The 56,212-nt window shown below is 72.7% G+C and carries 49 protein-coding genes and 1 pseudogene (2 of these 50 running past the window's edge); 19 read left to right on the top strand and 31 right to left on the bottom strand.

Annotated features, from left to right (window positions below):
• A protein-coding gene (locus ACQP09_RS02350) for a GAF and ANTAR domain-containing protein (protein WP_433395570.1) crosses the window boundary here: on the bottom strand, positions 1–682 show its 5' portion. 50 nt of this gene lie to the left of the window's left edge; only the first 682 of its 732 coding nucleotides appear in the window; it begins with the start codon at positions 680–682; the stop codon falls past the left edge of the window.
• 205 nt (positions 683–887) lie between these two features.
• On the opposite strand from ACQP09_RS02350, the gene ACQP09_RS02345 reads away from it, so the two are divergent.
• From ACQP09_RS02345 to ACQP09_RS02335, 3 genes are all read left to right on the top strand, one after another.
• Positions 888–1,376: an anti-sigma factor antagonist gene (locus tag ACQP09_RS02345; RefSeq protein ID WP_433395568.1), complete on the top strand. Its 489-nt coding sequence runs from the start codon at positions 888–890 to the stop codon at positions 1,374–1,376.
• Between the two features lie 178 nt (positions 1,377–1,554).
• Entirely contained in the window at positions 1,555–1,749 is a 195-nt protein-coding gene (locus tag ACQP09_RS02340) for a hypothetical protein (RefSeq protein ID WP_433395566.1), read from the top strand.
• 142 nt (positions 1,750–1,891) lie between these two features.
• Positions 1,892–2,620, top strand: a complete 729-nt coding sequence (locus tag ACQP09_RS02335; RefSeq protein ID WP_433395565.1) for a GAF and ANTAR domain-containing protein — start codon at positions 1,892–1,894, stop codon at positions 2,618–2,620.
• 27 nt (positions 2,621–2,647) lie between these two features.
• Here the strand turns inward: ACQP09_RS02335 and ACQP09_RS02330 are convergent, their stop codons facing one another.
• Positions 2,648–3,247 (bottom strand): flavodoxin family protein, encoded by a 600-nt coding sequence (locus ACQP09_RS02330; RefSeq protein WP_433395563.1) that lies wholly within the window; start codon positions 3,245–3,247, stop codon positions 2,648–2,650.
• 281 nt (positions 3,248–3,528) lie between these two features.
• Between ACQP09_RS02330 and ACQP09_RS02325 the strand changes: the two genes are divergently transcribed.
• The 3 genes from ACQP09_RS02325 (at position 3,529) to ACQP09_RS02315 (ending at position 8,269) form a co-directional block, all read left to right on the top strand.
• Positions 3,529–4,806 (top strand): ATP-grasp domain-containing protein, encoded by a 1,278-nt coding sequence (locus ACQP09_RS02325; protein WP_433395561.1) that lies wholly within the window; start codon positions 3,529–3,531, stop codon positions 4,804–4,806.
• 56 nt (positions 4,807–4,862) lie between these two features.
• Positions 4,863–6,899, top strand: coding sequence for a CocE/NonD family hydrolase (locus ACQP09_RS02320; RefSeq protein WP_433395559.1), 2,037 nt, complete (start codon positions 4,863–4,865; stop codon positions 6,897–6,899).
• Positions 6,900–6,994: 95 nt separating this feature from the next.
• On the top strand, positions 6,995–8,269 hold the full coding sequence (locus ACQP09_RS02315) for a cation:proton antiporter (protein ID WP_433395557.1): 1,275 nt from the start codon (positions 6,995–6,997) through the stop codon (positions 8,267–8,269).
• Here the strand turns inward: ACQP09_RS02315 and ACQP09_RS02310 are convergent.
• Positions 8,266–9,153: an SDR family oxidoreductase gene (locus ACQP09_RS02310; protein ID WP_433395555.1), complete on the bottom strand. Its 888-nt coding sequence runs from the start codon at positions 9,151–9,153 to the stop codon at positions 8,266–8,268. The genes ACQP09_RS02315 and ACQP09_RS02310 overlap by 4 nt on opposite strands.
• A gap of 68 nt (positions 9,154–9,221) precedes the next feature.
• Positions 9,222–10,052, bottom strand: coding sequence for a pentapeptide repeat-containing protein (locus ACQP09_RS02305; RefSeq protein ID WP_433395553.1), 831 nt, complete (start codon positions 10,050–10,052; stop codon positions 9,222–9,224).
• Positions 10,053–10,199: 147 nt separating this feature from the next.
• Between ACQP09_RS02305 and ACQP09_RS02300 the strand changes: the two genes are divergently transcribed.
• Complete coding sequence (locus ACQP09_RS02300) at positions 10,200–10,772, top strand: PadR family transcriptional regulator (protein ID WP_433395551.1); 573 nt, start codon at positions 10,200–10,202, stop codon at positions 10,770–10,772.
• A 66-nt stretch (positions 10,773–10,838) separates the two neighbouring features.
• Positions 10,839–12,563 (top strand): acyl-CoA dehydrogenase family protein, encoded by a 1,725-nt coding sequence (locus ACQP09_RS02295; RefSeq protein WP_433395549.1) that lies wholly within the window; start codon positions 10,839–10,841, stop codon positions 12,561–12,563.
• A 10-nt stretch (positions 12,564–12,573) separates the two neighbouring features.
• On the opposite strand, the gene ACQP09_RS02290 is transcribed toward ACQP09_RS02295, so the two are convergent.
• The 3 genes from ACQP09_RS02290 to ACQP09_RS02280 form a co-directional block, all read right to left on the bottom strand.
• A complete protein-coding gene (locus tag ACQP09_RS02290) occupies positions 12,574–13,332 on the bottom strand; it encodes an IclR family transcriptional regulator domain-containing protein (protein WP_433395547.1) in 759 nt (252 codons plus the stop codon).
• 95 nt (positions 13,333–13,427) lie between these two features.
• Positions 13,428–15,521 carry a neutral/alkaline ceramidase gene (locus ACQP09_RS02285; RefSeq protein ID WP_433395545.1) on the bottom strand — a complete coding sequence of 698 codons (2,094 nt, stop codon included), beginning with the start codon at positions 15,519–15,521 and terminating at the stop codon, positions 13,428–13,430.
• Between the two features lie 204 nt (positions 15,522–15,725).
• Complete coding sequence (locus ACQP09_RS02280; protein WP_433395543.1) at positions 15,726–18,047, bottom strand: FdhF/YdeP family oxidoreductase; 2,322 nt, start codon at positions 18,045–18,047, stop codon at positions 15,726–15,728.
• A gap of 175 nt (positions 18,048–18,222) precedes the next feature.
• Here ACQP09_RS02280 and ACQP09_RS02275 point away from each other — a divergent pair, with 175 nt between their 5' ends.
• Positions 18,223–18,867, top strand: a complete 645-nt coding sequence (locus ACQP09_RS02275; RefSeq protein ID WP_433395541.1) for a DUF1345 domain-containing protein — start codon at positions 18,223–18,225, stop codon at positions 18,865–18,867.
• A gap of 11 nt (positions 18,868–18,878) precedes the next feature.
• On the opposite strand, the gene ACQP09_RS02270 is transcribed toward ACQP09_RS02275, so the two are convergent.
• The 14 genes from ACQP09_RS02270 to ACQP09_RS02205 all read right to left on the bottom strand — a co-directional run bounded on the left by ACQP09_RS02270 (position 18,879) and on the right by ACQP09_RS02205 (position 35,152).
• On the bottom strand, positions 18,879–20,510 hold the full coding sequence (locus ACQP09_RS02270; protein WP_433395539.1) for an alpha/beta hydrolase: 1,632 nt from the start codon (positions 20,508–20,510) through the stop codon (positions 18,879–18,881).
• A gap of 82 nt (positions 20,511–20,592) precedes the next feature.
• Positions 20,593–21,984: a sensor histidine kinase gene (locus ACQP09_RS02265; RefSeq protein ID WP_433395537.1), complete on the bottom strand. Its 1,392-nt coding sequence runs from the start codon at positions 21,982–21,984 to the stop codon at positions 20,593–20,595.
• Complete coding sequence (locus ACQP09_RS02260) at positions 21,981–22,646, bottom strand: winged helix-turn-helix domain-containing protein (RefSeq protein ID WP_433406470.1); 666 nt, start codon at positions 22,644–22,646, stop codon at positions 21,981–21,983. The genes ACQP09_RS02265 and ACQP09_RS02260 overlap by 4 nt, the downstream gene beginning before the upstream one ends.
• 57 nt (positions 22,647–22,703) lie before the next feature.
• Positions 22,704–22,991 (bottom strand): hypothetical protein, encoded by a 288-nt coding sequence (locus ACQP09_RS02255; protein WP_433395536.1) that lies wholly within the window; start codon positions 22,989–22,991, stop codon positions 22,704–22,706.
• Between the two features lie 186 nt (positions 22,992–23,177).
• Entirely contained in the window at positions 23,178–23,534 is a 357-nt protein-coding gene (locus tag ACQP09_RS02250; protein ID WP_404071130.1) for a PRC-barrel domain-containing protein, read from the bottom strand.
• A 150-nt stretch (positions 23,535–23,684) separates the two neighbouring features.
• A complete protein-coding gene (locus ACQP09_RS02245) occupies positions 23,685–24,464 on the bottom strand; it encodes an FkbM family methyltransferase (RefSeq protein WP_433395534.1) in 780 nt (259 codons plus the stop codon).
• Complete coding sequence (locus tag ACQP09_RS02240; RefSeq protein WP_433395532.1) at positions 24,461–24,679, bottom strand: Trm112 family protein; 219 nt, start codon at positions 24,677–24,679, stop codon at positions 24,461–24,463. The genes ACQP09_RS02245 and ACQP09_RS02240 overlap by 4 nt, the downstream gene beginning before the upstream one ends.
• 59 nt (positions 24,680–24,738) lie before the next feature.
• The gene (locus tag ACQP09_RS02235) at positions 24,739–25,635 is read right to left on the bottom strand and encodes a hypothetical protein (protein WP_433395530.1); all 897 of its coding nucleotides are present in this window, start codon (positions 25,633–25,635) and stop codon (positions 24,739–24,741) included.
• Between the two features lie 4 nt (positions 25,636–25,639).
• Complete coding sequence (locus ACQP09_RS02230; RefSeq protein WP_433395528.1) at positions 25,640–26,368, bottom strand: class I SAM-dependent methyltransferase; 729 nt, start codon at positions 26,366–26,368, stop codon at positions 25,640–25,642.
• On the bottom strand, positions 26,365–27,666 hold the full coding sequence (locus ACQP09_RS02225) for a condensation protein (RefSeq protein WP_432149852.1): 1,302 nt from the start codon (positions 27,664–27,666) through the stop codon (positions 26,365–26,367). Before ACQP09_RS02225 ends, ACQP09_RS02230 begins: the two co-directional genes overlap by 4 nt.
• A complete protein-coding gene (locus ACQP09_RS02220; protein ID WP_433395525.1) occupies positions 27,663–32,006 on the bottom strand; it encodes an alpha-(1->3)-arabinofuranosyltransferase domain-containing protein in 4,344 nt (1,447 codons plus the stop codon). The genes ACQP09_RS02225 and ACQP09_RS02220 overlap by 4 nt, the downstream gene beginning before the upstream one ends.
• The gene (locus ACQP09_RS02215) at positions 32,003–32,731 is read right to left on the bottom strand and encodes a class I SAM-dependent methyltransferase (protein WP_433395523.1); all 729 of its coding nucleotides are present in this window, start codon (positions 32,729–32,731) and stop codon (positions 32,003–32,005) included. Before ACQP09_RS02215 ends, ACQP09_RS02220 begins: the two co-directional genes overlap by 4 nt.
• Complete coding sequence (locus tag ACQP09_RS02210; RefSeq protein WP_433395522.1) at positions 32,728–33,897, bottom strand: glycosyltransferase family 4 protein; 1,170 nt, start codon at positions 33,895–33,897, stop codon at positions 32,728–32,730. Before ACQP09_RS02210 ends, ACQP09_RS02215 begins: the two co-directional genes overlap by 4 nt.
• A 271-nt stretch (positions 33,898–34,168) precedes the next feature.
• The gene (locus tag ACQP09_RS02205; RefSeq protein WP_433395520.1) at positions 34,169–35,152 is read right to left on the bottom strand and encodes a DUF3068 domain-containing protein; all 984 of its coding nucleotides are present in this window, start codon (positions 35,150–35,152) and stop codon (positions 34,169–34,171) included.
• A gap of 187 nt (positions 35,153–35,339) precedes the next feature.
• On the opposite strand from ACQP09_RS02205, the gene ACQP09_RS02200 reads away from it, so the two are divergent.
• On the top strand, positions 35,340–35,492 hold the full coding sequence (locus ACQP09_RS02200; protein ID WP_356750899.1) for a hypothetical protein: 153 nt from the start codon (positions 35,340–35,342) through the stop codon (positions 35,490–35,492).
• Entirely contained in the window at positions 35,489–36,697 is a 1,209-nt protein-coding gene (locus ACQP09_RS02195; RefSeq protein WP_433395518.1) for a helix-turn-helix domain-containing protein, read from the top strand. Before ACQP09_RS02200 ends, ACQP09_RS02195 begins: the two co-directional genes overlap by 4 nt.
• Positions 36,698–36,720: 23 nt before the next feature.
• On the opposite strand, the gene ACQP09_RS02190 is transcribed toward ACQP09_RS02195, so the two are convergent.
• From ACQP09_RS02190 to ACQP09_RS02180, 3 genes are read right to left on the bottom strand one after another with little or no spacing between them, the layout of a single operon-like run.
• A complete protein-coding gene (locus ACQP09_RS02190) occupies positions 36,721–37,506 on the bottom strand; it encodes a 3-oxoacyl-ACP reductase (RefSeq protein ID WP_433395516.1) in 786 nt (261 codons plus the stop codon).
• A gap of 5 nt (positions 37,507–37,511) precedes the next feature.
• Entirely contained in the window at positions 37,512–38,906 is a 1,395-nt protein-coding gene (locus ACQP09_RS02185) for an aldehyde dehydrogenase family protein (protein ID WP_433395514.1), read from the bottom strand.
• Positions 38,907–38,955: 49 nt separating this feature from the next.
• Positions 38,956–40,320 (bottom strand): glutamine synthetase family protein, encoded by a 1,365-nt coding sequence (locus ACQP09_RS02180; RefSeq protein WP_433395512.1) that lies wholly within the window; start codon positions 40,318–40,320, stop codon positions 38,956–38,958.
• Positions 40,321–40,495: 175 nt separating this feature from the next.
• Here ACQP09_RS02180 and ACQP09_RS02175 point away from each other — a divergent pair, with 175 nt between their 5' ends.
• From ACQP09_RS02175 to ACQP09_RS02165, 3 genes are all read left to right on the top strand, one after another.
• Positions 40,496–41,248, top strand: a complete 753-nt coding sequence (locus ACQP09_RS02175) for a FadR/GntR family transcriptional regulator (protein WP_433406468.1) — start codon at positions 40,496–40,498, stop codon at positions 41,246–41,248.
• Positions 41,249–41,401: 153 nt separating this feature from the next.
• Positions 41,402–42,880, top strand: coding sequence for an ethanolamine permease (eat, locus tag ACQP09_RS02170; protein ID WP_433395510.1), 1,479 nt, complete (start codon positions 41,402–41,404; stop codon positions 42,878–42,880).
• Positions 42,881–42,931: 51 nt separating this feature from the next.
• Entirely contained in the window at positions 42,932–43,642 is a 711-nt protein-coding gene (locus ACQP09_RS02165) for a gamma-glutamyl-gamma-aminobutyrate hydrolase family protein (protein WP_433395508.1), read from the top strand.
• Positions 43,643–43,693: 51 nt separating this feature from the next.
• Here the strand turns inward: ACQP09_RS02165 and ACQP09_RS02160 are convergent, their stop codons facing one another.
• From ACQP09_RS02160 to ACQP09_RS02150, 3 genes are all read right to left on the bottom strand, one after another.
• The gene (locus ACQP09_RS02160; RefSeq protein ID WP_433395506.1) at positions 43,694–44,485 is read right to left on the bottom strand and encodes a hypothetical protein; all 792 of its coding nucleotides are present in this window, start codon (positions 44,483–44,485) and stop codon (positions 43,694–43,696) included.
• Positions 44,486–44,550: 65 nt separating this feature from the next.
• Positions 44,551–45,132, bottom strand: coding sequence for a TerD family protein (locus ACQP09_RS02155; protein WP_433395504.1), 582 nt, complete (start codon positions 45,130–45,132; stop codon positions 44,551–44,553).
• Between the two features lie 62 nt (positions 45,133–45,194).
• Positions 45,195–45,770 (bottom strand): TerD family protein, encoded by a 576-nt coding sequence (locus ACQP09_RS02150; RefSeq protein WP_359218461.1) that lies wholly within the window; start codon positions 45,768–45,770, stop codon positions 45,195–45,197.
• A 218-nt stretch (positions 45,771–45,988) separates the two neighbouring features.
• Between ACQP09_RS02150 and ACQP09_RS02145 the strand changes: the two genes are divergently transcribed.
• Both ACQP09_RS02145 and ACQP09_RS02140 read left to right on the top strand, forming a co-directional pair.
• The gene (locus ACQP09_RS02145; protein WP_433395502.1) at positions 45,989–46,420 is read left to right on the top strand and encodes a BlaI/MecI/CopY family transcriptional regulator; all 432 of its coding nucleotides are present in this window, start codon (positions 45,989–45,991) and stop codon (positions 46,418–46,420) included.
• A gap of 2 nt (positions 46,421–46,422) precedes the next feature.
• The gene (locus ACQP09_RS02140) at positions 46,423–47,355 is read left to right on the top strand and encodes a M56 family metallopeptidase (RefSeq protein WP_433395500.1); all 933 of its coding nucleotides are present in this window, start codon (positions 46,423–46,425) and stop codon (positions 47,353–47,355) included.
• A gap of 46 nt (positions 47,356–47,401) precedes the next feature.
• On the opposite strand, the gene ACQP09_RS02135 is transcribed toward ACQP09_RS02140, so the two are convergent.
• Positions 47,402–47,623: a hypothetical protein gene (locus tag ACQP09_RS02135; protein WP_404071170.1), complete on the bottom strand. Its 222-nt coding sequence runs from the start codon at positions 47,621–47,623 to the stop codon at positions 47,402–47,404.
• Between the two features lie 288 nt (positions 47,624–47,911).
• Here ACQP09_RS02135 and ACQP09_RS02130 point away from each other — a divergent pair, with 288 nt between their 5' ends.
• Both ACQP09_RS02130 and ACQP09_RS02125 read left to right on the top strand, forming a co-directional pair.
• Positions 47,912–49,213, top strand: a complete 1,302-nt coding sequence (locus ACQP09_RS02130) for a hemolysin family protein (RefSeq protein WP_433395498.1) — start codon at positions 47,912–47,914, stop codon at positions 49,211–49,213.
• Positions 49,210–50,232: a hemolysin family protein gene (locus ACQP09_RS02125; RefSeq protein WP_433395496.1), complete on the top strand. Its 1,023-nt coding sequence runs from the start codon at positions 49,210–49,212 to the stop codon at positions 50,230–50,232. Before ACQP09_RS02130 ends, ACQP09_RS02125 begins: the two co-directional genes overlap by 4 nt.
• Here the strand turns inward: ACQP09_RS02125 and ACQP09_RS02120 are convergent.
• From ACQP09_RS02120 to ACQP09_RS02110, 3 genes and pseudogenes are all read right to left on the bottom strand, one after another.
• Positions 50,229–50,438: a twin-arginine translocase TatA/TatE family subunit gene (locus ACQP09_RS02120; protein ID WP_404071176.1), complete on the bottom strand. Its 210-nt coding sequence runs from the start codon at positions 50,436–50,438 to the stop codon at positions 50,229–50,231. The genes ACQP09_RS02125 and ACQP09_RS02120 overlap by 4 nt on opposite strands.
• Before the next feature lie 121 nt (positions 50,439–50,559).
• A pseudogene (locus ACQP09_RS02115) lies at positions 50,560–51,740 on the bottom strand (DNA glycosylase AlkZ-like family protein).
• A complete protein-coding gene (locus ACQP09_RS02110; protein ID WP_433395494.1) occupies positions 51,737–53,038 on the bottom strand; it encodes a geranylgeranyl reductase family protein in 1,302 nt (433 codons plus the stop codon). Before ACQP09_RS02110 ends, ACQP09_RS02115 begins: the two are co-directional and overlap by 4 nt.
• A 321-nt stretch (positions 53,039–53,359) precedes the next feature.
• On the opposite strand from ACQP09_RS02110, the gene ACQP09_RS02105 reads away from it, so the two are divergent.
• Positions 53,360–56,212, top strand: partial view of a HEAT repeat domain-containing protein gene (locus tag ACQP09_RS02105; protein WP_433395492.1) — the 5' portion only. It continues 1,893 nt past the right edge of the window; only the first 2,853 of its 4,746 coding nucleotides appear in the window; the start codon lies at positions 53,360–53,362; its stop codon lies off the right edge, out of view.

The raw sequence follows: 56,212 nt of genomic DNA, 5'->3' as shown, positions 1-56,212 counted from the left end.
TGGATCCGACGAGCTGCGCGCAGAGGTCGCGCAGCTTGACGTTGCGGTGCTGCGACGCGCTGCGCAGGGTCGCCAGCGCCTCTTCGGCGGTGCAGCGGCGCTGGTTCATGATGATGCCCGCCGCCTGGTCGATCACCGTGCGTGACTTCAGGGCGGTCTGGAGGTCCGCGGTGAAGGTCTGCGTGTCGGAGAGCCGTTGGGCCAGCGCGATCGCACCGGTCGCCTGGGCGGCCAGGTCGCGCAGACCGCCGAGATCGGCCTCCTCGAAGCCGTTCACCTTGGGCGAGTACAGATTGAGCGCGCCGGCGGTATGGGAGTGCGCGGCGATCGGCAGCGAGAAGGACGACCTCGTCCCGGCGGCGACGGCGAAGGCCGGATAGCCGTTCCACCGGCTCTCCGCCTGCATGTCGACCACGCTGACCTCGTGCCCCTCGCGCAGGGCTTCGAGGCAGGGGCCGTCGTCCTGTCCGTACTGCGCCTCGTCCAGCGGCGGCGCGCTGATCCCGGCGCTGACCACGGTCAGGGGCCGGTGCTGCCGCTCCAGGGTGATGCCGCAGCCATCGGCGCCCGGCGCCTGAACCAAAGCGCTCTCCGCCAGCACCTGGAGGAACTCGTCCAGCGTGTCGCTGTCCAGGAGAAGGGAGACGAGGTCAGGCGTCCCAGGCGTGAGGGCGTCGGTCATGGTCGCTCCCTTCCGGGCCGGAGCCCTTGCAGCCAGCATGGCACGATACGGGAAACGGCGTCGGGGCCCGTCGCGGACCGGCCGGCTGACGCGCGCGTGACGAAGAACCGCGCGCCGAGGGGTGTCGAGGGCGCGAGCCGGGGCAGGCGCGGAATCATGGGTCAGGAAGCGGCCCTCCCTTCGGCCTGCTTCCACGGAGTACACGATGCCTTTGCTGAGTTACCGCCTGGACGAGTCGCACCTCGTCGTCGAGTTGTGCGACGTCGTCGACCCCGACAACGAGTCGGCGATCGAACAGGAACTGCTGACACTGCTGCCCTGCTGCGGTCCGAGCACGGTCATCGTGGACGTCGTCACCCCCCTCCTCACCCCGCGCGCCCTCGGCGTGCTGCTGCGCGTGCGCGGTGAGGCCGGACAACGCGGCGTATCGATCGCGGTGGTGGCCAGATACGAGACGACCCGTGAGGTCCTGAGCGCCGCGGCGCTCAACCGGACCCTGCGTGTGGCGTACACCCTCCAAGGCGCCGAGCTCCGCAGCCGTGGATGCCGGCCGGGCACCGACGCGCCTCGCGGGGGAGGGCTGCTGGAGCGGCTGGAGCGGCGCATCGCCCCGTCGGACCCGGCCCCGCCCACGGCCCGCGCGGTCGGACCGTACGCCGACACATCCGTCCCACGCTTCCCCGGCAAGGGCTGACGGCGCACAGCGCCGACGGGCACACGGCGTCAGGCCCCGGACGCCCGGCGGCACTTTCCGGCCGCGTCGGGCCGTGCTCCGCGACGCCGGGCCGACCGTGGCGGCCGAGAGGGCATAATGAAGGGCTGGAGGTCAGGAAGCGGCCCGTGAGATTTCTTCCTGCCTCCGTGGAGTTTCCGTGAACCGCTCTCTCCGTCGTCGTCCTGCCGCCGTGGCCCCCGCCGCCGGTGCTCCGCGCACCGCGCGTACGCCCGCCCCGGCCGCCGCCCGAAGTCGCCCGCCCGCGACCCGGCGCCGCAGAACCATCAGCAGTCCCGTGGCAGCGGCCGGTGGCGAGCCCGCCCTCGTACGGCTCTCGCTCACCCACGTCTGACCACCCCCGCCGCACGCCCGGAGCCCGTCCCAGGCACCGGTGCGTCGGTGGAGGTTGCCCTGTCCCAGCGGCCTTGGACTGCGCCGCGCCAGCTCTGCCCCGCCCTTTCGGAAGGCGGGTCACCGCCCAGAACGAGATGATCATGACTGACAGGCCCGTGGCCGAGGCGCCGGACACGACCGCGCTGCTCCTGGAGACGAAATCGCTGGACGAGTTCCTCCAGGCACTCGCCCGCAGCGCCCTGGCCCTGGTGGAGACGGCCGACGGATGCGGCATCACGGTGCAGCGGCAGGGCCGGCCCGTCACCGTCTCCAGTGCCGGAGCCTCCGCCACCAAGCTGGACGAGGCCCAGTACGGGCAGGACGACGGCCCGTGCCTCCAAGCGATGCGCACCGGCCTGGAGGTCAGCGTGCCCGACACGCTCCGGGAGAGCCGCTGGGCCGACTACCCCGCCTACGCCGCGGTCTGCGGCGCCCGGTCCTCGCTGTCGCTGCCCATCGCCCCGCACAGCCACACCGCCGGAGCCCTCAACCTCTACGCGCCGCTCCCGAACGCCTTCGACAACGCCGACCTGACGGCCCTGCGGCTGCTCACCGCCCAGGCCACCGGGGCCATCGCCCTGGCCCAGCGCATCGCCGACACCGAGGAGTTCGCCGCCGATCTGGAGGCCGCGCTCCAGTCGCGTACGGTCATCGACCAGGCGATCGGCGTGGTCGTCGGCCAGCAGCGCTGCACCCCCGAGAAAGCCTTCGAGGTCCTCCGTACGGCGTCCCAGCACCGCAACGTCAAGCTCCGGGTGCTCTGCGCCGAGCTGATCGCCAGCATCACGGGCGAGACACCCCCCGAGGCGCGGATCCAGCCCCGGGGGTGAGGTGCCGTCGGGCGACGGCACCTCGGATCAGGCCGCCGGGTAGGGTGCGTCGGCGAGCAGCCGGGCCAGGTGCACCGCGTTGGCGGCGAGCGCCTTCGTCGTCGAGGCGACGGCCTCGGGCGTCTCGTCCAGGTCCTGGTAGTCGGTGCCCTGCATGGCCTCGCCGACCCAGTACGTGACCGCCTGGCCCGCCAGCGAGAAGCCCACGTCGTTCAGCCCCTGGAAGACGTCGGCGCTCACCTTGTGCGCCCCGTCCTCGTTGCCCACGACGGCCACGGCGCCGACCTTGCCGTAGACGAGCGGGCGTCCCTCGTCGTCGGTCTCGGACGATTCGGCGTTCAGCCGCTCCAGGACGCGCTGGCAGACGCTGGAGGGGTGGCCGAGCCAGATGGGCGTGGCGATCAGGAGGATGTCGGCGGCCAGGACCTTCTCCCGGATCGCCGGCCAGGCGTCGCCGTCGCCCAGGTCCACGCCGATCCCCGGCCGGACGTCGTGGTCGGCGACCCGGACGATCTCGCCGCGCACACCGTGGCCCGCGAACTCGGCCATGACCTGTTCGGCCAGGTGCTGGCTGCTGGAGCGGGCGGGCGAGGCGTTCAACGTACAGACCAGGGCGACTGCGCGCATGACGGGGTGTCTCCTTCGGGCTGACGGGCTGACCAGCGGGGGAGGGGGGAGGGGGGAGGGGAGGGTGCCGCACGGTGGGCACGGCGACACTGGTGCCCCGTCAGTCCCCGGCGTACGCACGGGAGACGGCAAATGCCCCGAACGGAAGTGCCCGGTATTCCGGGACGTCGGCCCTTTCCGTTTGAACCTCCGTGCACGGGTAGACGGCGCAGAACCCTGCCCGCTCCCTGAGAGGAATTCCTGTGTCCCGGGACCAGTGCAAGAACGTTTTCATCATCGGAATGGACGAGGCCAACCTGCGCACGCTCCAAGCCGTTCCGGACGCCGAAAACCTCCGCCTCCACCCGCTCCTCAGCGTCAAGGAGTTGCAGGAGGACGCCACCACCGTCGATGAACTGCTCACGAGCGCACGCGCCGTGCTCGACGCGCACGACGGCTCCGTCGACGCGATCGTCGGCTACTGGGACTTCCCGGTGAGCACCCTCGTCCCCCTCCTGAGCAAGGAGTACGGGACGGTCAGCACCAGCCTCGAATCCGTCGTCAAGTGCGAGCACAAGTACTGGAGCCGGCTGGAGCAGCAGAAGGTCAGCGACGCACATCCGCGCTTCGGCATCGTCGACCTGGACAGTGACGATCCGCGGCCGCCGGAGGGCATGAGCTTCCCCATGTGGCTGAAGCCGGCCCTGGCCTACTCCTCCGAGCTCGCCTTCGGCGTGGCGGACATGGGCGAATTCCGTACCGCCGTCGCGGAGATACGCGGAGGCATAGCCCGGGTCGGAAAGCCTTTCGAGGCGATACTCGATCTCCTCGAACTCCCGCCGGAGATGGCGGGCGTCGGAGGCCAGGTCTGTCTCGCCGAAGAGGCCATGACCGGAATTCAGGTGGCCGTCGAAGGATATGCGCACAACGGCGAGGTCACCGTCTACGGCGTGCTCGACTCGATCAACTACCCCGACTCCTCGTCCTTCCTGCGCCACCAGTACCCGAGCGCCCTCCCGGCCCCGGTGATCCGGCAGCTGCACGAGGTCAGCGAACGCACCATGCGGCAGATCGGCATGGACAACGCCACCTTCAGCATCGAGTACTTCTACGACCCGAAGACCGGCGACGTCAGCCTGCTGGAGATCAACCCCCGGCACTCCCAGTCGCACGCGGAGATGTTCCACTTCGTCGACGGCGTGCCCAACCACCACCGCATGTTCCGCCTCGCCCTCGGCGGCGACCCGGCCCTCCCGGCCGGTGGCGGCCGCTACAAGGTGGCCGCCAAGTGGTACTACCGCTGGTTCGGCGAGGGCCGTGTCCACCAGGTGCCGACCGCCGAGGAGATCGCCGCCATCGAGCGGGACATCCCGGGCGTCCACATCGACATGGTCCCCGCCGAGGGCCAGAAGCTGTCCACCGTCCACGGTCAGGACAGTTACAGCTACGAGGTCGCCCACATCTTCACCGGCGGCGAGGACGAGGACGACCTGCGCCGCAAGTTCGACGCCTGCGTCGCCGCCCTCGGCCTGAGCTTCGACGAGACCGAACCGGGCGGGCGCGGCCGGAATTCTTCGTGATGTCCCGGGTACCCGCCCCCACCGGACCCGACGTCAGGAAGGACCCTGCCACCCGTATGCGATTCGTCGAACAACTCCCGTACGCGATCGAGGTCGAGGACCACGTCACCATCCCCATGGCGGACGGGGTACGCCTCTCGGCCAGGATCTGGCGGCCGGCCTCCTCCGGCACGGAACCGGTACCGGCGGTCGTCGAGACCATCCCGTACCGCAAGAACGACCTCACCTCCACCCGCGACGCCATCCACCACCCGTACATCGCGGGCCACGGCTACGCCTGTGTACGGGTGGACCTGCGCGGCACCGGGGAGTCGGAGGGCGTCCTGCTGGACGAGTACCTGGAGCAGGAGCAGCGCGACGCCGAAGAGGTGCTGGCCTGGGTCGCCGCCCAGCCCTGGTGCGACGGGAACACCGGGATGATGGGCATCTCCTGGGGCGCCTTCGCCGCGCTCCAGACGGCGGCGCGCAGGCCGCCGAGCCTGAAGGCCATCGTCATCGCCTCGTTCACCGACAACCGGTACGCGGACGACATGCACTACCTCGGCGGTGCCATGCTCTCCGACAACCTCGCCGAGGCCGGCACGATGTTCGCGTACGCCACCTGCCCGCCCGACCCTGAAGTGGTGGGGGAGCGGTGGCGGGACATGTGGCGGGAGCGGCTGGAGTCCGCCCGCCCGTGGGTCCTGGAATGGCTCCGCCACCCGCACCGCGACGCCTACTGGCAGCACGCCTCACTCAGCGAGGACTACGGACAGCTCCAGACCCCCGTCCTGGCCTCCAGCGGCTGGGCGGACGGCTACTCCAACGCGGTCACCCGCCTCCTGGCCGGCGTCGACGTGCCCCGTAAGGGCCTCATCGGCCCCTGGTCGCACAAGCTGCCGCACCTCGGCGAGCCCGGCCCTGCCATCGGCTACCTCCAGGAGGTCGTCAAGTGGTGGGACCACTGGCTCAAGGGCGTCGACAACGGCGTCATGGACGGGCCGATGCTCCGCACCTGGATGCAGGAGAGCGTCCCGCCCTCCACCTCGTACGAGGAGCGCCCCGGCCGCTGGGTCGCCGAGCCCTCCTGGCCCTCGCCGCACGTCAAGGAGGTGGTGCACCCGCTGCGGGGCGCCACCATCGTGACCGAGGACGGGGAGGAGCCGCTGCCGCGCGGCCGTACGCGTACGGTGCAGTCGCCGCTCTCCGTCGGCCAGTTCGCGGGCAAGTGGGCCTCCTACAACGCCCCGCCGGACCTGCCCTACGACCAGCGCGAGGAGGACGGCGGCTCCCTGGTCTTCGAGACCGAACCGCTGACCGAGCGGCTGGAGATCCTCGGCGCGCCCTTCGTGGACCTGGAGGTCTCCGCCTCCGCGCCCGTCGCCCAGGTCACCGCCCGGATCTCCGACGTGGCCCCGGACGGCCGCGCCACCCGGGTCACGTACGGAGTGCTCAACCTGACCCACCGGGAGAGCGACGAGCACCCCGAGCCGCTGGAGCCCGGCCGCCGCTACCGTGCCCGGGTCACGCTGAACGGGGTCGCGCAGGCGTTCCCGCCCGGCCACCGCATCCGGCTCTCGCTCTCCACCTCGTACTGGCCCCTGGTCTGGCCCGCCCCGCAGCCGGCCCTGCTCACCGTCCACGAGGACGGCGCCGCCCTGACCCTGCCGGTCCGCCCCACCGAGGAGCCGGACGGCATGCCCCAGGCGTCCTTCGGCGAGCCGGAGGGCTGCCGTCCGCCTCCCGTCACCCGGCTCACCGAGCCCGAGCAGGCCTGGAACGTCTCCAGGAGCCTGGTGGACTACCACTCCGCCCTCGACATCGTGAAGGACCGCGGACTCCAGCGGTACGAGGAGAACGGCATCGAGGTCGGGCTGCGGGCCTGCGAGCGGTACACCTCCGTGGCCGACGACTTCTCCTCCCTGAGCGGCCGTTCGGCGTGGACGATGACCTTCTCCCGGCCCGGCGGCTGGGACGTACGGGTCGAGACGAGCACCGTCCTCACCTCCAGCGCCGACGAGTTCACCGTCGACGCGACCCTGGACGGGTACGAGGCGGGCCGCCGGGTCTTCTCCCGCACCTGGAACGAGACGGTTCCGCGCAACCTGGCCTGACCCTGACTCGGGAAACACCCCCGCGGCGGCCTCACGGCCCGCCTCCGGACCGCACCTGCGGTCCGGAGGGCATGAAGAGAAGATGAGGCGTCACGTTGTCGATCACCACCGTGGGTGCGGTGTACGGGTGCCTCGGCATAGGAGCCTTCCTGGCCGCCGCGCTGCCCCGGCTGCTCTCCCGCCTGCCGGTCTCCGTCCCGATGGTGTTCCTCGGCGCCGGCGTGCTCCTCTACCTCACGCCGCTGCCGCTGCCCGAGGTCGACCCGGTCGCCGACCGCGTCTGGACGCAGCACCTCACCGAGCTCTGCGTGATCACCTCGCTGATGGGGGCGGGCCTCGCCATCAACCGCCCCTTCGGGTGGCGGTCCTGGGGCGCCACCTGGCGGCTGCTCGGGGTGGCGATGCCGCTGACGATCGGGGCGACGGCGTTCGCCGCCTGGTGGCTGCTCGGCTGGCCTGCCTCCGCCGCGCTCCTGGTGGCTGCGGCCCTCGCGCCGACAGACCCCGTCCTCGCCTCCGAGGTGCGGGTGGGGGAGCCGTCCGACGACGAGGAGGACGAGGACGAGGTCCGGTTCGCGCTGACCAGTGAGGCCGGGCTCAACGACGGGCTGGCCTTCCCCTTCGTCCTGGCTGCCGTCGCTCTCGCTGCGGCGGGCGAGAGCTGGACCGGCGGCTGGCTGACACACTGGGCGTGGAGCGACCTGCTCGTGCGGATCGGGGTGGGTGTGGCGGCGGGCATCGCCGTCGGGCTCCTGCTGGGGCGGGTGCTCTTCCGGGCCCGGGCGAAGTCGCTGCGGCTCGCCGAACACGGCGAGGGGTTCGTGGCGCTGGCCGCGATGTTCCTGTCGTACGGCGTCACCGAGGCCCTGCACGGGTACGGCTTCCTCGCGGTCTTCGCCACCGCGTGCGCCCTGCGCAGGTCCGAGCGCGACCACGGCTACAACAAGGTGATGCACGGCTTCGTCGAGCAGGTCGAACGCCTGCTGATGGCCCTGCTGCTCTTTGCCGTGGGCGCGTTCGTGGCCTCGGGAGGCCTGGCCGCACTCACCTGGCGGGGCGCGGCGATCGGCGTACTCCTGCACGTCCTCATCCGCCCGGCCACCGGCTGGCTCGCCCAGCTGCGGGGCCCGGGGCTTCCGACCGAGCGGGCGGCGACCGCCTTCTTCGGGATCCGGGGCATCGGCTCGTTCTTCTACCTCGCCTACGCCCTGGGGGAGGGCGGCTTCGGGCGGTACGAGCAGGAGATGTGGGCGGTGGTGGTCTTCGCCGTCCTGATCTCCGTGGTCGTCCACGGGGTGGCGGCGACCCCGGTGACGACGTACCTCGACCGTCGCGGGGCCAAGGCCGCGGCCGGGAAGGAGGTCTCCTAGGGCAGGGGTGTGCCGCCGGTGGCGTTCATGATCTCGCCGGTGATGAACGAGGCGTTCGCGGAGGCGAGGAAGACATAGGCGGGCGCCATCTCGGCGGGCTGCGCCGGGCGGCCCAGCGGGCTCTGCTTGCCGAACTCCGTGGTGTCCGGCAGGGTCGCCGGGATGAGGGGCGTCCAGACCGGGCCCGGGGCCACCGCGTTGACGCGGATGCCGTCGGAGGCGAGCATCTGCGCGAGGCCCTGGGTGAACGTGACGATCGCACCCTTGGTCATGGCGTAGTCCAGCAGGTGAGGGCTGGGCTTGTACGCCTGCACGGAGGTGGTGTTGATGATCGAGCCGCCCGCCGGGAGGTGCGGCAGGGCGAACTTGGAGAGCCAGAACATCCCGTACAGGTTGGTCCGCATCACCCGGTCGAACTGCTCGGTCGAGATCGCGGCGATCCCGTCCGGCTGGGACATCTGGTACGCCGCGTTGTTGACCAGGACGTCGATGTGGCCGAACTCGGAGACGGCCCGCTCGACCAGCGCCCGGCACTGCTCCTCATCCCGGATGTCACAGGGAACGGCGACTGCCGTGCGGCCCGCCTCCTCCACCAGACGCGCGGTCTCCCGCGCCTCCTTCTCCTCCTGGGGGAGGTAGGTGAACAGGATGTCCGCGCCCTCGCGGGCGAAGGCCAGGGCCACGGCGCGGCCGATGCCGGAGTCGCCGCCGGTGATCACCGTCTTCCGGTCGGTGAGCAGGCCCGAGCCCCGGTAGGAGTCCTCGCCGTGGTCCGGCGGCGGATCCATCGGGTCGGTCCAGCCCGGGTGCGCCTGGTCCTGCTGCGGGAAGTCGGGGCGCGTGTGGAGGTGGTTGGGGTCCTGTGGCCGCTCGCTGCTAGTCATGGCGGCTGGGTTCCCCTGCGTACGGGGTCGAAACGGGGCTTTTGCCGTCGGCAGGGTGGCCCCGTGGCTCAGGCGGCCCAGTGCCCGGGCCGCCGCAGGCCGCCCGGGATCCTGGTGGCCGCGTCGCCCCGGGCCGCGTTGAGCTGCGGCTGGGTGAGGAAGAGGGCGCCGGTCAGGTCGGCGCCGCGGAGGTCGGCGTCGCGCAGGTCCGCGCCGATCAGGTCGGCGTCGCGCAGATCCGCCCCGGAGAGGTCGGCCGCGATCAGGCAGGCGCCGCGCAGGGTCGCTCCGCGCAGCTTCGCGCCGCGCAGCCGGGCGCCGAAGAGATCGGCGCCCCGGTGGTTCTTCTTCCTGCCGGGGACGGCGGCGGCGCGGGCGAGGTCGCCGGCGCGCAGGAGGTGGGCGTTCACCTCGGCGCGGAGGGCCGGGACGTCGAGGGCGAGGAGCGTCTCGGCGCTCTCCCGGGTCAGTGCGTCCAGCCGGTCGTAGGCGGCCCGCAGCTCGCGGTGGGCCGCCTTGGCCACCGGCAGGTCCAGGGCCTCGGCGGTGTAGCGGAGCAGCTCGTGCAGCTGCCGGACCACGGGGAAGACCTCGTACATCGTGCGGGCCGAACCCGGCTCCGTACGCCAGCTGCGGCCGCCGAAGGTGACCTGGGAGACCTTCTGGCCGGCCCCGAAGCAGTCGAACACCGTGCAGCCCTGGTAGCCGCTGTCGCGCAGCCGCTCATGGATGGCGCAGCCGAAGTCCTCCTGGAGGTTGGAGCACGGGGTACCGGCCGCCTTGTCGGCGGCGAAGTCCGCTGAGCGGGCGAAGGGCAGCGCCACACAGCACAGGCCGAAGCAGTTCCCGCAGTCGGCCTGGAGGTCGGGACGGCCGGCGTGCGTGGTGGGCTGGGACAAGGCGTGGTTCTCCTGGTACGGCAAGCGGATGGTGGGCGCTCAGCCCATTGTCCCCGGGAGCCCGAGCGCGGCGGAAGCCGGGTGACCCGTGTCTCAACCGGCCTCGGCGACTTGTCTATGCAACGAGTTGCATAGAAGGATCGCGGTATGGCGCTCGAACACGCGATCCTCGTCTCCCTGCTGGAGAAACCCGGCTCCGGCTATGAGCTGGCCCGGCGGTTCGAGCGGTCCATCGGCTACTTCTGGACCGCCAGCCACCAGCAGATCTACCGCGTCCTGGCCCGGATGGAGGCCGACGGCCGGCTCACCGTCCGCGCGGTCGAGCAGCAGGGCCGGCCGGACAAGAAGGAGTACTCCGTCGCCGGACCCGGCCGCGCCACCCTCGCCGAGTGGCTGCACAAGCCGATCGAGCCCGAGAGCCTCCGCCACGACCTCGCCGTCAAGATCCGGGGCGCCGCCTTCGACGACCCGGCGGCCCTGGTCCGCGAGGTCGAGCGCCACCGCCAGGCCCACCGCGACCGCCTCGACCACTATCTGGCGGGGGAGGCACGCGACTTCACCGGGCCGGATGCGCCCGTGCCCCAGGACGCGGGCCAGGAGCTCCAGCACGTCGTGCTGCGCGGTGGCATCGCGTACGAGCGCATGACGATCGCCTGGCTCGACGACGTCCTCGACACCCTCCACCGGCTGGCCGGTCCACCGGCGGGCCCCGGTGCCTGACGGCTCCGGCCGTCACCCCGTACCACCGGAAAACCCTCACCCCTCCCTCCCGGAAGGCAACCCTCCATGGCTGAGTCCGCGTCCCTGCTCTTCAACCCGCGCACCTACGACCCGCAGCACTTCGACCCGGAGACCCGCAGGCTGCTGCGCGCCACCGTCGACTGGTTCGAGGAGCGCGGCAAGCGCCGGCTGATCGAGGACTACCGCTCCCGCGCCTGGCTCGGCGACTTCCTCGCCTTCTCCGCCAAGGAAGGCCTCTTCGCCACCTTCCTCACCCCCGCCTCCGCCGCAGGGAACGAGGACCAGCGCTGGGACACCGCGCGGATCGCCGCGCTCAACGAGATCTTCGGGTTCTACGGGCTCGACTACTGGTACGCCTGGCAGGTGACCATCCTCGGCCTCGGACCGGTCTGGCAGAGCGAGAACGCCGAGGCCCGCGCCAGGGCCGCCGAACTCCTCTCCCAGGGGGAGGTGTTCGCGTTCGGCCTCTCCGAGAAGACGCACGGCGCCGACATCTACTCCACCGACATGCTGCTGGAGCCGTCCGGCGACGGCGGCTTCCTGGCCTCCGGCTCCAAGTACTACATCGGCAACGGCAACGCCGCCGGTCTCGTCTCCGTCTTCGGCCGCCGCACCGACGTCGAAGGCCCCGACGGCTATGTCTTCTTCGCCGCAGACAGCCGCCACGAGGCGTATCAGCTGGTCAAGAACGTCGTCGACTCCTCCAAGTTCGTCAGCGAGTTCCGCCTGGAGAACTACCCGGTGGCGCCCGCCGACATCCTGCACACCGGCCGCGCCGCGTTCGACGCCGCGCTGAACACCGTCAACGTCGGCAAGTTCAACCTCTGCACCGCCTCGATCGGCATCTGCGAGCACGCGATGTACGAGGCCGTCACCCACGCGAGCAACCGCATCCTCTACGGCCGCCCCGTCACCGCCTTCCCGCACGTGCGCCGCGAGCTGACCGACGCCTACGTCCGGCTCGTCGGGATGAAGCTGTTCAGCGACCGCGCCGTCGACTACTTCCGCTCCGCCGGGCCCGACGACCGCCGCTACCTCCTCTTCAACCCGATGACGAAGATGAAGGTGACCACGGAGGGCGAGAAGGTCATCGACCTCATGTGGGACGTCATCGCGGCCAAGGGCTTCGAGAAGGACAACTACTTCGCCCAGGCCGCGATCGAGGTCCGGGGCCTGCCGAAGCTGGAGGGCACGGTCCACGTCAACCTCGCCCTGATCCTGAAGTTCATGCGGAACCACCTGCTGAACCCGGCGGAGTACCCGGCCGTTCCGTCCCGCCTGGACGCGGCCGACGACGACTTCCTCTTCCGGCAGGGACCGGCGCGCGGTCTCGGCGCCGTACGGTTCCACGACTGGCGCCCGGCCTTCGACGCGTACGCCGAGGTGGCCAACGTCGCCCGCTTCCGCGAGCAGGCCGACGCGCTCTGCGCCTTCGTGGAGACCGCCGCGCCCGACGAGGAGCAGAGCCGCGACCTGGACCTCCTCCTCGCCGTCGGCCAGCTCTTCGCCCTCGTCGTGCACGGCCAGCTGATCCTGGAGCAGGCCCGGCTGACCGGCCTGGACGAGGACCTGCTGGACGAGCTGTTCGCCGTCCTCGTACGCGACTTCTCCGCGCACGCCGTCGAGCTGCACGGCAAGGACTCGGCCACCGAGGCGCAGCAGGAGTGGGCGCTCGGTGCCGTACGGCGTCCCGTCGTCGACGGTGCGCGGTCGGCGCGGATCTGGGAGCGCGTGGAGGCGCTCTCGGGCGCGTACGAGATGGCCGAGTAGCCGGGTCGGGTCACTCCGGGATCGTCAGTCTCCGGGTGACGCGCAGCGCTGAGGACAGCAGCTGGGCCCGGACCTCGCTGGTCCGGTACATCCGGTCGGACCGGAAGGAGATGCCGAGCGAGCCGACCTGGTCGCCGCAGTACACGCGGACGGCGACACAGGTCGTGCCCCGCCGGTACTCCTCCCGGTCCCGGGCCAGCGGTGCCATCGGCGGCGACTCCAGCTCCCGGAGCAGCTCCTCGCGGCGCGTGATGGTGTGGGACGTCAGGTCGGCCAGCGGGTGGCGGGAGAGGTAGTTGGCGCGGGCCTCCTCGTCCAGCCCGCCCAGCACGCTCTTGCCGAGCGCGGTGGCGTGTCCGGCGTCCTCGAAGCCGACCCAGAGGTCGACCCGGGGAGCCCGTGGGCTGTCGACGATCTGGAGGACTCGGATCTCCCCCTCGTCGTACAGCGTCAGGTAGGCGGCGGCGGAGAGGCCGTCGCGCAGCGAGGTCAGGAGCGGGCGGATGCTCTGCGTCCATGTCGCGGCGCCGGCTCCGGCGCCCGGCGACGGGCCCCGGTCGGCCAGGGCGAACGCGCCGTCGTCCAGTTCGCTGAGGTAGCCGTCCCCGGCGAGTGCGCGCAGGTGTCCCTCGGTCATACCGAGCGGCAGCCCGGCCTCGCGGGCCAGCTGCTCGGCGGGCGCACCCGCCGGATGTGCCCCAGCGGCCTCCAGCAACCGGAGGTCCCGTTGGACGGACACGGAGGGCTCGGGGCCGGGCTGGTCACCCATGCCCCCAGCATGGACCCGGCGCCCGGGTGCGGCATCTCGTGTACGAAAAGGCGTGGTGGGCGGGGTTCCGGCGGCCGGGACCCCGCCCACCCCCGCTACCCGGTCACGGTGAACGCCGGGGACGTGCCCGTGAACGGGGTGATCTTCCCCAGCAGGTTCTTCGCGTCCCCGTGGTGCACGATCCGGTACGTGCCGGGGGCGGTGTCCGGCCCGATGTCCCAGGTGACCGTGGCCTTCGACGTACCGGTCAGACCGTTGATCCGGGTCCAGCGGTACCTGGTCTCCCAGTCACCGTCGTCCAGCACCCGCACCCACTTCCCGGCCTCCAGCCGCTGGACCTCCAGGAAGGTCCCGCCCCGGCGCACGTTGTTCTTCGGGTGTCCGGTGGCGAACTCGACGGTCGCGGTGGAGCCGCGCGCGTACGAGGAGGCCGGCGCGGTCAGGACCGAGCCGTACGACCTGCCGAGCGGCGGGTTGTCGTACACCACGCCCGTCTGGAACGTGAACTGCCGGGCCGACTCGTCCGGCGGCAGCGTGCCCCGGTCCAGCGCGGTGCCCTGGCGCAGGGAGGCCGCGACCCGCGCGAACTCCTGCTGGTAGGCCGGGAGCGTGTTGCGGCCGTAGAGCGTGGAGCCGCCCTCGTAGTTCTGCGTGTCGTACTCCTCCGGTGTCGTCACGTACTGGCTGTACGCGTTGGCGTACCCCTGGAGCAGCACCCGCTCCAGCGGTACCCCGAGCTCCTGCGCCACGGTCCGCCGGACCCGGAGCCCGGCCGTGATCGTGAACTCGCCCGGCCCCGCCACCAGGTACAGCTCCCCGATGCGCATGATCTGGAGCGGCAGGATCTTCGGCGTGACCGGGTGGACGTTGCTCAGCAGGCCGGTCGGGATCAGGCTCGCCTTCGGGTACTGGCAGGTCGCCAGCCAGGACGGGGTGTCGATGCGCAGCGCGTCGATGATGGACGCGACCGGGGTGCGCATGCCCTCCTCGAAGCCGGGGATCGCCGGGCCGTCCTCCACACTGCCCGCCAGCGTGGAAGCGCCGACGACGGCCGGACAGGTGCGCTGCTCCTTGCCGTCGCTCGTGTACTGCCCGCGTACGGTGACGTTCTCCATGTCCACGTACGTGAGGCGGGCGTCCACCCCGCCGGTGACCGGCCGCGCGCCGGCGTAGACCTCGCGGGCCTTGTCCAGCTGGCGCTCACCGATGATGCGCGTGTTCTCGAACTCGTCCTCCGTGGGCCCCGATCCGGGCTTCAGGTTGAGGTTCGGGGACATGTCACCGGCGTTGGTGTTGGGGAACGCGGCGACGAAACCAGGGGTGTTGTCGAGATAGCGCACGCCCTCGTGGTCGTGCTCCCACGCATAGGCGGCATAGCCCTTGTTGTCCGGGCTGATGAGGGTGTTCTTGTTGGTGATCGAGGTGTTGTGGGTGGCGAACCAGCTGATCGCGCCCGCGTCCTTGCCGCCCTGCCGGAACCGCAGCACGGTCATCGCCGGGTCGATTCCGTCCGGGAAGGCCGCGCGGTCGGCCGCCGGATTGCGGTCGAAGGCCTCGCGGGAGCGGTTGACGCTGGCGTTGGTGAGGGTGCCGGTGCCCAGGCTGATCGTGCCGGGCTTCAGGTCGTCGTGGGCCTTGGCGACAGACTCGGCGATGCCGTCGACGATCGCCCGGTAGGTGCCGTTCTGGAAGCCGAGCACGGAGAGGTTGTACGCCACGTGGTGCGAGTAGCCGCCGGGGCCGGAGTGGGTGTGGGTGGCGGAGAGGAGGACGTTCTCCTCGCCGTACAGGCTGCCGTACCGCTCCTGGAGGCGGGCCAGGACGCCCTGCCGTACGGACTGGAAGATCATCGCGAGGTCCGCGTTGACGTAGACCACGCGCTTGCCGGTCGCCCGGTCGGCCACGACGTACGCGCGTGACCGCTGGCGCTGGTGGATGCCGGACGTCTTCTGGTCGAAGCTGGAGTAGCCCATCATCCCGGTCTCGGCGGCCTCCCCGGTGACGTCGGCGATGCCGCGCCCGATCAGGTAGTCCGCTTCGGGTGCGGCGGTGGCGTCTGCGGCTGCCGCGGTGGCCGGTGAGGCCGATGCGGGGGCGGGGGCGCCGAGCGTCACGGCTCCCAGCGCGGCGGCGAGTGCGAGGGCGGAGAGTTTGCGGCGGGGGCGGCGGGGTGTGGGGGATGGGGGCATCGGACCTCCTGGGGCGGGAGACGTGCGGGACCCCGGAGCCCGGTCGGCGGCTCGCCGGCATCGGCGGGACCCGGAGCGCTGCCCCGACGGTAGAGGGGTGTGACCTGCGTCGCATAGATCTCTACCGGCCAGTAAATGAGCAATCCTCAGAAACCGTGCCCGGCCTGGTGTGGTGTGCCCCTGAAGGCCGGGAATGCGCACTGCTCAGGTGGCGGGCGTGATGGTCACCTTGACGTGCTTCATGATCGGCTGGTCGCTCTGCGTGCTGTAGTCGCCGAGCGCGCACAGCACGTTCATCTCCGGCATGTACCCGGCCGCACAGCCGCGCGGAATGTCGTACGGAATGGCCAGATAGCCGTTCAGGTGGCGTCGGCTGCCGTCCTTCGCCGTGCTCGTGATGTCGACCGGGCCCAGGTCGGTGATACCGCGTTCCCGCATGTCGGCCCGGTTCATGAAGACGAGCGTGCGCAGGTTCTTGATGCCCCGGTAGCGGTCGTTGTCGGAGTAGATCGTGGTGTTCCACTGGTCGTGCGAGCGCATGGTGCCCAGCGCCAGCGTGCCGGCCTCCGGCACCACGTCGGGCAGGGCGGCCGTGGAAAACTCGGCGCGCCCGGACGGGGTGAGGAAGACCAGTTCACGGGCAGGCTGCCGGATCCGGAAGCCGAGCGGCAGGCGCACCCGGCGGTTGAAGTCCTCGAAGCCGTCCAGGGCCTTGGCCATGGTGTCGCGGATGCGGTCGTAGTCCTCGACGTACCACTGCCAGGGCGTCGCGCTGTCGGGCAGGGCGGCGCGGGCCATCCCGGCGACGATGGCCGGTTCCGAGAGCAGCCGGGGCGAGGCCGGACGCTTCATGCCGATCGACAGGTGGACCATGCTCATCGAGTCCTCGACCGAGGTGGACTGCACGCCCTTGCGCTGATGGTCCTTCTCGGTCCGGCCGAGGCACGGCAGGATCAGGGCCCGGCCGCCGTGGACGAGGTGGCTCCGGTTGAGTTTCGTGCTCACCTGGACCGTGAGGTCGCAGGAGCGCAGCCCTTCGAAGGTGGCCGGGGTGTCGGGCGCGGCCATGGCGAAGTTGCCGCCCATCGCCACGAACACCTTGACCTCGCCGCGCCGCATGGCCTTGATCGTGCCGACGGTGTCCAGGCCGTGGGCGCGGGGCGGGGTGATCTGGCAGGCTTCGGCGAGGCGGTCGAGGAAGGCGTCGGTCGGGCGGTGGTCGATCCCGCAGGTCCGGTTCCCCTGGACGTTGCTGTGTCCGCGTACGGGAGAGGGGCCCGCGCCCTCCCGGCCGAGGTTGCCGCGGAGCAGCAGGAGGTTGACGATCTCCCGTACGGTGTCGACGCCGTGCTCGTGCTGGGTGAGGCCCAGGCACCAGCTCACGATGGAGCGGTCCGCCTCGCCGTACACGCGGGCCGCCTTCAGCACGTCGGCGCGGCTCAGCCCCGACTGGGTCTCGATCTCCTCCCACGGCGTCGCCTCGCACAGCGCCCGGTACTCCGCGAAACCGGTGGTGTACCGGTCGATGAACTCCTGGTCCACCGCCTTCGGATCGGACGCCGACCGCTCCAGTACCGCCTTCGCCATGCCCCGCAGCAGCGCCATGTCACCGCCGATGCGCGGCTGGAGGTTGAGCGTGCTGGTCGGCGTCGACTTGAAGAGCGCCATGTCCATGAAGTCGTGCGGGACGATCGTGCGGGTGGCGGCCGCCTCCACGAGCGGGTTGATGTGCAGGATCTGCGCGCCGCGCCGGTGGGCCTCGGAGAGCGCGGTGAGCATCCGGGGCGCGTTGGAGGCCGCGTTGACGCCCAGGATGAACAGCGCGTCGGCGCTCTCCCAGTCCTTGAGGTCGACCGTCCCTTTTCCCGTACCGAGCGAGGCGGTCAGCGCCCGGCCGCTGGCCTCGTGGCACATGTTGGAGCAGTCGGGCAGGTTGTTCGTGCCCAGCTCGCGGGCCATCAGCTGGTAGAGGAACGTGGCCTCGTTGCCGAGCCGGCCGGAGGTGTAGAAGGCCGCCTGGTCCGGATCGTCCAGGCCGCGCAGCGCGGCGCCGACGACCTCGAACGCGTCCTTCCAGCTGATCGGTACGTAGTGGTCCGAGGCCGGGTCGTAGACCATCGGCTCGGTGAGGCGGCCCTGGTTCTCCAGGTCGTGGTCGCTCCACCCGGACAGCTCGGTCACCGAGTGCGCGGCGAAGAACTCCCGCCCGACCCGCTTGCGGGTCATCTCCCAGGTGACGTGTTTGATCCCGTTCTCGCAGATGTCCAGGTGCAGGCCCTTGAGGTCGTCCGGCCAGGCGCACCCGGGGCAGTCGAAGCCGCCGTCCTCGTGGTTCATCTTCAGGATCGCCCGGGGACCGTCCACCGGTGAGCGCTCGCGCGCCAGGAACCGGGTCACACTCTCCGCCGCACCCCAGCCCGCGGCCGGGTGGTGGTAGGGGCGGAAGCGCGGCTCGCCGTCGGGGACGGGGCCGACGGGGGGTTCCTGCGGGTCCTGCGGGTCCTGCGCGTCGTGGTGGGTGCTCATGGTCTCGACCCCTCGACCCAGCGGTGCACGGGTGGACAAAACGGACTCTCGGGCAGGCTATGCAGGGGTGTCCCCCTACGCCACTCGGCCTGCGGCGGGGTGCGGCGGGTGGTCCGGGGGAGTGGGATGGCGGTCGTACGGGAGTCGATCCGCCGATCCGCCGAGGTGATCCCGCTTGAGCCCGCTGCCCGGACGCCCCGTCCTCTCCGCCGTCCCCCGGCTCGTCGTCGCGGCGCTCCTCGGAATCGTCGCCGGCGTGGTCACCGGTCTGCTGACCCACGCGCCGCTCGGCATCCTCGCCGGGATCGCCGCCGCCGAGATGATCTTCGTCATCGCCGGCTGGATCGCGCTCTGGCCCATGGACGCGGCCACCACCCACCACAACGTCCGCCGCGAGGAGTTCAAGCCCGTTCTCGAAGAGCTGGTCGTCGTCGCGGCCGCCCTCTGCGGGCTGGTCGGCATCGTGGTGCTGCTCCTGACCACCGACTCCGACCTCAGCCACGCGGCCGCGGCCATCGCGCTGGGCGGCGTCTTCACCGCCTGGGCCTCGCTCCACCTGATGTACGCCACCCGGTACGCGTACCTCTACTACCTGCCCACCGAGGGCGGCATCGACTTCAACTCCCGGGAGAGCCCGAAGTACGTCGACTTCCTCTACTTCAGCTACAACCTCGGCATGACCTACCAGGTCTCCGACACCGACGTCTCCGCCACCGAGATCCGCGCGGTCGCCCTACGGCACTGCCTGTTGTCGTACGTCTTCGGCGCCAGCATCCTCGCCACCACCATCAACCTGGTCACCGGCATCGTCACGGGCTGACGCGCGCCGGGTCAGCAGGTCGTGCCGGGGCCGACCCGCTCGCCCTTCACCAGGTAGGCGTCGACCTTCGCGGTGACACAGGCGTCGCCGCGCCCGTACGCGGTGTGGCCCAGCCCCTCGTACGTCAGCAGCATCCCCTGTGGGAACTGCTCCGCCAGACTCACCGACTCCTCGTACGGCGTCGCCGGGTCGCCCGTCGTGCCCACCACCAGCACCGGCGGCACACCCTCCGCCTCCACCCGGTGCGGGCGGCGGTCGCCGGAGGGCCAGTCGCGGCAGGTGAGTTCGGCGGTCACGCCGGTGGTGCCGTAGACCCCGGCGGCCTGGTCGGCCGGGGCGAGGGCGTCCCAGTAGGGGCGGAGGGAGCGGGGGTGGGGGATGTCCAGGCAGTTGACGGCGGTGAGTGCGGCGTCGCTGTTGTCGGCGGGGACGGCGGGGGTGCCGTCGTCTTCGGTGGTGCCGGGTTCCGTGTCGTCGGCCTCGGCTTCCTCCTCGCCCAGCGCGCCCAGCTTCGTCGCGTCCCCCTGGTCCGCCTCCCGCAGCGCCTCCGACAGCGGCTCCCACTGGTCCTCCGGCCTGTACATCGCCATGGAGACCGCGTGGAGCACGGCGGTCGCGTCCATGCCGCCGTACTCCGCGTACGTGCTGTCCTCCGCGACCGGCAGCGGCTCGCGCTCCGCCTGCTGGTAGAGGCGCTCGATCAGCGCCCGTATCTCCTCGGGGCCGCGGCCCGGGCAGCTGTCACCGGCGATCTCCGCGCACTGCTCGGCGTAGTCGTCCACGCTCCGGCGGAAGCCGGCCGACTGGCTCAGCACCCGCTGCGACCAGTCGAGCGACGGGTCGATCGCACCGTCCAGGACCATGGCGCGGACCCGGCCCGGGAACTGCTCGGCGTACGAGGTGCCGAGGCTCGTCCCGTAGGACCAGCCGAGGTAGGTGAGCCGGCGTTCGCCGAGGGCCGCGCGCAGGACGTCCAGGTCACGGGCCGCGTCCTCGGTGCCGACGTGCCGGAGGATGGGGCCGCTGTGCTCCTCGCAGTCCTCGGCCGCGGTACGGGCGCCGGAGGCGGCTTCCGCGCGGTCGGCCTCCGTACGGGGATACAGGGGCGCGACGGGGTCGAAGGTCTCTTCCTCCTCCGGCGTTTCCTCCTCCGGCTCGGGCTCCTCCGTCTCCTCCTCGGTCGGTTCGCAGGTGAGGGCCGGGACGCTGCCGCCGACCCCGCGCAGGTCGAAGCTGACGATGTCGAAGCGGGCCCGCACCGCCGCGCCGAACGCCTCGTCCATCCCCTCCTCCAGCGAGCTCACCCCACCCGCGCCGGGGCCGCCCGGGTTGTAGACGAGCGAGCCGATGCGCTCCGCCGGACCCGTGGCGGCGGCGCGTGCCACCGGGAGCACGAACGTCCGGCCGTTGCCGGGGTGCGCGTAGTCCAGCGGGACCGTCAGCCGCGCGCACTCGTACCCGTCCGTCGCGCAGCCGGTCCACTCCAGCCGCTGGCCGTAGAACGCCTTCAGGTCGGCTCGCGACGCCGGATCGGCGGGCCGGTCCTTGCTCGTGCCGGGCACCGCGCCGCCGGTGCAGGCGGTGAGCGAGAGGGTGCCGAGGAGGGCCAGGGCGGTGGCGGCGAGGGTGGGGCGGCGGTTCAACGGAGTGCTCCTGGAGGGGTGGTGAGGTTCCGGCCTGAAGCATTGCTGAGCGATGCTGAGGTTTTGATGAGGCGCTGTACGGTCAGCCGCCGGTGGCCGGTCCTCCTGGCGGCAGGCGCAGCGTGAACCGGGCCCCGCCGCGCCGTCCGGTCTCCGCCGTGAGGCTGCCGCCGTGCGCGTGGGCGACCCAGGAGGCGATGGACAGGCCGAGTCCGGTCGAGCCGGAGCCGCTGCGGAACCGGTCGAAGAGCGCGCCCGCCACCTCGGGCGGAAGACCGGGCCCCGCGTCCTCCACCGTGACGGTCCCCTCGCCGCCGACGGTCACCTCCACCTCGGCCGGCGCACCGGGCAGGTGGCCGTGGACGAGTGCGTTGCCGACGAGATTGGCCACCGCACGGCGTACGAGGTCGGGGTCGGCGACCACCACCACGGCCTCCTCCGCCCGCACCGCCACCCGCACCGACACCTGCTGTCCCTCGTCCGCCGCGTCCTCCACGACGGCCTCCACCAGCTGGTCCAGCCGCAGCGGCTCCACCGCCGGCACCGCCGTCCCCGACATCAGCCGGGCCCGGGTCAGCAGCCCGTCGACCAGCGTGCCCATGCCTTCCGCGAGCCGGAGCGTGCGCCGGTGCACATCGGTGCTGTCCGTCTCACCGCGCAGCGCGGTCTCGGCGAGCGTCCGCAACGAGGCCGCCGGCGTCCGCAGGTCGTGCGCGGCGTCGGCCAGGAACGACTCCTGCCGGTCCAGCGCCTCCAGAGCCGGCCGCACCGCCCGTCCCGAGAGCAGATGCCCGACCCCGGCCGACAGGAGGACCAGCACGGCACAGCCACCGGTCACCACCCAGGCCAGCCGCCGGTGGTCGGCCCGCTGGGCCGAGGCGTCCGCCACGGTGACGAGCGCCCCTTGCGGCGCCGCGTCCTCCTCCGCGTCCGGCGGGTAGAAGGGCAGCGCGAACATCCGTACCGGCTCACCGTCCGCCGTCCACGCGTCCCGGGACCGTGGTTCGTCGGCCCGTACGGCGGAGGCGGCGGCCCGGCGTACGGCGGCGGCGGAGACGCTGAGACACGGCCGGTCCGGCGCGTGCTCGACGACCAGCCCGTCGGGGCCGTCCGGAGCCGGGAGACCGTCCGGGGCCGGGAGGCCGTCCGGGGCCGGGAGGCCGTCCGGTACGGAGAGCAGGAAGAGCGGCGGGCAGGCGGTCCCGGCGTTGTCGAGCAGCACCTCGGTGTCCAGCCTGCCGTCCTCGTCGGTCTCCAGCAGGCCCAGCGCCCAGTTGGTGTCGGCGCTCATCGCCCGGTCCAGCTGTTCGCGCCCGCGCACGCCGTCGCTGCGCACCGCCAGCACGGCCATCGCGACCAGACCCGCCGCACTGGTCAGCGCGAAGAGCACGGTGATGCGCCGGCGCAGTCTCCGTACGCGGGCGGTCGGCGTCAGTACGCGGGAGGAGCGGAACGGACGGCGCGGGACCTTCACGGGGCGGGCTCGTCGGACAGGCGGTAGCCGACGCCTCGTACGGTGTGGACGACCGGCGGCCCGCCGAGCTTCCGGCGCAGCTGCGAGACCAGCACCTCCAGGACGTTGGACTGCGGCTCCGCCATCTCGTCCCAGCACCGCTCGATCAGCTCCGCCCGGCCGACCGCCTGGTCGGCGCGGGTGGCCAGCACCTCCAGGACCGCGAACTCGCGGCGCGTGAAGGTCAGCAGGACGCCCGCCCGCCGCACCTGGCGCCGCGCGGTGTCGATCTCCACGTCCCCGACCCGCAGCACCGGCGGGCTCACCGCCGGAGCGCGGCGGCACAGGCTCCGCACCCGGGCGACCAGCTCCGGCACGGCGAACGGCTTGACCAGATAGTCGTCACCGCCCCGGGCGAACCCCTCCACCCGGTCGGCGACGGTGTCCCGGGCGGTGAGGAACAGCACCGGAACGGCCCGCCCGTCCCGCCGCAGCCCTTCCACATAGTCGGCGGCGTCGCCGGACGGCAGCATCCGGTCGAAGACCGCGCAGTCGTACGCGGTGACGAACAGGGCCTCGTCGGCCTGCGGCAGATCCACGGCCTCGTCGACCGCGAGCCCGGCGGCCCGCAGCGCGGCGGCCACCCCGAACCGGAGGTTGGCGTCGTCCTCGACCAGCAGCACTCTCACGGCGACACCCTAGTTGACCTGCGGAGAGGGGCGAGCGCCCAGCGCCGTCCGTCAGATCCGGTACGGGGCGGTGGGCACCGTACCGCCGTCCGGCGAGGTCAGACCGGAGCCGCCGGTCCGGCCGGTCAGCCAGCCGAGGAGGTCGGCCTGCGGTCCGCCGACGGTCGGACCGCCGCTCCCCAGCTCATGGACGAGACCGGTGTCGGTCGCCTCGATGCGCAGCGGCGGCACGCCGGAGCGCCGCCGCCGGGCCGCGACGATGTCGTCGATGATCCAGCGGGCGGCCTCGGGCGGAACATCGGCGAAGGTATGTCCGGCGGCCAGGTCGGCGTGGTGCACTTCGAGCTCCCGCAGCCGCGCGGGCGTCCATGCTCGCGTACTGCGCGGTCTCCACCCCGGTGCGGGCCCAGTCAGCAGTCGGCAGGGGCTGTCGGCGGCCCGGGCCACATGGGTGATCGGTCCGCACCTCAGGGTCCGGCCAGTCATCCGCCATGCGGAAGAGATTATCCGTATGGCGAGAGATGGTCAGCGGCGGGCCAGGACGCGGACGCCGTCGGCCGGAGGCAGGTACGGCAGGCCGAAGTAGGCGAAGAGCGCCGGTTCGTCCTCGGCGGGCAGGACGTCGTCCGTGCCGATCGACGGGCCGTCCTTCACCTTCGCCTTGGCGTGCGCGACCTTCAGGTAGTCCGGGCCGACGACGGCCTCCGCCAGCGGGACGAAGACCAGCCGGTGGCGGGTCGGCAGGCCCGTCAGCACGGTGGCGAACGCGGGCAGGTCCGTCGCCGTGTCGACGTACACGGACTCCAGGGAGCCGATCCGGCGCCCGTCTGGGTCGACGACGTCACGCGTACGCCACTCGCGGATGTCTGCGCTCTCGATCACGGCGGAACTCCTCGGGGTCGGCCGCCGCGCACGTACGCGTCGGTCTCGGTGGTTCACCGTGCGGCCGCCCCGGACGAGGACGGCCACCCGGCTCCCCCCTCATCTGCCCCGCAACCTCCCGGTCAGCGCCGGTCGCGCCGACGGATCGGCTCAGGCCGCACCGGAGCCCGGCCTACGCCCTTCGGGAAGGAACAGGACCGAGTTGATGTACCGGGTGCGGTGCGGCACCAACGCGCGGCGCAACAGGCCCTGGTGGACCAGGTGTTCCGTCCGCGCCTGGTGGGCCGGCAGGTCGAACCCGGCCAGCGGCATCCACCGCCGTCCGGTGAGGATCCACCCCGCGTACCCCTGGCCGGTGAGCAGGTCGACCGCCGGAGCGATCGGGCCGAGGCGGCTCTCCAGCTCGACGAGGAGCGCCGGACGGTCCCGCCGCAGCAGCTCCGCCGCACCGCGCAGCGCGGCCACCTCCGCGCCGTCGACGTCCATCTTCACGAAACCGACGCCGTGCAGGTCCAGGCTGTCGATGGTGAGCGACTCCACCTCGACGCTGTGCGCGTGGATGTCCCGGCGCTCCAGCGAGGAGACCCCGCGGTCGCCGTCGTCGCCTTCCGGCAGCCAGAGCCGGACCGGCGGGCCGACGCTGTCCGTCGCCGCGCCCTGCACCACCCGCACGTTCGACGGCAGCGTACGGCGCAGATGCCCGGCCAGGTGCGGTACGGGCTCCACGGTGACGACCTGGTCGCACCGTTTGGCGAGCCGGCGCGACCAGGGCCCGTACCAGCCGCCGATGTCCACGGCGACCGTGCCGCGCGGGCAGAAGTCGGCGAGCCGGCGCAGCTCCGGCTCGAAGCGCGGATAGAGGGCGACGGCGGCGGCGCCGACCAGGCCCGTGGGAAGCCGGGACGCCACGGCCGCGGCGAACGTGGTCATGCGGCCGAGGCTTTCAGGTGCGCGAGGTATCTCTCGTGCGCGTCGGCCTCCACCTTGCGGCCCGAGGAGGGCAGCAGCTGCGGGATGCCGTCCAGGATGGGGTAGCTCAGGCGCAGCCGCGGGTTGTACAGCGCCTCCTCGTCGGCCAGCAGGGCGAGCGGGCCCTTGTCGAGCGGGCAGGCCAGGATGGCCAGCAGCGGGTCGTCGGCGTTCATGAGGCTCCCTCGGTTGCAGGGGTGGGGGACGGCGGAGACGGTTGTGGCTGGTCGGAGGGTCAGGACGGGGCCGCCGCCGCAGGAGGGTCGTGGCGGGGCATGGCGAGCAGGACGGTGAGGGCCAGCGCGGTGCCGGCCAGCCGCAGGGTCAGCAGCAGCGGATCGTCGGGCAGGGACTCGCCGAAGGCGAGCGTCCCGAGGACCGCGGTGAACAGACAGGTCACCGTGGTGCAGACGGGCACGATCAGCGAGGCCCGGCAGCGCTGCAGCGCCGTCTGGGACATCACGAGACCGGCCACGGCGGTGAAGAGCAGCAGATACGGGTACGGCGAGCCGAACAGCGAACGGGCCGCCTCGCCGAGGTCGGTGGTGGTCAGCTCGCTGGAGGTGCCCTTCACCGCCAGCGAGCTGACGCCGTACAGCAGCCCGACCGCCACTCCGTAACCGATCCCGCTGGTCGGCACCCGGTGGCGCTTGTTCGCCCGGCTCTCCACCCGTATGTAGAGCCAGACGCCCGCCGCCAGCGCCGGGACGCAGACCAGGAGCACCAGCATCCAGGGGGCGCCGGAGCTCACCACGTCCTCGCCCTCGCGCACCGAGGCGACGACCATCAGCAGCGCCAGCAGGACACCGCCCAGCGCATAGCGTTCGCGCCCGGTCGACTCCTCGCCGAGCACCGTCGACGAGAGCAGGAGCAGCAGCACCAGGCCGGAGACGAAGATGCCCTGTGCCGCCGCGATCGGCAGCGCGCGGTAGACGATCAGCTGCGCCGCGAACCCGGCCGCCAGCGACAGCGCGCCCAGGATCCACAGCGGACTGGTCAGCAGGACGAGGATCACGCGCAGCGGCTTGTCGGCGGAGAGCGCGGGCAGGTTGCCCAGGGCCCGCTTCTCCACCACGAACCCCACGCTGTACAGCAGGTTGGCCACCAACGCGGCCCCCACACCCCACCACATCGCGCTATCGCCGCCGCGCGTGGGCCAGCAGGATGGACGCCGCGCCCGGCACCGCGCACGCCGCCCTGTCCACCAGCCGCAGCGGACGCGGCACCCCGTGGAAGGGCGCGCCGGTGATCCTCACGTCCTCGAAGCCGGAGGCCGTCAGGAAGGAGCGCAGCGCGCGGGCGGTGTAGAGCCGCAGATGGCCCACCACCTCCGAGCCCGGCCGGCCGTGGATCCCGCGCAGGCTGACCTCGGAGAACACCGGCTGCACCCCGGCCAGCAGCAGCGCCCGGTTGTACCAGGCGGCCAGGTTCGGCGTGGACAGCATCAGATGGCCGCCGGGCTTCAGGATCCGCCGCAGCTCGTCCAGCGCCTGGTCCGGGTCGACGAGGTGCTCCAGGATCTCGCTGAAGAGCACCGCGTCCGCGCACCCGTCGGCGAGCGGCAGCCCGCCGTGCTCCAGCTCGCCCCGGACCACCGAACCCATCCGGGGCCGGGCCCGGCGCAGCGCGTCCTGCGACCAGTCGACGCCGATCAGCCGGTGCCCGGTGAGGAGCGGCGCGGCGGTGGCGGCGGCCGTCCCGTCACCGCATCCGACGTCCACGATGACCTGGCCGGTCCGCCCGCGCAGGGCGTCGGCCAGCAGCCTCGCCTGACGCCGGCTGCGCCCGTCGCCGGACGCGACGGGCACGGCCGGGTTCTCGTAGAAGTCCCGCAGCCCGGGAGGGGGAGAGACGGTGTCGGTCATACGGTCTCCGAGGATGTCGCGGCCAGATGCCGGGTGAACAGGCCGAGCAGCGCCTCGCCGTCCCCGTCGCCCAGCAGGGTGCGCGACCAGCGCAGGGCCAGATGCAGTCGGCCCCCCGTGGACGCGGTGGTGAACGTCAGTCCCCGCGGCATCCGGGCGGGCGCGGAGAACCACACGGCGGTGGCCTTCCCCGCGTCGCCGAAGTCCAACGGGTACGGGATGCGGCCGATGTTGCTCAGCAGCGTCGTGGAGGTCCACGGCCCCGCCAGCACCCGCAGCCCCCGCGTGTACGCCGCACGCGCGGCGACCGGGAGCAGCGGAGTGGTCAACAGCGAGACCGAACGGCCCAGTTGAGGACGCGGCTGCGCCTTCAACGCGCGGGTGCGCTCGGCGGTGAGGCGCAGCAGAGCCGGGATGTCCGTGCCGGACGCCACCTCCGCCGCGTCGAAACCGACCTCGACCAGCCGGGTGCCGTTGCCGATCGGCATCTCCGGACCCCGGGTGCGGTCGTCGACCGGCATGGTGATCCGCAGCGGCCGCTCGGCCGCACCCTGCCGCCGGTTCCACTCGGCCACCGTCAGAGCGGTGGCCACCATCAGCTGGTCGTTCACCGTGTAGGGCGCGCCGGACTCCCGGCGGGGCACCGGGAGTTCGACCAGCAGCTGCGCGTTGCCGGGCACCGTGCCCGGTGTGCCCGCCGCCACCCGGGCCGGCCGCGCGAGGGCGGCCGGCCGGGATCGGGGGGACACCGGTGCGGGCGCCGGGCGGGCCGGGGCGGCCGGCGGGGGAGTGGTCCGCCCGCTGTAGATCTCGGCGGCGGTGGCCGCCAGCCGCAGACAGGCGGGTCCGTCGAGTGCGGTGTGGTGCACGGTGAGCACCAGCACGCACCCCTCACGGTCCGGCTCCTCGACCACGGTGAGCCGCAGTGGAGGAGAGAGGGTGAGCGGCGGGGCGGCGGCGAGCGACGCCGCCCGCGCCCGGTCGAGCGCCCCGGGCGCGGCCGGCGGGAAGCTGACCGGGTCCCGGTCCGGGCCGTCCGTCAGCTCCCATTCGTACCGCCGGGCGAACGCGGAGCGCGGCCGCTCCCGCATCAGCGCCCGTGGATGCCGGGCCAGCGACGCGGCGAACGCGGCACGCAGCCGGTCCTCCTCCAGCCGGCCGGGCAGCCGGACCTCGATGTGTACGGTGCTGGGCTCGGCCTCCTGCGCGCAGTGCCGGTCCACCTCGTCCACGACGGGGAACGGAACCCGGGGCAGCCGCCCGGCCGCGAACGGCCGGGCGGGGTGCGTGGCGGTCATCCGCTGGTTCCTCCACTGCCGGGCGGAGCCGTCGGGCCGCCCGGACCGCGCGCGGGCGGATCGGTGTGCGGCCGCTTGGCGTCGGCGGAGAGGGTCCGGCCGGACGGCGGCACCGCCTGCTGCGGGACCGTCGCCGGACCATCGCCTCCGTCGGCGGCCGCCGCCGGCCCGGTGGGCCGGCCGGCCCGTCGCCTGCCCCGGACCGGGGCGGACCCGACCGTGACCAGTGCGGCGAACAGGGCGATCAGCGCGAGGAGTTGAGCCGTCGGGCCGAAGGCGCCCTCCCCGACGGCGGTGTACTCGCCGGTGGAGACGGCCACGACCACTCCGGCCGCTGCCATCGACGCGAAGGCGACCGGTGCCAGCAACGACGGGCGGAAGTGGGCCAGTACGGCGAGCACGGGCACCACCAGGGCGAGCGGCCCCGCGATCACGATGCCGACCAGGGTCAGCGCCACGGTGCCGAGGATCAGCCCGGGGGCCGGCGGGACGGCCCGCTCCTCACGCTCGTACGCCTCCTCCGCCGGAGCGGAGCTCTTGCGCCGGAAGACGGCCAGCCCCACCAGCACCAGGAACATCACCCCGGCCCCGATCAGCCCGGCCCGGTAGAGCAGCGCGGGCTCGTACTCCAGGGTGACCGTGCCTCCCTCCCCTTCGGGGACCAGCCAGGCCTGCTGCCAGCCGTCGATCCGCAGCGGCGTCAGCTCCTTGCCGTTCAGCGTGGCCTTCCAGCCCTTGTTGTGGTTCTCGTGGAGCTGGAGGTACGAGGCCTCGCCGGCGCCGACCGTCAGCGTGCGGCGGTCACCGTCGTTCTGCTCCACGTCGACCGTCCGGGCGGTGGCCGCCGGAGCCTTCGTCTCGCCGGTGGAGAGCGTGACGTCGGTGATGGCGAGCGGACCGGCGTCACCGGCCTCCACGGTGTGGGTCGACGCGCCCAGCTCCACCTCGGACCGCTCGGAGCAGAGCGAGACCGCGATGGGACGGCGCTCGGTCAGGTCCCTGACCCGGCCCTCGGCCTTGGTCTCCATGAGCGTGCCGCCGATGGAGAGGACCGGCCCCTGACCGCAGGGCAGGCTGAACTTCTCCGTCGGGTCGGGCTGCGGCGAACGGAACGCGTCCAGCGCGGGGATGTAGACCTCGCTCAGCCCGACCGGCAGCTGCAACTGGTCGCCGGCGAAAGGGTTGTGGACGGTGAGCGGTGCCGTGCGCGAGATGGTGATGTCCATCCGGTCGGTGGTGATGGGCGAGAAGCGGGCCATGCCGTTCTCGTCCACCGCCGCGACCGCCGTGCCGTCCGGCGAGCTGATCTGCACCTGCTCGGGCCGGGTGGAGATCCCGCCGGCCGCCGCGAACACGATCTCGCCGACCTGGGTCTTCGCCGGCCAGGACAGCCGGAGTACGGGACGGTCGCCGGCGATCCACGCGGTGGTGAGGTCGCCGTCCGTCAGGTTGCGGGCACTCAGGTTGGTGCCCAGACGCGCCGTGGAGTCGGCGCTCACCAGGATCTTCTCGCGCTCGCCCGTCAGGTCGAACAGCAGCTTGTCCAGCGCCTCGCCCGGAACGGGCACCGCGCTCGCGGCGACCTTGTACGGACCGGCCTGGCCGGCCGTGAACTGGCGGTGCAGTCCGGTCTCGGCGGCGACCGCCGAGAGCCCGCCCGGGTCGCTGCCGCGCTTCAGCGAGTAGACCGACGCGTCGGCCCCCTCACGCGGAGCGTCGGACGGCAGCTCCAGCATCCGGGTCACCTGCACGCCGGGGATGGCGATGTCGGTGAACCCGGCGCCGGTGAGACCCGGGCGCCCCTGCTGGGACTTGAGGATCGTCACCTTCAGCCAGGAGGCCGGCCCGGCGGGCGCGGCCACCTCCTGCGGCGAGCCGTCGGGGCGGACCGGGCTGTCCTTGGAGCCGCGGTCGGTCTCGACCCGCACCTCCGTCGCCGCCGCCCGCACACCGTTGCTCGGCAGCGGGGTGAGCTGCAGCGAGGCCGGGATCTCCTGCGTACCGGAGAAGTCGATCCGGACCCACTCGTCCTTCGGCGAGGCGGCCGAGCCCTCGGCCCAGGCGGTGTCCGGGTTGCCGTCGAAGGCGTTGGCCGGGTCGTACTGCGGCAGGTGGAACAGCCAGTTGCCGATGGACGACGCGCTCACCGACTTCGCGCCGCGCAGCACCGCCGTGGTCTGGTGCTCCTTGCCCTCGGTCGGCAGGATCTGGCGCGGTGAGGCGCCCGGGTCCTGCTCCGACTCCGGCGCGTTGCGCTCGTCGGCCGTGTAGGTGTGCGACGTGTTGGTGTTGACCAGGCCGAACCGGGTGTCGGCGCGGCGCAGTCCGTCGCCCGCCGCGTAGAGCGACGGCTTGCCGACGCCCGGGTGGGCGTCACCGGCGAGCACGGTGGGCCGGCCCTCCAGGGCGCCGCTCGCGGAGAGCGGCAGCAGCGACTCCGGGCCGCCGCTGACGACGGCGGTCGCGGAGACGGGTGCGACGGTCGCCCGCCCGGGACGCTCGGTGCCGTTCGGCGGCTCGTAGATCTCCACCGCCTCCTGGCGCGGGAAGAGGCCCTCGATCTGCACCGGCGTGCCGTCGGCTATGCGGCCGCCGGTCATGACGGGTCCGAAGCCGGTGACCCTCTTGTATCCGGAGGCCTCCAGGGTGCGCTTGACCGTGGTGGTCGGGACGTATCCCAGCTGGTCCGGGTCCAGGTCGTTGCGGACCACGACGTAGTGCAGCCCGGCCCGGTTCAGGTACTCGCTCAGCCCGGGCACCTGGCCGCCGGAGGTCAGCGCCTGCTCGACCGCGTCCATCGCCCGCCGGTTGCCCGGCGTGCCGAACGGGACGTAGTCGCGCTGGGCGTACGGCGTGTCGGCCAGCACGTCGAGCGGCTGGTCGATGGTCGAGCCCCAGGTGTAGATGCCGTGCGCGGTGGCCGGGACCACGAGGGCCCGGTCGTCCGGCGAGTTCTCCTTCAGCCAGCCCGCGGCCTTCGACCAGTGGTCCGGGATCTCCTTGAACGAACCCGGCTGCAGGATCGACCCGTTGACGTACGGCCAGGCCAGACCCGGCAGCACGAGGACGGCGGCGATCACCGGAGCCAGTCGGCGCGCCCGCACCGGCACCCGCTCGTCGCGGCCGGACCGCAGCGCGGCCACGGCGGCGATGTGCGCCAGGCCGAGCGCCAGCGCCAGCGCCAGACCGGTCTGGAACTTGTAGATGTTCCGGAACGGCACCAGCCAGGTGTCCAGCCACTCCTGCACGGTCCCGTGGAAGAGACCGCCCAGCGCACCGCCGTACCCGGCGAGCGTGACCAGCGCGACGGACAGCACGGTCAGCACCAGCCAGCGGCGCTCGGGCAGATCGCGCCGGGCCAGACCGGCCAGGCCCAGGGCGGCGGCGAGCGCCGAGCCCAGGATGGTGACGGTCGCGGTGGCGACGGTCCAGCCGGCGGGCAGCCATGCCTCGCCGAAGTTCAGATAGCCGACCCAGTTGCCGGCGCCGCGCAGCATCTCGACCGCCGACATGGTCGTCGTGGTGGTGTGCGAGGACTCCACGTACGGCATGAAGTTCTCACCGAAGGTGCCCAGCAGCAGCAGCGGGACGATCCACCAGAAGGTCGCGAGGATCACGCCCGGGATCCACCACAGCAGCAGCGCCCGCTTGCGCGGACCGGCGGGCCGGGTGAGCAGGTAGAGGCCGATCGGCAGCAGCGAGGCCAGCGTGGACGCCGCGTTCACGCCGCCCATCAGCGGGATCAGCAGCGCGGAGCGGGCCGCGGCGATCCGCGGTGCGAGGCGCGGGTTCGTCAGCGGCAGCAGCACCCACGGCAGCAGCGCGCCGGGCAGGGCGGCGGCCGAGGTCGAGCCGACCACGATCGTGTACGTCGGCCAGAGCGCGTACACGGCGGCGCCGAGCAGCCGGGTGGCCGAGGAGCCCACGCGCAGCCGCTCCGCCAGCCGGAGCACACCCCAGAAGGCGGTCGCCACGATCAGCGAGAGCCAGAGCCGCTCCGCCAGCCAGGTCGGCACCCGCAACAGGTCGGCCAGGCCGTAGTACGGCAGCATCGGCACCAGGTAGCCGATGTACTGGTCGGTGATCCCGCCGAAGCCGGACCGGCTGTGCCACAGCTCGCCCAGGTCGCCGAGGAACCGCCCGGGATCCACGACGACGCCGAGCTTGGTGTCGAACGTCATGCGTCCCGGCGACACCGCCAGGAACGCCACGAACGCCGTGGCCCAGAACCCCAGCAGCCAGCGCCGCGAACGGGGCGCCTCGTCGTCGACCGGTCTGGCAGGCGGTGGATCGCCGCCGTCCGGGGCCTGGTGGGCTGGGAGGTGGACTGCGCTGGTCATGAACACCGCCGGAGAATGAGAAGGAGGTTCCAGGTGGCGAATTCCCGCAGTCCGGGCACCCGGGTAACAAGTTCGGGCAGGACCGGCCAGTACCGCGACCGGGCGGACACGATGTCCACGTCGGTGCGGCCCCGCACATGGCGCAGCGTCGGGCCGACGCCGATCCTGAAGAGGTTCTCGCCGAGGCGGTGCTTGGCCGGATGGCCGGTGCGCCGCTCGTAACGGGCGCGGGCGCGCTCGGCGCCGGCGTAGTGCCAGGGGGCCCACTCGTGGCCGCCCCACGGCGAGTACCAGTTGGTGAACGAGACGTAGATCAGCCCGCCGGGGCGGGTGACCCGCGCCATCTCGCTGAGAAAGGTGTGCGGGTCCGCGACGTGCTCCAGCACGTTGGAGGAGAAGGCGACATCGGCCACCCCGTCCGCCAGCGGCAGCAGGTAGCCGTCGGCGACGACGGTGTCCCGCGGCCCGCGCGGCCGCTGGTCACCCAGCTCCCCGCGGTCCGGCTCGAAGAGGTAACTCTGCGCGCCGCGCCGCCGGAACTCCCGGGTGAAGTAGCCGTTGCCGCCGCCGATGTCGGCGACGACCTTCCCGTGCAGCGGCATGTGCCGTTCGACCTGGTCCGCCGCGTCCCTGGCCAGCAGGTTGTAGACGGTGTCCGGGTCCTCCGCCTCGCGCATGAAGGCGCGGAAGAGGGTGAGGGAGCGGCGGAAGGACGGGTCTTTCACGAGCGGGCACCCGCCGGCCAGGACCCCGTACCGCTGATCGCCTCGGCGGCCACGGCCTCCAGCTGGGTCACGCTGCTGCTCCACCGGTAGGCGGCGGCCCGCTCGCGCGCCGCCTTGCCCATCGCCTCGCGGCGCTCCTCGTCCAGCGCCAGCGCGCACCAGGCCGCGGCGAAGGACGACTCGCCCCGGGCGAGGATGCCGGTGACGCCGTCCTCGACGGAGTCGCGCAGCCCGGGCACGTCGAAGCCGAGCGTCGGCGTCGACCGGGTCCCGGCCTCCGTGACGACCAGCCCCCACCCCTCCACGGCCGCCGGATGCAGCAGCATCCAGGACGCGCAGAGCAGCCGGTGCTTCTCCGCCTCGGACACATGCCCGGCGAACTCCACATCCGGGCCGGCGAGCTTCTCCAGCTTCTCCCGCTCGGGACCGTCACCGACGATCACGAGCCGGCCGCCGGTGACGGGCCGCACCCGCTCCCAGAGCTGGAGCAGCAGATCGATGCGCTTGTAGTCGACCAGCCGGCCGAGCGCCAGGAAGAGCGGGGTCGCGGACCGTTCGCTCTGCGGCAGCGGATCCTGGACGCCGTTGTTCACCAGCCGGATGCGGTCGTCCGGAACGCCCAGCTCACGCAGGGCGCCCGCGGTGGACGGCGAGACCGCGATCATCAGATGGTCCCGGTAGGCCCGGGACAGGGCCCAGTGTTCGAGCTGACGCCCGGCGCGGGCCACCGGCGCCGGGAACCGCATCTCCCACAGATCGGTGTGGACGTGGTTGACCAGGCACACGGTCGGACCGCGGTGCCACAGCGGTGCCAGGTACGGCATGCCGTTGCAGACCTCGATCAGCAGGTCGCAGCTGCCGACCTGCCGGGCGAACGCGGAGCGCGCGCCGAGGTAGTGCCCCAGCTGCGATCCGGCGGAGACGACCCGGTAGGGCCGGCGCGCGGCCTGTCCGCCGCAGAGGAGGGTGACGTCGTGGCCCCGTTCGGTGAGGCCGAGGGCGAGCTGGTCGATGAGCAGCTCGGAGCCGCCTGCGGCCGGGTTGCCCAGGTCGCGGTGGGCGAGGAAGACGATGCGTCTCGGGGAGGCGGGAATCCTGGGGGAGACCGGGCCCTGACCCTGCGGCGCGGCTGCCGGAAGCAGCGGGGGAGGAACGTGCTGGGGCATGGGTGCTCCAACTCGGCTCGGGGGGCGGGGGACTCGGGGCGGGGCTTGAGAGATACGGAGAAGGGACGGAGAGGAAGTACGGGGACGAAAAGGGAGGGGCTGGGGCACTACGGGAGCGGGACGAACGGTTTCGGGTACGGGACAGGGGAACGCGGCTGTGGGGCGCGCGAACAAGGGATGAGAGACCGGGGGCCGTGCAGTGGTGGGGATAGACAGTTTTCGGTACGGCTACGCCCCCGGCTACTCACCGATGCGACAACTTGCCGGTAACTCAGGTGGGCGAGTTCGTCATCATGTGAGTATTCGGGGCTTCCGGCTCCGTCCGGCGCCCCCGGATGACGAGCACGACGCCCACGGCCGCGAGTACGAGACCCAGTCCGACCGCTCCGGCCGGCGCGGTGCCGCCGAGCAGCGCCAGCCGGTCGCTGTCCGCCGAGGCCAGCTCGACCTGCTTGAGCTGGGTCTCCTTGGTGAACTCGACCCGCTCGCTCTCCAGCAGCGTGACGGCGTCCTTCTTCGAGCCTGGCGCGCGCAGCGTCTTCTTCGGGCCGATCGCCGCGTTCATGATGCGCCCGGTCCGCCGGTCCACGACCAGCTCGATGCCGCTGTTGGAGTACCACTCCTCGGCGAGGATCTGCGGCGTACGGGGCTTGCCGACGAGCACGCCGGGCACCTGGCGCACGCCGGTCCGGGTCGGCTCGACGGTGCCCTTGAACAGGTACCCCTCGTACCCCTGCACCTTCTTCGTGCCGGCGTAGTCGAGCCGGACGACGCCGCCGAGCGTGCCGTCCCACCAGCGGTAAGCGCGTCTTTCGACATCGAAGGGGAACTTCAGGTACGCCTCGCCGTCGAAGGTCGGCGTCTCCTCGCAGCAGTGGACCGGCTCATTGGTGTACCGGTCGGTCACCCAGCGCTCCATCGTCCATTGCAGGGCGTCGCGCGGGTCCGAGGCGGGCAGGGTCTCGCTGTGGTCGACGGAGGTGGAGACGTCCCATATGGCGTTGCCGCTCTTGAGGCTGTCGGCCACGTCCCCGCGCACCTGGCGGGTGATCGTGATCTCCTTGCCCTCGACCGTCTCGACCTTCGAGGTGTCGAAGTAGCTGCCGGTCCCGGTGAAGACCGTAGTCGTATCGATATCTATCGGGGTGCGCTTCGCCTGCGGCTGGACATACCAGACGAGCAGGGGCGCGAGTACGAGCAGAAAGACCCCTGCACCCAGCAGAAATAGTGACAGAGGTGAAGCATTGCGGCGCATCCGGGCACTCCTGGGTCGAATCTCTTCGCGGGAGGTGCACGGGCCCCGGGCCGGTCAGCCCTTGATTGGCGTGAACAGTAAGCAAGGCCTTGACGGCATGTCAATGCACTGTCGACACTGTGTGCCAGCCGGAGGGGCCCGGCCATACGGAGTAGGGATCGACTCCAAGCAAGGAGCTGACCCGATCATGCGCAGACTCATCGCCGCCGCAGCCACCACCCTGGTGGCGGCAGCGCTCGCCTTCGGTGCCGCCTTCGGCATCGTGGCCCTGCTCGACGCCACACCCGAGCAGCCGAACACACCCTTGATCAGTTACGACACCGCACCGGCGGGCTCGTGAAGTCTCACGCCTGGCAGGAGGTGCCCCGGTCGAAGGTGGAGCGGTTCGCCTCCATCGCCCTGGCCGAGGCGCCGGAGATCGCTCAGAAGATCCTCAGCGAGATCCGGCAGGACTACCCGTACCTCCAGCTCGTCGAGGACGAGTCCGGCGAGCCGATGGCCCTGGTCGGCATCCGCCGCGCCATCGAGGGCTTCGTACGCCACCTCGCCTCCGGCGCCGCCGACCCGCGCGTGCCGCCGGAGGTGTTCCAGGAGTTCGGCCGGGGCGAGGGGCTGCACGGCCGCAGCCTCGACTCGCTCCAGGCCGTCTACCGGCTCGGGGTCCGCCTCACCTGGCGCAGGTTCGCCGAGATCGGCCAGCAGGTCGACATCGCCGCGCCCGCCATGTACGAGCTCGCCGAATCGGGATTCGAGTATCTGGACGGCCTCGTGGAACAGTCGGTCCTGGGCTACGCCGAGGCGGCGGCCCGCCGCGCCAGTGAGCGGCTGCGCCTCCAGCGCCAGCTCATCGACCTGCTCCTGATGGAGCCCCGCGGCGACTCGGCCCGGACGCTCGCCGAGCGGGCCGCCCGGATCGGCTGGGAGCTGCCGGAGACCATCGCGGTGGGCGTGCTGATGCGCCCGGCCCGCGAGGCGGTGGCCCCGGCGGTGGGCCAGGGCATCCTGCTGGAGACGGAGAGCGAGCAGCCGCGCATCGTCATCCCCGACCCGGAGACCGCGGGCCGGGCGGACACCCTGCGCCGGGCCACCGCCGGCTGGTCCGGCGCGATCGGCCCGCCGGTGCCGCTGGCCGCCGCGGCGACCTCGCTCCGCTGGGCCGAGACCGCGGTCCAGCTGATCAAGAAGAACCTGCTGCCGCAGGGCGAGGTGCTGCACTGCACCGAGCGCACCGAGGAGCTGGTGCTCCTGCCGTCCCGGGAGCTCATCGACGCCGCCGCCCGCCGCTGCCTCGCGCCGCTGGACGGCCTCGGCACCACCGCCGCGCGGCGGCTGGCCGAGACCCTCCTCGCCTGGATCGAGACGCCCGGCGGCGCGCCCGAGGTGGCCCAGCGGCTCGGCATCCACCCGCAGACGGCGCGCTACCGGCTGCGCCAGATCCGCGAGCTGTGGGGCGACGCGATCGACGACCCCGACCAGCGCTTCGAGATGCTCCTCGTCCTCCGCTCGCAGCGGCTGCGGGGAGCGTCGACGCAGGGGACGGAGTAGGAACCACCCCCTGCGCGACCGGCTCAGACCGGGGTGACGTACGCCCCGGCGATCCCGCCGTCGACCAGGAAGTCCGTCGCGTTGACGAACGAGGAGTCGTCGCTCGCCAGGAAGGCGACGGCGGCGGCGATCTCGGTGGGCTCGGCGAACCGGCCGACCGGGATGTGCACCAGCCGCCGCGCGGCCCGCTCCGGGTCCTTGGCGAACAGCTCCTGGAGCAGCGGGGTGTTCACCGGCCCCGGGCAGAGCGCGTTGACGCGGATGCCGTCGCGCGCGAACTGCACGCCCAGCTCACGCGACATCGCCAGCACCCCGCCCTTGGACGCGGTGTACGAGATCTGCGAGGTCGCCGCACCCATCCTGGCCACGAAAGAAGCCGTGTTGATGATCGAACCCCGGCCCTGGGCGCGCATGTACGGAATGGCCGCCTTGCAACACAGGTACACGGAGGTCAAGTTGACCTCCTGCACCCGGCGCCAGGCCTCCAGACCGGTGTCCAGGATCGAGTCGTCGTCGGGCGGCGAGATGCCGGCGTTGTTGAAGGCGATGTCGACCGAACCGTAGGTGTCGAACGCCGCCTTGAAGAGCGCGTCGACCTGCTCGGCGTCGGTGACGTCGGTACGGACGAAGAGCCCGCCAGCCTCCTCGGCGGCGGCCTTGCCGCTCACCTCGTCCACATCGGCGCAGACGACATGGGCGCCCTCGGCGGCCAGCCGCCGTACGGTGGCCAGGCCGATGCCGCTGCCGGCTCCGGTGACGACGGCGGTGCGGCCGACCAGGCGGCGGCAGACAGGGGAAGTGTCGGTCATAGCGGTCAGGCCTCCGTGCTGATGAAGATGTTCTTGGTTTCGGTGAAGGCGGCCAGGGCGTCGGGCCCGAGCTCACGGCCGAGCCCCGACTGCTTGTAGCCGCCGAAGGGGGTCGAATAGCGCACGCTGGAATGCGAGTTGACGGAGAGGTTGCCCGCCCGCAGACCCTGGCCGACGCGGAGCGCCCGCCCGATGTCCCGGGACCAGACCGACCCGGCGAGCCCGTAGTCGGTGGCGTTCGCCAGGCGCAGGGCCTCCTCCTCACCGTCGAACGGCAGGACCACCGCGACCGGCCCGAAGACCTCCTCGACGGCCACCGGAGCATCGGCCGCGACCCCGGCGAGCACGGTCGGCGGATACCAGAACCCGGGCCCCTCAGGGGAGTTGCCGAGGATCGCCCGTACGCCGTCGGCTTCCCGTACACCGTCGGTGAAGCCCCGCACCCGGTCCAGCTGGGCCGCCGAGATCAGCGGGCCCATCTGCGTCTTCTCGTCGGCCGGGTCGCCCACCACCACGGCGGCGACCGCCGGGGCGAGCAGCTCCAGGAACCGGTCGTACACGGACCGTTCCACCAGGATCCGGGTCCGGGCGCAGCAGTCCTGGCCCGCGTTGTCCAGGAAGGACATCGGGGTGGCGGCCGCCGCAGCCTCCACGTCGGCGTCGGCGAAGACGATGTTCGGGCTCTTACCGCCGAGTTCGAGCGTGAGGCGCTTCACCCGCTCCGCGCACCGGGTCATGATGTGCTTCCCGGTCCGGGTGGAGCCGGTGAACACGATCTTCGCGACGCCCGGATGGTCGACGAGCGCGCTCCCGGCCACCGGGCCCTCGCCGGGCAGCACCTGGAACAGACCCTCGGGAAGGCCTGCCTCCAGGGCGAGTTCGGCCAGCCGGAGAGCGGTCAGCGGGGTCGTCTCGGCGGGCTTGAGGAGGACGGCGTTGCCTGCCGCGAGCGCCGGGGCCAGACCCCAGGCGGCGATGGGCATCGGGAAGTTCCACGGCGCGATGACGCCGACGACGCCGAGCGGCTCCAGGATCGTGAAGTCGATGCCGCCCGCCACCGGGATCTGCCGGCCGAGCAGCCGCTCCGCACCGCCCGCGCTGTAGTCGAGCAGGTCGCGGACGTTGCCCGCCTCCCAGCGGGCGTTGCCGATGGTGTGTCCGGCCTCCCGGACCTCCAACTGGGCCAGTTCCTCGATGTGTTCGTCGACGACTGCGGCGAAGCGGCGCAGCAGCCTGGCCCGGTCGGCGGGAGCGGCGGCGGCCCAGGGCCGCTGCGCGGCGGCGGCGCGGACCACGGCCGCGTCCACATCGGCGGCGGAGGCGGCGGGCACGGTGGCGATGACCTCGGCGGTCGCCGGGTTCAGAACGTCCAGGGCGGAGGCTGCGGGGTGCTGTGACACGTACGGACCTCGATCAGGAAGCGGGGGGTGGTCGGAGGCGTTCTCGGGGTCAGAGGCGTTCGAAGGAGCGGCGCAGCTCCCAGTCGGTCACCGCGGAGTCATAGGCGGCGAGTTCGACCTTCGCCATGTTCAGGTAGTGCGCCACGACCTCCTCGCCGAACGCCTCCTTGGCGATGGGGCTGGCCTCCCACAGCTCGGCCGCCTCGCGCAGGGTCGTCGGCACCTGGTCGTACGCGGAGGTGTAGGCGTTGCCCCTACACGCCTCCGGCAACGGCAGCCGGTGCTCGACCCCGTACAGCCCGGCGGCGACCAGTCCGGCGACGGCGAGGTGCGGGTTGACGTCGCCGCCGGGCAGCCGGTTCTCGAAGCGCATCGAGCGGCCGTGGCCGACGACCCGCAGGGCGCAGGTGCGGTTGTCGACGCCCCAGGCCACGGCGGTCGGCGCGAAGGAGCCGGGCTGGAAGCGTTTGTAGGAGTTGACGTTCGGCGCGTAGAGGAGGGAGAAGTCGCGCAGGGCGGCGAGCTGTCCGGCCAGGAAGTGGCGCATCAGCTCGGACATGCCGTCCGGCCCGTCGCCCGCCATCACGTTCGCGCCGTTCTCGTCGGTGAGCGAGAGGTGGATGTGGCAGGAGTTGCCCTCGCGCTCGTCGTACTTGGCCATGAAGGTGAGAGAGACGCCTTCCTGGGCCGCGATCTCCTTGGCGCCGGTCTTGTAGACGGCGTGCTGGTCGCAGGTGGTCAGCGCCTCGTCGTAACGGAAGACGATCTCGTGCTGGCCGGGATTGCACTCGCCCTTGGCGGACTCGACGGTCAGTCCGGCCTGCTGCATCTCGTTGCGGATGCGGCGCAGCAGCGGCTCGATCCGGCCGGTGCCGAGGATGGAGTAGTCGATGTTGTACTGGTTGGCCGGGGTCAGCCCGCGGTAGTCGCGGTCCCAGGCCTCCTCGTAACTGTCCCGGAAGACGATGAACTCCAGCTCCGTGCCGACCTGCGCCGTGTAGCCGAGCGCCGCCAGCCGGTCCAGCTGGCGGCGCAGGATCTGGCGCGGCGCGGCCACGACCGGGCTGCCGTCGTGCCAGGCGAGGTCGGCGATCAGGAGGGCGGTGCCCTCGTGCCAGGGGACCGGGCGGAGCGTGGCCGGGTCGGGGACCATGCCGAAGTCGCCGTAGCCGTTCTCCCACGACGACATCGCGTAACCGTCGACGGTCCGCATCTCGGTGTCCACGGCCAGCAGGTAGTTGCAGCCCTCGGTACCGTGCTCCAGCACCTCGTCGAGGAAGAACCCGGCCGCGAACCGCTTCCCCTGAAGCCGGCCCTGCATGTCCGGGAAGGCCAGCACCACGGTGTCGATCGACCCGTCCGCGACGCGTGAGCGGAGCTCGTCGACGGTGAGCGGGGGTGTGCGGTCTGCCACGGGATTCCTCCTTGGGTGAACCGGGAGGCTTAAGGTATGACAGAGAACCATTGCTTGGGAAGGGGATCCGCGAGTGGTCACCAGAAGGAGAGCCGACGGCACCCGGTCGGCGGCGGACGACGGCGCTCCGGAGGCCGTCGCGGAGGTGGCGGACAGCGAGGTGGCGGACGGGGAGGTGGCAGGCGGCGGGTCGGCAGGCGGCGAGGCGGCGGGGGCCGGCTCCGGCCCGCTCGCCTCCGTCCTGCGGCCGGTCCGCGCGGGCAACGGCTTCGAGGAGACCCTGGAGCAGGTCCTGCAACTGCTCCGCCTCGGCCTGGTCCCGCCCGGCGACCGCCTCCCCGCCGAACGCGAACTCTCCCAGCACCTCGGCGTCAGCCGGGTCACCCTGCGCGAGGTGCTCAAGGTCCTCCAGGACCAGGGCATGGTGGAGAGCCGGCGCGGCCGCTACGGCGGCACGTTCGTCCTGCCGCGGACGAACGCCGCCGACGGCAGCGACGAACTCCTGCGCCGGGTGGCCGCCGTCGACGTGGAGGACACCCTGCGCTTCCGCGAGGTGCTGGAGACCGGGGCCGCGGGGCTCTGCGCCGACGAGCTCGCGGCCGACGGCGCCGGCCGGCTGCGGGCCGCCCTGGAGGCCACCCAGGGTGCCCGGCTGGAGGACTACCGCCGCCAGGACACCCTGCTCCACCTCACCCTCGCCGAACTCTCGGGCTCCCGCTCGCTCGCCGAGCGGTACGCCTCCGTACGCGCCACCCTCAACGAACTCCTGGACTGCATCCCGCTGCTGGTCCGCAACCTGGAGCACTCCCAGCAGCAGCACGCGGCCGTCGTCGAGGCGGTGCTCGACCGGGACGCGGAGGCGGCGCGCGAGATGATGCGCGAACACTGCGCCGGTACGGCGGCGCTGCTGCGGGGCTTCCTGGCCTGAAAGGCCGGAGCCGGCCCGTCCCGGAGGCGAATCCGTAACCACTCTTTAACGCGCGCCCCTTGCCATCCGCGCCGACGTTCCACAAAGGTGTGCCGACGAACCTTTGATCGACGCAGTGCCACCGACGAAGTCGACCGATGTCAGGAGCGCCTCATGGCTCAGGGAACCGAAACACCCGCCGGACCACCCGGATCCGGCAGCCCCGGTGCGTCCGGTGCGTCCGGCTCGGCCGCGTACCTGCACCGCCGGACCCTGAGGCGCGGCAGTGCGGGCTGGCTGCTGCTGACCGGGCTCGGTGTCGCCTACGTCGTCTCCGGCGACTTCTCCGGCTGGAACATCGGCCTCTCCAAGGGCGGCTTCGGCGGACTCGCGGTCGCCATGGTCCTGATGGGCGTCATGTACGCCTGCCTGGTCTTCGCGCTGGCCGAACTCTCCGCCATCCTGCCGACCGCCGGCGGCGGTTACGGCTTCGCCCGGCGCGCGCTGGGCACCTGGGGCGGCTTCCTCACCGGCACGGCCATCCTCATCGAGTACATCCTCGCGCCCGCCGCCATCTCGATCTTCATCGGTGACTACGTCGAATCGCTCGGCCTGTTCGGGCTGACCTCCGGCTGGCCGGTCTACCTCGCCTGCTTCGCGATCTTCATCTCCATCCACCTCTGGGGCGTCGGCGAGGCCCTCCGTTTCAGCCTGGTCGTGACCGCCATCGCGGTCGCCGCACTCCTCATCTTCGCCGTCGGCGCGTTCACCGAGTTCGACGCGGGCCGCCTCAACGACATCCCGGCCGACACCACCGCGTTCGGCTCCAACTCCTGGCTGCCGTACGGACTCCTCGGCATCTGGGCCGCGTTCCCGTTCGGCATGTGGTTCTTCCTCGGCGTGGAGGGCGTACCGCTCGCCGCCGAGGAGGCCAAGGACCCGGTCCGCTCGATGCCGAAGGCGCTGGCCATCTCGCTCGCCGTGCTGGTCTTCCTGGCCCTCATCACCTTCGTCTCCGCCACCGGCGCCCAAGGTGCCAACGCCATCAAGGAGGCCGGGAACCCGCTCGTGGTCGCCCTCCAAGGCAGCGGCGAGCCGACCGTCCTCAGCCGCTTCGTCAACTACGCGGGCCTCGCGGGCCTGGTGGCCTCCTTCTTCTCCCTCATCTTCGCCGGCTCCCGCCAGCTCTTCGCGCTCTCCCGGGCCGGCTACCTGCCGCGCTTCCTCTCGCTCACCAACCGCCGCAAGTCCCCGTACCTCGGCCTGCTCATCCCCGGCGTCATCGGCTTCACGCTGGCCGCCTGGAGCGGCAACGGCGGCCGGATGCTCAACGTCGCCGTCTTCGGCGCCACCATCAGCTACGCGCTCATGGCCCTCTCGCACATCGTGCTGCGCCGCCGCGAGCCGGAACTGCCCCGGCCCTACCGCACGCCCGGCGGCGCGCGCACCTCGTCGGTCGCCTTCGTTCTGGCATGCTCGGCGCTGGTGGCGACCTTCCTGGTGGACCGGGACGCGGCGTTCATCGCGCTCGGTGTGTACGCGGTGGCGCTCGCCTACTTCGCCTTCTACAGCCGCCACCGGCTGGTCGCGGCGGCCCCGGAGGAGGAGTTCGCCGCACTGGCGGCGGCGGAGGCCGAACTCAAACGCGACTGACCCCGCCCGCACCCCCGTCGATCCGTCACGAGACAGCTGAAGGAGCCGTCCATGTCCCGGCCCGTCATCGGCATCAGCACCTACCAGGACCCGGCCCGCTGGGGCGTCTGGGAGATGCCCGCGGTGCTCCTGCCCGCCGCCTACCCGCGCCTGGTCCGGGCGGCGGGCGGACTGGCGGTGCTGCTGCCGCCGGACGAGGCCGCGGACGCGGCCCGGGAGACCGTGGCGGCGCTGGACGGGGTGGTGATCGCCGGGGGAGCGGACGTGGAACCGGCACGGTACGGAGCCGACCCCGACCCCCGTACGGGGCCTCCGGCCCGTGAGCGGGACGCCTGGGAGCTGGCGCTGATCGAGGCGGCGATCGACCGGGGCGTCCCGCTGCTGGGCATCTGCCGGGGCATGCAGCTGCTGAACGTGGCCCTCGGCGGCACGCTGCACCAGCACCTGGACGGCCACACCGGCGGACACGCCGTCTTCGGCGGCCACCCGGTCGACCCCGTGCCCGGTACGGCGTACGCGACGGCCGTCCCGGAGCAGACCACGGTGCCCGCCTACCACCACCAGGCCGTCGACCGCCTGGGCACCGGCCTGATCGCCTCCGCCCACGCACCCGACGGCACGGTGGAGGCGCTGGAACTGCCGGACCGCGAGAGCCTGGTGCTCGGGGTCCAGTGGCACCCGGAGATGGGCGACGACACCCGCGTCATGACCGCCCTGGTCGACGCGGCCCGCCGCCGCTCACACGCGTCGGCTTCCGCCTAGAGCGTCTCAGGAGCGCGTGCCTCGGGGGCGGGTGCCTCAGGGCCGCGCGCCTCAGCGCCGGGTGTCGGGCAGCTGCGGTGATCCGGTGCCGGGAGTCCCGTGGCCGGGGCCGGAGAAGCCCGGGCTGGTGAAGTCGGGACCCGCGTAGGCGGGCGGGGTGAAGCGCGAGCCGTGGCCGGGCGCCTCGGCCGGGCGGCCCGCCTCCGCGAGCTCCCGGAGCAGGAACGGCCGGATCGCCCGGTCCCGCAGCGCGGTGCGCCAGGTCTCCCGGGCCCGCTCCAGGTCGGCCGAACGGTCCACCCCGGGCGGTGAACCGGGGGCCGACTGGAGGGCGGCGGTGCGGTACAGCGCGACGATGCCGGCCAGCGCGGCGGCCGCCGCGATCGCGAGGCTGACCCAGCCGACCCGGACGAGGGTCCCGGCCAGCGCCGCCATGCCGCCGGTGAGACGGAGCCCGTACCCCAGCAGCAGGAAGGTCGCCGCGGCGACGGCGGCGAGGATCGGCGTGAGCACCCCGAGGACCGCCAGGGCCCCGGCGCCCGCCCGCTCCTGGTGACCCGGCCCCGACAGCGGAGCGGCACCGCCGTCGTGGTGCCGGGTGTGCAGCCCGCGCCGCAGGGCCGCGTACGCCCGGTACTCCGCCGCGGCCTCCGGAGCCGTACGGGCCACCGAGGCCAGGGCCCGGATCCGCAACTGGCCGCCGCCGACGCCGGATTCCTCCAGCAGCCGCTGGATCTCCGCCGAGGCGAGCACCTCGTCGAGCACCTCCGCGTAATCGGATCTGTCCTCGTCGCCGAGGTGCCCGACGTGCCCGAGGTCCCCGGGCGGGGATGGTCTGCCCATGCTGTCCTTCGATCGATGTGTCGCGGTGCGGAGGCCCGCGGGCCTCCGCACCGGTGGTGGCCCGGCTACAGGTGCTGCGCGACGGCCGGCATCAGGTCCTGGAACGTCCGGCCGTCGGCCGAGGCGCCGATGGCGGTCATCTGCCACCCCGAACCGGCCCGCTGGACCTTGGCCATGATCTGCGCGGTGTGCCGCCCGCCGCCGGTGAGCGTGTACCGCGCCAGCTCCTGGCCGGTGCTCTCGTCGACCAGACGGCAGAAGGCCGCCTCGACCTCCTCGAAGGTCTGGCCGGTGAACGAGTTCACCGTGAAGATGATCTGGTCGACGTGGGTGGGCACGCGCCGCAGGTCGACGACGATGGACTCGTCGTCGCCGCCCTCGCCCGCACCGCCGACCCGGTTGTCGCCGGTGTGCTGCACCGAACCGTCGTCACTCGTGAGGTGCTGGAAGAAGACGACGTCCTGAGGGGCCTGGCCCGCGAAGAGCACGGCCGAGGCGTCCAGGTCGATGTCACGGGCGGTCAGCCGGGCCAGGAAGCCCTTGCGGGGCGCGGACTTCCAGCCCAGCCCCATCCGGACGACGCCGAGTTCGCCGCCGCCGGACTTGGTGAGGCTGACCTGCTGGCCCTTGGAGAGGTTGATCGTCATGGTTCCGCCTTCGATGCCTTCGGTGAGGTGGTGTGGAGTGTGTCCGGGCCGGTGGGGTCAGGTCAGAGGCCGACGCCGAAGTCCGCGACGATGCCGCTCAGCCCGGAGGCGTAACCCTGCCCGACCGCACGGAACTTCCACTCCGCGCCGTGCCGGTACAGCTCGCCGAAGACCATCGCCGTCTCGGTGGAGGCGTCCTCGCTGAGGTCGTAGCGGGCGATCTCCGCGCCGCCCGCCTGGTTCACCACGCGGATGTACGCGTTGCGGACCTGGCCGAAGCTCTGGCCCCGGCCCTCTGCCTCGTGGATCGAGACGGGGAACACGATCTTGGCGACGGTCCCCGGCACCGCGGAGAGGTCGACCTTGACGATCTCGTCGTCACCCTCGCCCTCACCGGTCAGGTTGTCGCCGGTGTGCTCGACCGAACCGTCCGGGCTCTTGAGGTTGTTGTAGAACACGAAGTGGTCGTTGGAGAGGACCTTCCCCGACTCGTCGCAGAGCAGCGCGCTCGCGTCGAGGTCGTAGTCGGTGCCGGTGGTCGTACGGACGTCCCAGCCGAGGCCGACGAGGATCGCGGTCAGCCCCGGGGCCTCCTTGGTCAGCGAGACATTTCCGCCCTTGGCCAGGCTCACGCCCATGGTGTTTCTCCCTTTGTGTGGTGACGGTGCGGGCACACTGCGGTACCACCAGGAAATCTACAACACTGTAGATTTTCCGGGCCAGGTGGGAACCGCGTGGGAGCCGGGCCGCAGCCGTCACCGGCGCACCGGAGGCTGGATACGATTTCCCGGTGCCCGGCAGATGAACGGCAGGGATCGGGCCGCAGAAGGAGCAGAGGGAGAGGGGGGCCCGGACGGTGGACACCGAAGGAGCCGGTGGCGAACGGGGAACGTCCGCCCGCAGGCGGGGCCAGGGCGAGCTGGAGGCCCAGGTGCTGTCCGTGCTGGGCGAGGCGACCGAGCCGGTCACCGCGGCCTGGGTGCTGCGACGGCTCGGCGGCGGCCTGTCGTACAGCACCGTCATCACGATCCTGACCCGGCTGCACGCCAAGCAGGCGGTGACCAGGACCGGGCCCAAGCGGCCCGTCCTCTGGCAGCCCGTGGCGAACGAGGCCGGTCTCGCCGCACTGCGCATGCGGCGGCTCCTGGACAAGCAGAGCGACCGGGACGCGGTGCTCTCCAGCTTCGTCTCCGTCCTCTCGGCGGATGACGAGGAGCTGCTGCGCTCGCTGCTCGCCGACAGCGGCCCCGGCGGCCCCGGCGCGCCGACGGACCGGCCGGAGGGCTGACGATGGGCGTCTTCGTGTACCTGCCCCTGGTCCTGCCGCTGACCGCGCTGCCGATCGCGCGGCTGGCCGAGCAGCATCTGCACCCACGGAGAGCCGCACGCCTGCTGGCCACCGTCGCCGTGATCCTCGCCTCCTGCAGCCTGGTCTGCCTCGGACTGCTGGTGGTGGTCGGCACCGCGCAACTGCCCGGCAACCCGCTGCCCGACGGCTGGTCCGACGACGAGGTACGCGAAGCCGTCCCGCACGACGCCTTCGCCGGCAAGGCGTCCATCCTGGCGCTCGTCGCCGTGACGATGGCCTGCGGGTTCACCCTCCACCGCCACTACCGCTTCCGCGCCCGCGCCCACCGCACGCTCGCCGGCCTGCCGGACGGCGGCGACCTCGCGGTGCTGCCCGACGACGTGCCGTACGCCTACGCGCTGCCCGGCTCGCCGGGCCGGATCATGGTCTCCACCGCCATGCTCGCCGCCCTGGACCCCGCCGAGCGCCGGGCGCTGCTCGCCCACGAGCGGGCCCATCTGGAGGGCCGCCACCACCGGCTGCTGCTCGCCACCCGGCTGGCCGGCTGCGTCAACCCGCTGCTGCGGCCCCTGCAGGCCGCCCTCGTCTACTCCACCGAGCGCTGGGCGGACGAGGAGGCGGCCCGCGTCACCGGCGACCGCCGGCTGACGGCCCGGGCGGTCGGCAAGGCGGCGCTCATCTCCGGGCCGGGCCCCGCCGCCGTGGCCGGCTTCGCCGCCGCGGGTCCGGTGCCGCGCCGGGTGGCCGCGCTGCTGGGCCCGGTGCCGCCGGACCGCGGCTGGCCGCCCGCGCTCACCCCGGCCGGTGCCGCCGCGTTCGTCGCCGCCGCCGGGACGACCGTCTCGGCGCTCTCCGCGCTCAACGCGGCCGTCGCGCTCTTCCTCGTCCTGGAGGCGGCGACGACGCCGCTGTGAGGGGCTCCGGCCCACCGGACACGTCCGGTGGGCCGGAGCGCTCGGGTCAGGACGCGCCGGTGTCCAGCGCGGCGAGTGCCTGGGCCCACCGGACGTACTTCAACTTGGCCAGATCTGCCACCGTCTTCACCCCGAACGCTTCCTGGAGCAGCTCACCGTCGCGGTCCGAGACGCCCTTCAGCGCCGAGACCGGAGCCGCGAGGATGGTGGGCAGGTCCTTGTCCGCGTAAGCCTTGTCGAGCACCTTGTCCAGGTCGATCTGGGCCACTGCATGCCTCCTGAGAGCTGGTTCTGCCGCCATGGCGGCCGGTCGGCCCCGGGCGGGGCCGCCAGCAGAACTGCGCGGCCCCGCGGACGAGTTCCCCCGCGCTTCCGGAGCCGCCGAAATCGAGCCACCGGGCGTCCGACCTCGACAGGTCTACGTGGCTGTAAAGTTCGTGGGCCCGGCGATAAGGAGTTGTGCGTTGTCTGCCAGTCCGGGCCCTTCGGGGCCCTCGGAGTCCGAACATCCGGCTCCACCGAATCCCGAACCGGTCCCGCACGCGGTGGGTGAGCGATGACCGCCGCCCTGCTCGGCCTCCTGGCGGTGTTCGTCCTGACCGCGGGGACGGGCTACTTCGTGGCCCAGGAGTTCGCCTATGTGTCCGCCGACCGCCTGACCCTCTCCCGGGAGGCCGCGGCCGGTGACAAGCGGGCCGCCAGAGCCGTGAAGGTCCTGGAGCGGCTCTCCTTCATGCTCTCGGGCGCCCAGCTCGGCATCACCGTCACCGGCCTGATCGTCGGCTTCCTCGCCGAACCGTCGGTGTCGACCCTGCTGAAGCCGGCGCTGGACGGCACCGGCCTCCCCGGCGGAGTGGTCTCGGCGATCTCCGTGACGCTCTCGTTCGTCGTGGCGACCGTCATCCAGATGGTGCTCGGCGAACTCGCGCCCAAGAACCTCGCCCTCGCCGTACCGGAGCGGCTGGCGAAGTCCCTGGCCGCCTCCACGCTCATCTACCTGCGGATCGTCGGCCCGGTCATCCACGTCTTCGACAGCGCGGCCAACCGGCTGCTGCGCCGCATCGGCATCGAACCGGTCGAGGAGCTCCACCACGGCGCCACGCTGGAGGAGCTCGGCCATCTGATCGGCGAGTCCCACGAGCAGGGCGAACTGCCCACCGCCACGGCCGAACTCGTCGATCACGCGCTGGAGTTCTCCGAGCGCACGCTGGGCGAGGTCATGGTGCCGCGCGCCGATGTCGCCTTCGTGCGCCGCGACGCCATGGCGCTGGAGGCCGTCGAGCTGATCGCCCGCCACGGCCACTCGAACTACCCGGTCCTCGGCGACCACCCCGACGACCCGGCCGGAGTGCTGGGCGTACGGGAGCTGATGGGGCTGCCCGCCGCCGACGTCGGCCGCACCACCGCAGGTGAGCTGGCCCGCCGCCCGCTCCTGCTGCCGGAGATCCTGAAGCTCCCGGCAGCGGTCGCGCAGATGCGTGAGCGGGACGACGAGTTCGCCGTCGTGCTGGACGAGCACGGCGGTGTCGCGGGCATCGTCACGTACGAGGACATCGCCGAGGAGCTGGTCGGGGAGATCGCCGACGAGTCCGACGCGGTCGACGAACCCGCGGTCGCCGACGGGACCGGCTGGGTGGTGGACGCGGGACGCCGTCTCGACGAGATCGAGGAGGCCACCGGGATCGCGCTGCCCGAGGAGGGTGACTACGACACCCTCGCCGGACTGATCATCGACCGGCTCGGCCGCTTCCCGACGGTCGGGGACCACCTCACCGTCTCCGGCGTACGGATCACGGTCCGTACGCTCGACCGGCACGTGGCCGAGTACGTCCGTATCGAACAGGAGCAGCAGGCATGAGCTTCCCCATGGCGCTCTTCGTCACCGTCCTGCTGCTGATCGGCAGCGGCTTCTTCGTCGCCGCCGAGTTCGCCCTGGTCGCCGCCAAGCACCACCGCATGGAACAGGCGGTCCTCGCCGGCCGCCGCGGTGCCAAGGCGGCCCTCGCCGGGATGCGCGAGCTGTCGCTGATGCTCGCCGGCGCCCAGCTCGGCATCACCCTCTGCACGCTGGGTCTCGGCGCCGTCTCCAAGCCCGCCATCTCGCACGAGCTGGACCCGCTCCTGGAGCGGCTCGGCCTGCCCGCCGGGCTGAGCTACGGCATCGCCTTCACGCTGGCGATGATCATCGTGGTCTTCCTGCACATGGTGGTCGGCGAGATGGCGCCCAAGTCCTGGGCCATCGCGCATCCGGAGAGCTCCGCGATGCTCCTCAGCCCGGCGTTCCGCGCGGTGGTCAACGTCGTACGCCCGCTGATCCGGGTGCTGAACGCGGTCAGCAACGCGCTGGTACGGCTCTGCCGGGTGACCCCGCGCGACGAGCTGACCTCCGTGCACAACCGCGACCAGCTGACCCACCTCATCGAGGAGTCCGAGCGGCTCGGGCTGATCAGCAAGGGCGACTCCGGACTGGTGACCCGGTCGCTGACCGAACCCTTCACCCCGGTGGGCGCGTTCCAGATCCCGGTGGAGCAGATCACGACCGTACCCGCCGACGCGGACCTCGACCGGATCCTCGCCGTCGCCTCCGGGGCCGACCGCACCCGCCTGCTCGTACGGGAGGGGGAGCGGGTGCTCGGATCCGTCCACGCCCGCGACGCCCTGGTCGCCCGTGCCGGAGGCCGGGACGTGTCGGCGCGGGCGCTGGCCCGGCCGGTGCCGGAACTGGCGCCGGACCAGACGGTCGCCCATGCCGTGGAGCGGCTGCGCGAGCGCCGCGCGACGATCGCCGTCGTCCGCGACGAGCAGGGCCGGCTCTCCGGAATGGTCAGCCTCGACGACCTCCTCGCCCGGCTGCTCCACCCGCCGACGGCGTCCTAGAGCGGGTCCCGCTCGGTCGTCTCCCCGCGGATCACGCGGGGGGACGACCGGTCCGGGCCGCCGTCCTCGTCCTTCATCGCGCGCTTCTCGCTCTTGAGGATGCGTGCGGCCTTTCCGGCCGACCGCATGAGATCGGGCAGCCTCTTCACGGCCAGCACCGCCACGATCACCAGGAGGAGGAGAGTGAGCTCGCCGATCCCGAACATGGTTGCTGCTTTCTCTGGGGCCTCGCGGCGGGCGGAGCTGACGAGAGGTCATCCGGATCCCTGATGGACCGGCAGAGGTGAATCTACAGGGCTGTAGAGCATCCGTCGGCGGGTTCCGGGATCAACCGGCGGGCAGCACCCGCACCGTGGCCTCCGGCAGCCGGCTCCACCAGTGGCCGTAGCGCCGGTAGACCTCCGGTTCACGGTCGGCCAGGAACCCGGCCAGCGACCGCGCCTCGGCGCCGAGCCGCTCCCAGACGTCCTCGGGGAGCGGGTGGAACGCGGTCGCCTCGACGCCTCCGGCGACCGGCCGCCACACCCCGGCCACATATCCGTCGACCAGCAGCGTCGGCAGCACATCGCCGTTCGCCCGGATCACGGTCCTGCGGTACGCCTCCGGGAGGACCCGGCCGCGATCCGCGTATGCCAGCAGGACGCTGTCCCACATCGCCATCAGCCGGGTGGCGCCGGCTCCGCCCCGTCCGGCCGCGGGGCCCCCGGCAGATCGAACAGCTCCTCGCCCGTCGGCCCCACCAGCCGCTCCAGCTCCCCGGCGAGGTCCGCCACCGCCGCCCGTGCCCGGGAGCGCGTGACCATGGCGAACTGCGCCACATCGGCGACGGACGCGGGCCCGAACCCGGAGAGGTACCGCAGGACCAGCCGCCGCAGGGACACCGCCGACGCCTCCGGGTCCGTGCGCAGGGGGCCGGTCCGGGGCGCGATGTACGAGGGCCGGTGACCGAACGACCAGGGCGAGGCGGTCGGCGCGTGGAGCAGCGGCGTGTACTGCCGCAGCCCCCACCACGCCCCGTCCTGCGCCGGCGCACCCAACTGCTCGCCCAGCCACGCCTCGCACTCGGCGGTGGTCCGGGGCCGGTCCGCGAACTCCAGCAGCCGGGGGACCAGGGCTTCGGCGTCCTCGGCCGTCAGCCCGGACGCGGTGAAGCGGCTGCCCAGCCGCGAGGCGCGCACCACCGGGTGCATGGCCTCCCGGAAGGCCGGGTGGTCCTCGGCGTGCACGGCGTGGAGGGTGAGGCGCATCAAGGTCGCCTTGACCACGCGGTGTTCCGCGAACGCGGTGTCGAGGCCGGCCGGGTCGAAGCCGCTGAGCCGGTTCCAGAGCGCGACGTACGGTGAGGCCGGCTGCTGCGCCTGGAGCGCGACCACCCGCCGTACGCCTTCGGCCGCGTCCAGCGCCTCGCGCCGCAGCAGCAACTGCCGGGCGAGCGTGGAGCGGTTGAGCTCCCGTGCGGTGATCCTGGTGCCTGTGCCTGTGCCTGTGCCTGTGCCTGTGCCGGTCATCGGTCCGTTCCTCCGGTGGTCGTACGCCGCCGCCCGGGTGCGCGGCCCGGCCGTGGAGGCGGGACGATGCGGAACGCGGTGTTGAGGACATGGTCGATCACATCGCGCGAGGGCTTGTCCGTGAGGTCGGTGAGGAGGCGGGCCAGGGTGTTCAGGAGGAACGGCGAGTTCATGACGTACCGGTTGAGCACGGGCTGGAACCCGGAGCGGCTGAAGACGACGTCGGCAGCCGCGTTGCCGAGGCGGTAGTAGCGGCCCCAGCGGCGGTTCATCTCCACCGGGTAGCCGCGCAGCACCTGTTCGCGCCGCGGGCCCTCGGGGTGGGCCAGAGCGAGCGCCGCGGTCTCGGCGGCGACCTCGCCGGCCTCCAGGGCCTGGCCGATGCCCTCGCCGTTCCACGGGCTGACCATGCCGCCGGAGTCGCCGACGAGCAGGAGCCCGCGCGCGTACAGCGGATGGCGGTTGAAACCGAGCGGCAGGGCGGCGCTGCGGACCGGACCCTCGGCGTTCTCCTCGCGAAGCCCCCACTCCTCGGGCGTCCGGGCCAGCCACTGGTCCAGGGTGGCGCGGAGGTCCGCCTTGCCGTGCCGGCGGTGGGGGAGCGCCCCGAGCCCGACGTTGACCCGGCCGTCGCCCATCGGGAAGATCCAGCCGTATCCGGGGAGGTACGGCCCGCCGTCGGGGAAGCGGAGGTCGGCCCAGAGCTCCAGGTACTCCTCCCGCGAGCGCTCCGGGCTGCGGTAGTAGCGGCGGGCGGCTGTCGCGATCTGCCGCCGGGGGTCCCGCTCCAGACCCAGCGCCAGGGCGAGCCGCGCCGAGGCGCCGTCGGCCGCGATCACGACGGGCGCGCGGAAGTCGACCGGGTCCGGGACGTCCGGCGCGTCCGAGGTCGCGGAAACCCCCGTGACCCGGCCCGCCCGGTCGGTCAGCGGCCGCTCCGCCTTCCAGCCGCTGTACAGCCGCGCCCCGGCCGCCACGGCATGGCGCGCCAGGATGTCGTCGAAGTCGTGGCGGCTGCGCGAGAGCCCGAAGTCCGGATAGCGCCCGAGCGCGGGCCAGTCGATGTGCACCCGGTGCTCCCCGGCCACCCAGCGCATCCCGCGCGAACGCGTCCACCCCGGCGCGGAGATGTCGACGCCCATCCGGATCAGCTGGTGCACCGCACGCGGGGTGAGGCCGTCGCCGCAGACCTTCTCCCGGGGGAAGCGGGCCTTCTCCAGCAGGATCACGTCGAGCCCGGACCGGGCCAGGTGGTACGCGGCCGACGAACCGGCGGGACCGGCTCCGACGACGATCACCTGGGCGTGCCGGCTCGGGTGAGGGGTGGCCGGTGGCGGGGCCGGCGCAGGACCGGAATCCGGACCTGAATCCGGATCCGGACCCGAGCCCGCGCCTGGACCCGATTCCGCGCCTGGACCCGATTCCGGTGGCATCTCGCGCATCACAGCCCCTTCCACGGGCGGCCGGTGTTCTGCTGGTGCCTCGCTGGGGTGACGGCCCCGGGCAACATCATCGACCAGGAGGAGGCGGGGCGGAACCAGGCGTGGGGCTCGGGCCTCTCGTTCGGATCATGCCGGGCCCGGCGGTTCGCCGTGCGGGCGGGTGTCTACGATCCCCGGGTGACCACACCTCCGCAGGAGCCGATCGAGGCCGCTCTCGTCCGCGCCGACGCCGGCCTCCTCGCCCGGCACCTCGACGCCCGGACCTGCTCCCCGGAACTGCTCGGCCGGCTGGTCCGCCACCCCGATCCCCGCGTACGCCATCTCGGCCTCGCTCTTCTCGCCGAGCGCACGAGCCCTCCGTACGCTGCCGGAACGGATCAACAGGAGCTGTTGGCCGACCTGTTGCCCGATGGTGCGGGGACCACGCCGGAGGAGTCCCTCGTCCTCGCGGAGCTCCACGGGCGGCTGCGGGGCGGTCATCGGCCGCTGCCCGACCGGCGTACGGATGCGTGGCCTGCCCCGGTGCGGACCGCCTGGCTGCGGGCCGAGCTGCTCGCCGATCCCGCCGTCGCCCGTACCGAACCGGCCGGAGAACCCCTCTACCAGGCCGTGCGCTCCATCGCCGTCCTGGACGCGCACCGGCCCGAGCGGCTCGTCGCCGAACTCGCGGCCACCGGGGATCCGGTGCTCCAGGACGAGGCGCTGCGTCTGGCGCGCGCGGGGCTGCATGCCGGCCTCCTCGCGCCGGCCTCCGTGCGCGGGCTGCTGGTCCGGTTGCTCGACGCCCCGGACGCGGGCGTGGTGAGGGCCGCGCTGCTCGAACTGGCCGAGCCGTGGGCGGTGGTGGTGCCGTTGGAATCGGCCGTGGTGCGTGGGCTGGTGGAGGCGTGGGGCCGGTACGCCCCGGCTGCGGGGAAGCCGTACGCATGCGCGGTCCTCACCGCCGCCGCTCGGCACGGCCACCGCGACCTGCTCCTGGACATCGCCGGTGACGTGGCGGCCGAACCCGCCCTGCGTTGCCAGGCCGTCGAACTTCTCGGCGGCCTCGCGGAACGCACCGACATCGGCGGCCTCCTGAAGCAGGCCGCCGCCGACCCGCTGCTCTTCGCCGGACCCGTACTGACCTGCCTGGGCGGCCTGCACCGGCGGGGCCATTTCCCGACGGTGCCGGACGTCGGACCGGTCCTCGGCCTGGCCCTGGCCGACCACACGGTTCCGGCCGAGGACGTCGCCACCGTCCTCCACACCTGCCGCCGGGCGTTCTTCGAGGCCCTGCTCGACGCACCGCCCACCGCATCCGACTGGCCGCGCCGCCTGGACCTCCTGGTCGCGCTGGCCGGGCAGGGCGCGGCCGACATCCCGGTGGGCGAGGCCGTGGCCCGGCTCCTGCCGGTCGTTGCCGCCCCGCGCGCGATCCTCGGCGCGATCCGGGGCCTGCGCCCCGCGGCCGCCGAGGAAGCGGTACTGGCCGCGCTGCCCACGGCCCCCGTCGAGGCGCTGGCCGCGCTGGAGGCGATCGGCGGCGCCCGTACGGAGGCGGCGCTCGCCCGGGGGCTGGGCGTCGGGGAGTACGGGGACGACGTGGCCCGGTACGCCCCGTGGGCGGTGCACGACCACGCGGGGTTCGCGCCCGCGCTCCGTGCCGTACGCGGCCCGGCGCTGGAACTCCTGTGGCACCTCACGACCGAGCCCGCCCGGCGCCGCCGCCTCCTCGCCCGGCTCGACCCCGCCGACCTGCCACCCCGCATCGCGGCCGACCTCGGCGCGCCCGACGAGCAGGAACTCGCCGTCCTCCGCTCCCGCCCGGACGAGGCCGACCCCGTGGCAGCGCTGCTCCGTACCGCCGAACACGCCGGAACGGCAACCCTGCCCCTCGTCGCCGACCTCCTCCTCCGCGTCGTACGCGACCTCGCCGCGCCCGAGGAGCCGTCCTCGGCCCAGGACCGGCGCCGCCGATCACGTGAAGACGGACTGCGCCCCGACACCGCACGCCCGCCCGGAGAGCCCGAACTCCCCGACGCCGTCCTGGCCGCCGTCCAGGCCCTCGGCCGCCGCCTCCACGCACGATGCCGGATACGGCCCGTCTGCCTGCTGGACGCCGGGGACGCCTCCGCCGCCGGCCACGCGCTCCTCGCCGCCACGGTGCTCGACCTGGTGGACCGGCCCGGCACGACCGGCGCCGAACAGGCCGTACTGCTCAAGGCGTTGCTCCGGATCCCTGCCACCCCGCACACCCGGTCCCGGGTGCACCGCCTGCTGCGCAGCCGCGATCCGCACGTACGCAAACACGTCATCGCCCTGCTGGCCCACGACGCCTCGGGCAACGACGCGCGGGCCCTGTCCGCGACGCTGCTCCCGCTCACCGCGTCGCCGGACATCCGGACCGTACGGCAGGCACTCCTGGCGCTCGGGGCGGCGCGGGCCGACCGGTCGGCCGAGGCGGTGGCCGCCTGTCTCGGCCATCCGAACATGAACATCCGGAAGACCGCCGCCGAGACCCTGGTCCGCGCGGGCTCACCCGCCGCTGTGCCGCACCTCCTGCGGCGGCTCGGCAGCGACGACAACCCCGGCCTGCGGGACGCGCTGACACGGGCGCTGCGGGCCGTTCTGGGCGAGGCGTACGCGGCCACGCTCCTCGCCGCCGCCGAGGAGAGCCGGGACGAGCGGGCCCGCAGGCTCCTGCTGGCGGGGCTCGACGGCGTACCGTCGGCGCGTTCGGTGCTCGCTCTGTACGCGCAGAACTCACCGGTCGCGCCGGCTCTGTTGGCGCTCGTCGCCGACGGCGGGGTGCGCCTCTCCTCGGGCTCCGTCCAGGATCTGACGGAACCTTTGGCCGCGCTGGGCCTGCTGACTGACCGTCAAGATACCTCTGGGCGACCGGTCGTGGCCGACCCGGAGGTGGCGGACCTGCTGCGCGGCGGCTGGGACCCCGTCCTCGCCTTGCGGATCGCGCACCGAGCCGTACCGCCGGATCCCGCCTTGGCCCGCGAACTCCCCCAACTGCGAACCCAGTTGGACCGCTGGCTGGCC

It is taken from the genome of Streptomyces sp. CA-146814, from assembly GCF_050942385.1.
Lineage (GTDB): Bacteria > Actinomycetota > Actinomycetes > Streptomycetales > Streptomycetaceae > Streptomyces.
Note: the sequence above shows the minus strand (reverse complement) of the source record. Positions and strands in the feature narration are given on the sequence as shown.

What these genes read in the sequence shown, in the direction of transcription:
- ACQP09_RS02345 (WP_433395568.1), top strand. Translation starts at nt 888, where the DNA reads ATGCCTTTGCTGAGTTACCGCCTGGACGAGTCGCACCTCGTCGTCGAG.
- ACQP09_RS02335 (WP_433395565.1), top strand. Translation starts at nt 1,892, where the DNA reads ATGACTGACAGGCCCGTGGCCGAGGCGCCGGACACGACCGCGCTGCTC.
- ACQP09_RS02330 (WP_433395563.1), bottom strand. Translation starts at nt 3,247, where the DNA reads ATGCGCGCAGTCGCCCTGGTCTGTACGTTGAACGCCTCGCCCGCCCGC.
- ACQP09_RS02325 (WP_433395561.1), top strand. Translation starts at nt 3,529, where the DNA reads ATGGACGAGGCCAACCTGCGCACGCTCCAAGCCGTTCCGGACGCCGAA.
- ACQP09_RS02320 (WP_433395559.1), top strand. Translation starts at nt 4,863, where the DNA reads ATGCGATTCGTCGAACAACTCCCGTACGCGATCGAGGTCGAGGACCAC.
- ACQP09_RS02310 (WP_433395555.1), bottom strand. Translation starts at nt 9,153, where the DNA reads ATGACTAGCAGCGAGCGGCCACAGGACCCCAACCACCTCCACACGCGC.
- ACQP09_RS02300 (WP_433395551.1), top strand. Translation starts at nt 10,200, where the DNA reads ATGGCGCTCGAACACGCGATCCTCGTCTCCCTGCTGGAGAAACCCGGC.
- ACQP09_RS02295 (WP_433395549.1), top strand. Translation starts at nt 10,839, where the DNA reads ATGGCTGAGTCCGCGTCCCTGCTCTTCAACCCGCGCACCTACGACCCG.
- ACQP09_RS02290 (WP_433395547.1), bottom strand. Translation starts at nt 13,332, where the DNA reads ATGGGTGACCAGCCCGGCCCCGAGCCCTCCGTGTCCGTCCAACGGGAC.
- ACQP09_RS02285 (WP_433395545.1), bottom strand. Translation starts at nt 15,521, where the DNA reads ATGCCCCCATCCCCCACACCCCGCCGCCCCCGCCGCAAACTCTCCGCC.
- ACQP09_RS02280 (WP_433395543.1), bottom strand. Translation starts at nt 18,047, where the DNA reads ATGAGCACCCACCACGACGCGCAGGACCCGCAGGACCCGCAGGAACCC.
- ACQP09_RS02245 (WP_433395534.1), bottom strand. Translation starts at nt 24,464, where the DNA reads ATGACCACGTTCGCCGCGGCCGTGGCGTCCCGGCTTCCCACGGGCCTG.
- ACQP09_RS02240 (WP_433395532.1), bottom strand. Translation starts at nt 24,679, where the DNA reads ATGAACGCCGACGACCCGCTGCTGGCCATCCTGGCCTGCCCGCTCGAC.
- ACQP09_RS02235 (WP_433395530.1), bottom strand. Translation starts at nt 25,635, where the DNA reads ATGTGGTGGGGTGTGGGGGCCGCGTTGGTGGCCAACCTGCTGTACAGC.
- ACQP09_RS02230 (WP_433395528.1), bottom strand. Translation starts at nt 26,368, where the DNA reads ATGACCGACACCGTCTCTCCCCCTCCCGGGCTGCGGGACTTCTACGAG.
- ACQP09_RS02225 (WP_432149852.1), bottom strand. Translation starts at nt 27,666, where the DNA reads ATGACCGCCACGCACCCCGCCCGGCCGTTCGCGGCCGGGCGGCTGCCC.
- ACQP09_RS02220 (WP_433395525.1), bottom strand. Translation starts at nt 32,006, where the DNA reads ATGACCAGCGCAGTCCACCTCCCAGCCCACCAGGCCCCGGACGGCGGC.
- ACQP09_RS02210 (WP_433395522.1), bottom strand. Translation starts at nt 33,897, where the DNA reads ATGCCCCAGCACGTTCCTCCCCCGCTGCTTCCGGCAGCCGCGCCGCAG.
- ACQP09_RS02205 (WP_433395520.1), bottom strand. Translation starts at nt 35,152, where the DNA reads ATGCGCCGCAATGCTTCACCTCTGTCACTATTTCTGCTGGGTGCAGGG.
- ACQP09_RS02200 (WP_356750899.1), top strand. Translation starts at nt 35,340, where the DNA reads ATGCGCAGACTCATCGCCGCCGCAGCCACCACCCTGGTGGCGGCAGCG.
- ACQP09_RS02190 (WP_433395516.1), bottom strand. Translation starts at nt 37,506, where the DNA reads ATGACCGACACTTCCCCTGTCTGCCGCCGCCTGGTCGGCCGCACCGCC.
- eat (WP_433395510.1), top strand. Translation starts at nt 41,402, where the DNA reads ATGGCTCAGGGAACCGAAACACCCGCCGGACCACCCGGATCCGGCAGC.
- ACQP09_RS02165 (WP_433395508.1), top strand. Translation starts at nt 42,932, where the DNA reads ATGTCCCGGCCCGTCATCGGCATCAGCACCTACCAGGACCCGGCCCGC.
- ACQP09_RS02160 (WP_433395506.1), bottom strand. Translation starts at nt 44,485, where the DNA reads ATGGGCAGACCATCCCCGCCCGGGGACCTCGGGCACGTCGGGCACCTC.
- ACQP09_RS02155 (WP_433395504.1), bottom strand. Translation starts at nt 45,132, where the DNA reads ATGACGATCAACCTCTCCAAGGGCCAGCAGGTCAGCCTCACCAAGTCC.
- ACQP09_RS02150 (WP_359218461.1), bottom strand. Translation starts at nt 45,770, where the DNA reads ATGGGCGTGAGCCTGGCCAAGGGCGGAAATGTCTCGCTGACCAAGGAG.
- ACQP09_RS02140 (WP_433395500.1), top strand. Translation starts at nt 46,423, where the DNA reads ATGGGCGTCTTCGTGTACCTGCCCCTGGTCCTGCCGCTGACCGCGCTG.
- ACQP09_RS02130 (WP_433395498.1), top strand. Translation starts at nt 47,912, where the DNA reads ATGACCGCCGCCCTGCTCGGCCTCCTGGCGGTGTTCGTCCTGACCGCG.
- ACQP09_RS02125 (WP_433395496.1), top strand. Translation starts at nt 49,210, where the DNA reads ATGAGCTTCCCCATGGCGCTCTTCGTCACCGTCCTGCTGCTGATCGGC.
- ACQP09_RS02120 (WP_404071176.1), bottom strand. Translation starts at nt 50,438, where the DNA reads ATGTTCGGGATCGGCGAGCTCACTCTCCTCCTCCTGGTGATCGTGGCG.